Source organism: Streptosporangium album, from assembly GCF_014203795.1.
Classification (GTDB): Bacteria; Actinomycetota; Actinomycetes; order Streptosporangiales; family Streptosporangiaceae; genus Streptosporangium; species Streptosporangium album.
In genome coordinates this window covers 57672-115342 of the sequence record NZ_JACHJU010000004.1, presented here as the reverse complement: position 1 = coordinate 115342, position 57671 = coordinate 57672, and the positions used below count along the sequence as shown (strand labels likewise).

At 68.2% G+C, this 57671-nt stretch carries 42 protein-coding genes and 3 pseudogenes (1 of these 45 only partly in view); 35 read left to right on the top strand and 10 right to left on the bottom strand.

What is annotated here, in order from left to right:
• Positions 1-14: 14 nt before the first annotated feature.
• Positions 15-1262, top strand: a complete 1248-nt coding sequence (locus FHR32_RS34370) for an ISAs1 family transposase (protein ID WP_184758726.1) — start codon at positions 15-17, stop codon at positions 1260-1262.
• Between the two features lie 159 nt (positions 1263-1421).
• Here FHR32_RS34370 and FHR32_RS43440 read toward each other — a convergent pair whose 3' ends face one another.
• Positions 1422-1841 (bottom strand): hypothetical protein, encoded by a 420-nt coding sequence (locus tag FHR32_RS43440; RefSeq protein ID WP_221466645.1) that lies wholly within the window; start codon positions 1839-1841, stop codon positions 1422-1424.
• Here FHR32_RS43440 and FHR32_RS43435 point away from each other — a divergent pair.
• The 4 genes from FHR32_RS43435 to FHR32_RS34345 all read left to right on the top strand — a co-directional run bounded on the left by FHR32_RS43435 (position 1800) and on the right by FHR32_RS34345 (position 5199).
• Entirely contained in the window at positions 1800-3629 is a 1830-nt protein-coding gene (locus FHR32_RS43435; protein WP_221466644.1) for an RHS repeat-associated core domain-containing protein, read from the top strand. The genes FHR32_RS43440 and FHR32_RS43435 overlap by 42 nt on opposite strands.
• Before the next feature lie 3 nt (positions 3630-3632).
• Positions 3633-3923: a barstar family protein gene (locus FHR32_RS34355; RefSeq protein WP_184758725.1), complete on the top strand. Its 291-nt coding sequence runs from the start codon at positions 3633-3635 to the stop codon at positions 3921-3923.
• A 121-nt stretch (positions 3924-4044) separates the two neighbouring features.
• On the top strand, positions 4045-4770 hold the full coding sequence (locus FHR32_RS34350) for a polymorphic toxin-type HINT domain-containing protein (protein WP_221466643.1): 726 nt from the start codon (positions 4045-4047) through the stop codon (positions 4768-4770).
• A 9-nt stretch (positions 4771-4779) separates the two neighbouring features.
• The gene (locus FHR32_RS34345; RefSeq protein ID WP_184758724.1) at positions 4780-5199 is read left to right on the top strand and encodes a hypothetical protein; all 420 of its coding nucleotides are present in this window, start codon (positions 4780-4782) and stop codon (positions 5197-5199) included.
• A gap of 145 nt (positions 5200-5344) precedes the next feature.
• On the opposite strand, the gene FHR32_RS34340 is transcribed toward FHR32_RS34345, so the two are convergent.
• Genes FHR32_RS34340 through FHR32_RS34320 form a run of 5 tightly spaced genes read right to left on the bottom strand, consistent with a single transcriptional unit; the run spans position 5345 to position 11195 of the window.
• Positions 5345-6154 carry a carbon-nitrogen hydrolase family protein gene (locus FHR32_RS34340; protein ID WP_184758723.1) on the bottom strand — a complete coding sequence of 270 codons (810 nt, stop codon included), beginning with the start codon at positions 6152-6154 and terminating at the stop codon, positions 5345-5347.
• A complete protein-coding gene (locus tag FHR32_RS34335) occupies positions 6151-8553 on the bottom strand; it encodes a hypothetical protein (RefSeq protein WP_184758722.1) in 2403 nt (800 codons plus the stop codon). The genes FHR32_RS34340 and FHR32_RS34335 overlap by 4 nt, the downstream gene beginning before the upstream one ends.
• Positions 8554-8556: 3 nt before the next feature.
• A complete protein-coding gene (locus FHR32_RS34330) occupies positions 8557-8886 on the bottom strand; it encodes a helix-turn-helix domain-containing protein (protein WP_184758721.1) in 330 nt (109 codons plus the stop codon).
• On the bottom strand, positions 8883-10043 hold the full coding sequence (locus FHR32_RS34325; RefSeq protein ID WP_312882832.1) for a tyrosine-type recombinase/integrase: 1161 nt from the start codon (positions 10041-10043) through the stop codon (positions 8883-8885). The genes FHR32_RS34330 and FHR32_RS34325 overlap by 4 nt, the downstream gene beginning before the upstream one ends.
• Positions 10044-10076: 33 nt before the next feature.
• Positions 10077-11195, bottom strand: a complete 1119-nt coding sequence (locus FHR32_RS34320; RefSeq protein WP_184758720.1) for a tyrosine-type recombinase/integrase — start codon at positions 11193-11195, stop codon at positions 10077-10079.
• 630 nt (positions 11196-11825) lie between these two features.
• Between FHR32_RS34320 and FHR32_RS34315 the strand changes: the two genes are divergently transcribed.
• From FHR32_RS34315 to FHR32_RS34250, 15 genes and pseudogenes are all read left to right on the top strand, one after another.
• Positions 11826-12578 carry a class I SAM-dependent methyltransferase gene (locus FHR32_RS34315; protein ID WP_376773428.1) on the top strand — a complete coding sequence of 251 codons (753 nt, stop codon included), beginning with the start codon at positions 11826-11828 and terminating at the stop codon, positions 12576-12578.
• 338 nt (positions 12579-12916) lie between these two features.
• Entirely contained in the window at positions 12917-13303 is a 387-nt protein-coding gene (locus FHR32_RS34310) for a hypothetical protein (RefSeq protein ID WP_184758718.1), read from the top strand.
• On the top strand, positions 13300-13815 hold the full coding sequence (locus tag FHR32_RS34305) for a hypothetical protein (RefSeq protein WP_184758717.1): 516 nt from the start codon (positions 13300-13302) through the stop codon (positions 13813-13815). Before FHR32_RS34310 ends, FHR32_RS34305 begins: the two co-directional genes overlap by 4 nt.
• 127 nt (positions 13816-13942) lie before the next feature.
• A pseudogene (locus tag FHR32_RS34300) lies at positions 13943-15181 on the top strand (IS701 family transposase); the annotation flags it as partial.
• Between the two features lie 9 nt (positions 15182-15190).
• Positions 15191-15757 (top strand): hypothetical protein, encoded by a 567-nt coding sequence (locus tag FHR32_RS47735; RefSeq protein WP_425584247.1) that lies wholly within the window; start codon positions 15191-15193, stop codon positions 15755-15757.
• A 91-nt stretch (positions 15758-15848) separates the two neighbouring features.
• On the top strand, positions 15849-18089 hold the full coding sequence (locus tag FHR32_RS34295; RefSeq protein ID WP_184758715.1) for an ATP-binding protein: 2241 nt from the start codon (positions 15849-15851) through the stop codon (positions 18087-18089).
• 139 nt (positions 18090-18228) lie between these two features.
• Complete coding sequence (locus FHR32_RS34290) at positions 18229-19251, top strand: hypothetical protein (protein ID WP_221466642.1); 1023 nt, start codon at positions 18229-18231, stop codon at positions 19249-19251.
• Positions 19248-20363 carry a DUF5624 domain-containing protein gene (locus FHR32_RS34285; protein ID WP_184758713.1) on the top strand — a complete coding sequence of 372 codons (1116 nt, stop codon included), beginning with the start codon at positions 19248-19250 and terminating at the stop codon, positions 20361-20363. Before FHR32_RS34290 ends, FHR32_RS34285 begins: the two co-directional genes overlap by 4 nt.
• Before the next feature lie 9 nt (positions 20364-20372).
• Positions 20373-21572: an amino acid ABC transporter substrate-binding protein gene (locus FHR32_RS34280; RefSeq protein ID WP_184758712.1), complete on the top strand. Its 1200-nt coding sequence runs from the start codon at positions 20373-20375 to the stop codon at positions 21570-21572.
• A complete protein-coding gene (locus FHR32_RS34275; RefSeq protein ID WP_221466641.1) occupies positions 21572-22444 on the top strand; it encodes a branched-chain amino acid ABC transporter permease in 873 nt (290 codons plus the stop codon). The genes FHR32_RS34280 and FHR32_RS34275 overlap by 1 nt, the downstream gene beginning before the upstream one ends.
• Positions 22441-24165 (top strand): branched-chain amino acid ABC transporter ATP-binding protein/permease, encoded by a 1725-nt coding sequence (locus FHR32_RS34270; RefSeq protein ID WP_184758711.1) that lies wholly within the window; start codon positions 22441-22443, stop codon positions 24163-24165. Before FHR32_RS34275 ends, FHR32_RS34270 begins: the two co-directional genes overlap by 4 nt.
• 5 nt (positions 24166-24170) lie before the next feature.
• A complete protein-coding gene (locus FHR32_RS34265; RefSeq protein ID WP_221466640.1) occupies positions 24171-24875 on the top strand; it encodes an ABC transporter ATP-binding protein in 705 nt (234 codons plus the stop codon).
• A complete protein-coding gene (locus FHR32_RS34260) occupies positions 24872-25618 on the top strand; it encodes an HpcH/HpaI aldolase family protein (RefSeq protein WP_184758709.1) in 747 nt (248 codons plus the stop codon). The genes FHR32_RS34265 and FHR32_RS34260 overlap by 4 nt, the downstream gene beginning before the upstream one ends.
• Positions 25615-26445, top strand: a complete 831-nt coding sequence (locus FHR32_RS34255; protein WP_221466639.1) for an amidohydrolase family protein — start codon at positions 25615-25617, stop codon at positions 26443-26445. The genes FHR32_RS34260 and FHR32_RS34255 overlap by 4 nt, the downstream gene beginning before the upstream one ends.
• A gap of 25 nt (positions 26446-26470) precedes the next feature.
• Positions 26471-27052, top strand: coding sequence for a TetR/AcrR family transcriptional regulator (locus FHR32_RS34250; RefSeq protein ID WP_184758708.1), 582 nt, complete (start codon positions 26471-26473; stop codon positions 27050-27052).
• Between the two features lie 2 nt (positions 27053-27054).
• On the opposite strand, the gene FHR32_RS34245 is transcribed toward FHR32_RS34250, so the two are convergent.
• Both FHR32_RS34245 and FHR32_RS34240 read right to left on the bottom strand, forming a co-directional pair.
• Positions 27055-27990: an alpha/beta hydrolase gene (locus tag FHR32_RS34245; RefSeq protein WP_246468323.1), complete on the bottom strand. Its 936-nt coding sequence runs from the start codon at positions 27988-27990 to the stop codon at positions 27055-27057.
• 5 nt (positions 27991-27995) lie between these two features.
• Positions 27996-29180, bottom strand: a complete 1185-nt coding sequence (locus FHR32_RS34240; protein WP_184758706.1) for a multidrug effflux MFS transporter — start codon at positions 29178-29180, stop codon at positions 27996-27998.
• Positions 29181-29229: 49 nt separating this feature from the next.
• On the opposite strand from FHR32_RS34240, the gene FHR32_RS34235 reads away from it, so the two are divergent.
• Both FHR32_RS34235 and FHR32_RS34230 read left to right on the top strand, forming a co-directional pair.
• Positions 29230-29724 (top strand): MarR family winged helix-turn-helix transcriptional regulator, encoded by a 495-nt coding sequence (locus FHR32_RS34235; protein WP_184758705.1) that lies wholly within the window; start codon positions 29230-29232, stop codon positions 29722-29724.
• Positions 29725-29963: 239 nt separating this feature from the next.
• Positions 29964-30335, top strand: a pseudogene (locus FHR32_RS34230) (transposase); the annotation flags it as partial.
• A gap of 44 nt (positions 30336-30379) precedes the next feature.
• On the opposite strand, the gene FHR32_RS34225 reads toward FHR32_RS34230, so the two are convergent.
• Positions 30380-31693 carry an ISAs1 family transposase gene (locus FHR32_RS34225; protein WP_184758704.1) on the bottom strand — a complete coding sequence of 438 codons (1314 nt, stop codon included), beginning with the start codon at positions 31691-31693 and terminating at the stop codon, positions 30380-30382.
• 134 nt (positions 31694-31827) lie between these two features.
• Here FHR32_RS34225 and FHR32_RS34220 point away from each other — a divergent pair, with 134 nt between their 5' ends.
• Positions 31828-32262: an integrase core domain-containing protein gene (locus FHR32_RS34220; protein ID WP_184758703.1), complete on the top strand. Its 435-nt coding sequence runs from the start codon at positions 31828-31830 to the stop codon at positions 32260-32262.
• A gap of 238 nt (positions 32263-32500) precedes the next feature.
• Here the strand turns inward: FHR32_RS34220 and tnpA are convergent, their stop codons facing one another.
• A complete protein-coding gene (gene tnpA, locus FHR32_RS34215) occupies positions 32501-32929 on the bottom strand; it encodes an IS200/IS605 family transposase (protein ID WP_184753172.1) in 429 nt (142 codons plus the stop codon).
• Between the two features lie 24 nt (positions 32930-32953).
• Between tnpA and FHR32_RS34210 the strand changes: the two genes are divergently transcribed.
• From FHR32_RS34210 to FHR32_RS45050, 12 genes and pseudogenes are all read left to right on the top strand, one after another.
• Positions 32954-33817 (top strand): transposase, encoded by an 864-nt coding sequence (locus FHR32_RS34210; RefSeq protein WP_184758702.1) that lies wholly within the window; start codon positions 32954-32956, stop codon positions 33815-33817.
• Between the two features lie 90 nt (positions 33818-33907).
• Positions 33908-35164: an IS256 family transposase gene (locus tag FHR32_RS34205; RefSeq protein ID WP_184752199.1), complete on the top strand. Its 1257-nt coding sequence runs from the start codon at positions 33908-33910 to the stop codon at positions 35162-35164.
• A 54-nt stretch (positions 35165-35218) separates the two neighbouring features.
• Positions 35219-35539 (top strand): annotated as a pseudogene (locus FHR32_RS34200) (RNA-guided endonuclease InsQ/TnpB family protein); the annotation flags it as partial.
• Positions 35540-35614: 75 nt separating this feature from the next.
• Positions 35615-38359: a helix-turn-helix transcriptional regulator gene (locus tag FHR32_RS46280; protein WP_312882831.1), complete on the top strand. Its 2745-nt coding sequence runs from the start codon at positions 35615-35617 to the stop codon at positions 38357-38359.
• Between the two features lie 176 nt (positions 38360-38535).
• Positions 38536-39177 carry a DUF742 domain-containing protein gene (locus FHR32_RS34190; RefSeq protein WP_184758700.1) on the top strand — a complete coding sequence of 214 codons (642 nt, stop codon included), beginning with the start codon at positions 38536-38538 and terminating at the stop codon, positions 39175-39177.
• 292 nt (positions 39178-39469) lie between these two features.
• Positions 39470-42124, top strand: a complete 2655-nt coding sequence (locus FHR32_RS34185; RefSeq protein ID WP_184758699.1) for an AAA family ATPase — start codon at positions 39470-39472, stop codon at positions 42122-42124.
• Positions 42117-44912, top strand: coding sequence for a helix-turn-helix transcriptional regulator (locus tag FHR32_RS34180; RefSeq protein ID WP_184758698.1), 2796 nt, complete (start codon positions 42117-42119; stop codon positions 44910-44912). The genes FHR32_RS34185 and FHR32_RS34180 overlap by 8 nt, the downstream gene beginning before the upstream one ends.
• A 271-nt stretch (positions 44913-45183) precedes the next feature.
• Positions 45184-45876 (top strand): LuxR family transcriptional regulator, encoded by a 693-nt coding sequence (locus FHR32_RS34175; RefSeq protein ID WP_221466638.1) that lies wholly within the window; start codon positions 45184-45186, stop codon positions 45874-45876.
• 35 nt (positions 45877-45911) lie between these two features.
• The gene (locus FHR32_RS46275; RefSeq protein ID WP_221466637.1) at positions 45912-46121 is read left to right on the top strand and encodes a DUF5988 family protein; all 210 of its coding nucleotides are present in this window, start codon (positions 45912-45914) and stop codon (positions 46119-46121) included.
• A 116-nt stretch (positions 46122-46237) separates the two neighbouring features.
• Complete coding sequence (locus FHR32_RS34165) at positions 46238-46717, top strand: cold-shock protein (RefSeq protein WP_184758697.1); 480 nt, start codon at positions 46238-46240, stop codon at positions 46715-46717.
• A gap of 121 nt (positions 46718-46838) precedes the next feature.
• Complete coding sequence (locus FHR32_RS34160; RefSeq protein ID WP_184758696.1) at positions 46839-47870, top strand: GDP-mannose 4,6-dehydratase; 1032 nt, start codon at positions 46839-46841, stop codon at positions 47868-47870.
• A 107-nt stretch (positions 47871-47977) separates the two neighbouring features.
• Positions 47978-57671: the 5' end (the start) of a type I polyketide synthase gene (locus FHR32_RS45050; RefSeq protein ID WP_184758695.1), read on the top strand. Its footprint extends 18110 nt past the window's final position; the window shows 9694 of its 27804 coding nt (coding positions 1-9694); its start codon is at positions 47978-47980; its stop codon lies beyond the right edge, outside the window.

Genomic DNA, 57671 nt, shown 5'->3' with positions numbered 1-57671 from the left:
TCGCCGACCTGGCGTTGTGGGAAGCGGAACCGGCCGCCGACCCGGTCGTGGTGGAATCGGCGTTGTTGGGCCGGTTGGCGACAGCGCCCGATCAGCGCTCGGCCTGCGGGCTGCGGCATCCGCTGGTGGTCATCTTGGCGTTGACCGCGTGCGCGACGCTCGTGGTCGGCAGCAACAGCATCGCGGCGATCTGGCAGTGGGCCGCCCGGACCTCCCAGCAGGTGCCGCAGCGGCTGGGCGCCTACCGTGACCCGTTCACCGGTCTGTTCACCGTGCCCGGCGAACGAACTTTCCGCCGGGTCCTGGCCGACGTGGACGCCGACGCGCTGGACGCGGCGATCAGCGGCTACGTGGCCGATGCCGTACGCCAGGCGGCACCCATCCCACAGATCCCCGATACACCCGGCCCCGTCGAGCGCGAGCAACGCCGCGCAGCCCGACGGCAGCTCACCCATCCCGCCCCGGACGGGCTGCTGCCCGGTGCCGCCCTGGACGGCAAGGTCAGCCGCGGCGCCCGGACCGAGCAGGGCGGGCGCGTCTTTCTGGTCGGGGCGATCAGCCACGAGCACGGGGTGATCCTTGGACAGTGCCAGGTCGCCGGCAAACGGGGCGAGGGCCCGGCCGCCCGCACGCCGCTGCCGCAGCTGGAGGTCGCCGGGATGGTGTTGACTCTGGACGCCCTGCACACCACCAAGGCCACCGCCCGCTTGATCACCGAGCAGTTGGAAGCCCACTACATCCTCATTTTGAAGGGAAACCAACCGCTGGCCCGCACCGCCGCGCAAGCCCTGCTGAGCGGCCCGGATGCCGAATGGAGCGACACCACCGCCATCGAGTGCGATCGTGGGCACGACCGCACCGAACGCCGGACCATCCGCACCGCCGAAGCAGACGACACCCTCTTCCCAGGTGCCCGGCAAGCCTTCCGGCTCCGCCGCGACGTCGGCGATCTGGACGGCGCATGGACCAGCAAAGAGATCGTGTACGGCATCACCGGCATGCCCACCACGCTGGCCGGGCCCGCCCAGCTCAACCATTACGAACGCGCGCACTGGGGAGTGGAAAATCGTCTCCACCGGGTCCGCGACGTGACCTTCCGGGAGGACCTCTCCCAGCTCCGGACAGGCACCGCACCCAGAGCCCTGGCCAGCTTCCGCAATCTGGCGATCAGCACCGCCCGTCTGGCAGACCGAGCCAACATCGCCCATGCCCGCCGCGACCTCCTCGATCACAACGACGCCTTCGCCGTCTACAACATTTGATCAACCCGAAGAAGCGGGACATAGCGAATCAACGCCGGGGCCCTGGCCGCGGATGCGGTCAAGCTGGTACGCGACACCACCGGTGAGACCGACACCGAAAAGAAGGACTTCGCCTACACCTACGACCCCAACGCCAACCTCACGAGAATCGCCGACAACTCACCCACCGCGAAGATCGACACCTGGGACATCGCCTACACCGGCCTCAACCAGATCGATCGGATCCTCGAAAAGGTCGGCGGTACGGGCGGCACCGTCAAGAACACCACCACCTACACCTACAACGAAAACAGCGCCGTCACCGAGCGCACCCACGACAAGACGCTGGCCACCTACCGCTACGACGTCCGCGACCTGGTCGACCAGATCGTCAACAAGAAGTCGGCCACCGACACCGGCCCGAAGACCACCTCCTACACCTACACGCCCAAGGCCGAACGCCTCACCGAGACCAAGGCCAACGGCAACACCGTCACCTACGACTACTTCCTCGACAGCCTGCTGCGCCACAGCATCGAGAAGAAGCCCAACGCCACGGTGGTCTCCGAGCACACCATCGGCTACCAGGGCAACGGCCACCGCTCCCGTGATCTGGCGAAAATCCAGAACGCCGACAACCCCGGCGCCTACCTGGAAAACGACTACACCTACACCTACGACCCCCGCGACCGCATCGCCAAGTCCGTCAAGACCCCGGTCGGCGGTGGCGCCGCGACCACCGAGACCTACAGCCACGACGCCAACAGCAACGTCTACGACCAGACGGTCCAGGGCAAGCAGACCACCTTCACCTTCGACCGCAACCGGCTGATGACCTCCGCCACCGCCGGGCAGACCTCCACCTACAACTACGACCCCTACGGGCGGCTGCGCACCATCACCGGCGGCGGCAAGACCCAGGAGAAGTACACCTACGACGGCTTCGACCACGTCGTCAAACACGAAAAGCTCGGTGACGCCGGAAGTACCGTCACCACCTACGCCTACGACCCGCTGGATCGCACCACCACCAAGACCGAGAAGACCGGCACCGCGAACGCGAAGACCACCGCCTACTCCTACCTCGGCCTGTCGGCCGAAGTCCTGGACGAGGAGGTCGCCGGGAAACTCACCCGCTCCTTCCAATACAGCGCCTGGGGCGAGCGGCTGTCGCAGGTGAAGATCAAGGCCGACGGCGGCGAGGAGTCCTCCTACTACGGCTACAACGCCCACACCGACGTCGAGCAAGTCACCTCCGAGGCCGGTGACACCCGGGCGACCTACGGCTACACCGCCTACGGGTCCAACGACGACACCCTCTTCACCGGCGTCGACAAGCCCGACCCGGTCGACCCCACCGCGAAGGAGGAGTACAACCCCTACCGCTTCAACGCCAAACGGTGGGACAACTCCACCGGCATGTATGACATGGGGTTCCGGGACTACAACCCCGGCCTCAACCGCTTCCTCACCCTCGACTCCTACAACGGCGCCCTCAACGACCTCTCCCTCGGCACCGACCCCTGGACCAGCAACCGCTACGCCTTCACCGGCGGCAACCCCATCACCGGCATCGAACTCGACGGCCACATGCTCGACGGCGGAGCGCAATGCGGGATTATAGCCAGCAATCCCTGCAACCCGTCCGGGCCGTCGCCGTCCCCCTCTTCTGGACCGTCACCATCACCTTCATCAGAAACCCCGGCCGAGTCACGTCCGGTTGCCGCTCCGACCCCTAGTCCTAGCCGGGGTGTCAATCCCGAATCATGGCGAAGCTTCTGCGAGCTCAATCGACTTGATTGTAAAGCAACCTTCTCGGACGCCGCTCACTCATTCCTTGGTGCACTTGGATTTACCCCTCTGGTTGGAGGCGGTGCCGATGCAGCCGACGGGGTACTTAATGCGTTCGAAGGCAATTACAAAGAAGCAGGGCTGTCGGCGATCGCTATCATCCCCTTTTTTGGGGATCTGATAGTCGCAAAGAAGGTCTTGCGGGCGAGCGTCAATGCAGCCCGGGCGGGCCTGCGGAGAGATTTTGCGGTTGCGGAAGCAGCAAATCCCTTGATAGATAGCCTCCGCACACATGGCACCCTCCCTTCAGAGTATGTAACAAAAGCACAAGCGGGAGCGGCCGGATGGGAGCCAGGAAAGGCTTTAGGGAATCATATTCCAGGCGGTCAAATAGGAGGAGACATATTTCAAGATGCAGCCTCCGTAGGGCTACCTGTGGCAAAGGGGCGAGTGTGGCGCGAGGCGGATATTGGTCTCGACCCGATGAAGAGGCGAGCCCGCCAGCCCGGCACTCGGCTACTATACTCAAGCGATGGCCTCGCGTACGTAACGTCCGATCATTACGAGAACTTCTACCAACTGCCGAACTGGAGGTGATAGATGGAACTGATTGTCGATGGCCGCGAGATTCAGTCGGAGTCCGATCTTCATCGGACCCTCGCGGAGAGTTTGGACTTCGGTCCATTCTACGGCGGCAATCTAGCGGCACTTCGAGATCGCTTGACTACTGATGTGCCACGCCCCATTTCGCTTGTGTGGCGGTTCTCCGCAGAGAGTCGCCAAGCAATGGGAAGCGAACTGTTCGAAAAAATCAAAGACCTATTGGTCTTCGTCGAAGAACAAGATCGAAAAATAGGATTCAAGAATCGGTTTACCGTAAGGTTCGAATGATGCGCATCAGGCAATGAAGCGCGGAAACGTAACTTACGCCAAGGGTACTGGGTTAAAAACTCTCAACTGCATCGCCAGTTAATCAAGGAGGCTTATTCATAAGCCCTGGTGAATAAGCCTCTTGTGCGGCTCTTATCCCACAGTAATCGAACCAAAGAATGAGTCTGGAGCGGAGCGACCCTCCTGGAGTCGCTCCGCTCCACGAAGCTTCCAGATCACCGTCGACACCGACGGCAAGAAGGGCCATCAGACCGGCCTGGTCATCGCCACCGAGATCCACCCCTTCTGGGTACCCGCACTGCGCAAGTGGGTCAACGCCAAGGACCTCAAGCCCGGCATGTGGCTACGGACCGCCGCCGGCACCCATGTCCAGGTCACCGCGATCAAGAAGTGGACCGCCTACCAGCGAGTCCACAACCTCACCATCGCCGACATCCACACGTACTATGTGCTGGCGGGCGAGACTCCGGTACTCGTTCACAATTCCGGTGGCTGCCCGACCGTTGGGTCCGCTGATTCCCTCATAAAGAATCTCGACGACGACGTGATCTTCCATTACTCAGATCAGAAGGGGTATGAGGGGATTCTCGGATCCGGAACGATCCGAGCGGACTCAAAGGGACGCGCGTACGTGACCCAGGAGATGGTTTCGTCTGGCGATATACACAATGTTCTCTTTGCTGGTAACCCTGCCTATGCGGGCAAGGGTGGTTTCATGATCGCGATTCGAAGGCGGGAAGGCGTGTCTCTCCGGGTTGGAGAGCAGCCGAACGAACTGATACATCAGGGATCGTTGAGGTTTAATCGATCCGATGTGTTGTACGCCGGCCCGAACCCGTTTGGCTAGGAGAGGTTTATGCAGGTAGAGCTTGCCCTTGAGGAGCTTGAGACTCTCGCTTCAGCGTTGGTGCGCTTGAAGTTTGAGGACGACGAGCCTCCCGAGCCGTATTTCGGTAGCCCCAGGCTGGCAGTGGCACATCGCCGAATCGTTGATTCGATCATCCTGGAAAGTGAGCGAATTGGGGACTCGGGGCGAGCTGCGCAATGGGAATCCTGGCGAAAGTGGTCCGCGAGGGGATATGAGAAGGGCGTCGTTGTTCGCTACGCCTCGTCCTTGGACGTGTGGGACCAATGGGGTGACGGGCAGAAGCTTGAGGTACTGAGGACCTGCTCCGCGCCGTTCGCCCCAAGCGAGGAGGAGCTGGAAGAGCTCCGCAACGAAATCGATGCGGTTCGTAACTCCCCCAGCTCCGACGGCCTCTCGCCAGGCGCTTGACGGCAACGCTGACGGCAACGTCAGCGGACGGCTACCGCTGAGGGCGGCGGTTCCTCGAGTCGTCGCCCTCGCCCAGCACCTCGGCCAGGGTGTCGATGGCTTGGCGTTGGAGGCGGAGTCGGACGTGTAACGGCACCATCGGATATCAGAACTGTCCGAATGCCTGCTCTGTCGGCCTGTTCTGGTAGCGAAGGTGGACGACGTCGCGCCTCCGCTGACCGAGATACCAGCTGGCGGCCTCATCCGTGTCGATGGTCGCCCGCAGTATGCCGGCGCTGTTGGCGGGCAGCTCGGCGAGACTCTCTCCGCGTGGCGAGATGATCACGCTGGGGCAGTGCTGGTGGGGATCGGCGACGTTGGCGGCGAGGACGAACCGCTGGTTTTCTGCTGCCCGGCTGATCAGGTGGCTTCGCCAGACTCCGGCGGGCTCGGTGGGGTTGGCGGCGTGGGTGAGGTAGATGAAGGCTTGTGCTCCTGCGCCGGCTAGATACTGCCACTGTTCGGGGAAGCGGATCTCGCGGCAGATCTGGACGCCGACGGTGAGGGGGCCATCGGCCAGGTGGAGTTGGAGCGTGGGGAGCTCGGATCCGGCCTCCAGCAGGCCGCGCTCGTTCATCGCCAAGTTGATCTTCCGGTAGGTCCATCTGGTGCCGTGCGGTGAGAAGTAGAGGGCGGTGTTCCACCAGGCGCCGTGCTCGAAGAGCAGTGAGCCGCAGAACAGGTGCACCGCTTTCTCGCGCACCAACGTGGTGACATAGTCGATGGCGCGTGCGAGCGCCGTGGGGTCAAGGCGGCTGAGAACCGACAGGTCAGAGCCGTAACCTGACAGGGCGCCCTCGGGCAGCACGACGATCTCGTCCGGCTGAGCGTCGGCCAGGACCGCCGCGATGGTCGACAGATTCTCTGCGATGTCCCAGGTGATGGGGATCTGCGCGACCACTATCGACGCTTTCATGAGTCTTTCCTTCGGCGACTGACGGCGGCGGCGTAGGTCATCCAGTCACCGGAGGAGGCTCGTTGCCAGGCGACGGCGACGTCGATGTGGATGCCGAGCATGCGGGCGAGGATGGCGGCGGGGAGTTCGGTGGCGAGCTGGAACAGGGCCGTGGAGCGTGCTTGGCCGGGTTGGATGCTGAGGTCTTTGAGGCGTTTCCCGAGGTGGGTGGCGCTGATCGGGCGGCCGGGTTGTCCTCCGGGGAACAGCCAGGGTGAGGGGTTCCCGGTGCCGGTGGTGGCGTGTCCGCGTTTGCCGTCCAAGAGTTGGCGGGTGAGGTCGGCGACGGGTTCGGGCAGGGTGATGGGTGCCGATCCGAGGTGGATGCGGACCGCCTGGCCGTCGATGGTGATCTGGTCGGTGGTCAGTCGGCTGATCCGGGCGACTGGCTGGGCATAGAGCAGGACGAGAAGACCCGCGAGGCGGTCCCGGTTGCCGATGGTGTCGTCGTGGAGCAATCGGCGGGCTGCCTCCCAGCGACTTTCCTCATCCAGTACTCGGGTAGGGCCGTGCCAGCGGGTGGCGGGGAAGGACAGCGTGGTGAGTCGCTGGCCGACGCTCCAGCGGACGAAGTGTCCTGCCTGGTAGCGGTGGGAGGCTTCCCCGCTGGCCAGCCATCGTTCGAGGTCGGCCTGGCGGCAGGTCGCCATGGTCAGGTGCTGGGTGGTGAGCCAGTCGAGCAGGACGACGGCGGCTCGCGTGTGCTGGTGCACGACGGCGTACTGCTGGATCGTGGTGGCGTGGCCGCCGGTGCGGCGGCGGAGCCGGCGCAGCAGATGCCAGACGGCGTAGCGGTGCAGGATCTGACGCTGGTCGGGATCGGATTGGGTGGCCAGGACCTCGTCGAGGAATTGTTCCAGCCGGGCCATGTGCTCATCGCGGGGCGGGAGCGTCCCGGTGGCGACCAGCACGCTGCGCAGGTGCGCGAGGATCGCGGTCTGCTCCAGGTCGTCGAGTTCGGCGTGGGTGAGTGGGCGGCGGTCCGCTGCGATGTCGGCCAGCACCTGCGCGACGGGTTCCTTGGCGAGCCAGCGCAATGCCGTTCCGGGCGGGTCGGTGGCCGCCAACGCCTCCTTCAACGGCTGCAGGACGGGGTGGATGACGCCGTCGCCGCCGGTGAACAGCTCCCGGAACCGCAGCTCCAAGCGGCAATCGGGGCATCGGCCCGGCTGCGGGCTGCTCTCGCAGACCGAACAGTCAGGAAAGACCGGGACGGTGCAGCTGTGGCAGAGCGGGTCGTCGAGGGTTCCCGACCGGATCGGTTTCACCAGATCGCAGCGTGAGCAGCGTGCCGATTGGTTCTGGCAGGGCGGGCACCACGGCTGCCCGGTCAGTCGGGAGGTGCCGCTGGGCCGGTGCTGCCCGCAGATCGAGCACGTCGCCGTCGGTAGCGTCGGGCAGCTGGGGCAAAGTGGCCCGTGCGGGCTGCGGGTGTTCACAGTGCGGCGGCGGCCGCAGTTCACGCAGATCTCGAGGTTGGCCGGGTGGCTAACCAGGCAGTTCGGGCAGATCGGCCGTCCGTGGTCGTCGCGGGCCGCGGCCTCGCAGACCCTGCCGCAGCCGGAGCAGGGCTGGGCTCGGGACTTGGCGACGCAGTTGCGGCAGAGCCACCGTCCATCGATCGGCCGGTGCAGCTTGATGACCCGGCCGCAGTGCGGGCATGGAGGTCGGATGATCCCGCAGGCGCCGGCGTCGCAGAGCTTGTCGATCAATCGCAGCACCGCGGGAACAGGAGCCTCGGCGCCCGCTCCGGTGAGCAGGCCGGGCCGGTCCTGCACCGCCCAAGCGAGTTGGTGACGTTTCCCAGCCTGGGTGGCCGCCGTGTTCACCGCTGCGGTGATGGCCTGCGGTGGCAGGGTGGGGTCGAGTGCCGTGACGACCTCGATCACGATCTCGACCGGGTCGCTGCCGCCGTCCGCCCCGGTGCCGGGGCCGCATTTCTTGCATTGGGGCTGCCCGTCGCGGTCGCGGGAATGGACGCGTTCGACGTCGCCGCAGTTGGCGCAGGGCAGCCGGATCGGGCCGCAGAGCCAGCAGTACCAGTCCTCGCCGCGACGTTGCAGCGTTCGAAGCTTCTTGCCGCACTCGGCGCAGATCGGCGGTGAGATCGTCGTCGCACCCGCTTTGACCAGTGCGATCAGCAAGTCTCCCAGCGCGCGAGGTGCGGGTGACCGGCCGTCGGTGAGGATCTCGGGCCGCTCGGCCAAGGCCTGAGCAAGCTTGCGGCGCTTGGCCCGGCCACCAGAGATACCCATCACCATGGCCTCGACCTGGCAGCGGTCCAAGCCCGCCTCGATGTCGGTGATCAGGCCGATGATGACACCGATCGGGTCGCTGACGACCTCGGAAATCTCTTCCACCGCTTACCCGTCGGCTCGGGTGATTCGCGCCCGTCTGGGCCGGAGCTCGCCGACCCCTGTCTCACTGCCGGCGACCTTGGTCTTCTTGGCCTGCCCGGCGGCGGGGACGGGTTCAACGAGGTCGGTCATCGTGCAGTCCAGGATGTCCAGCAACGCCATCAGGATCTTCAAACTGAGACGTTCGGGCCGGTCGACGACCAGGCGGTAGACCTGCGAGGACGACAGCTTGATGCCCCGCTCGGAGAGCGGTTGGAGCAGGTCGGTGGTGGAGAACATGCCGCGGGTAGCCATCACCTGCCGCAGATGCCACTGGTAGTCCAGCTTCGCCGTCATCGCTGATCCTTCCGTCCTGGCCGACTACCGTGGCCGCTATCGAGGGCCGGGCCCAGAGCCCGCCGCAAAGCGGTGTTCATGAAGTCGTCGCTGACATGGGTATAGACCGCCGTCGAGGAATCACTCTCGTGCCCGACCTGGGTCTGGATGAATCTCCGGTCAACCCCGTCTTCGGTCAGATGCGTGACATAGGAATGCCTCAGACTATGGACGACCAGGGCAGACGGTAGCTTCAGCGCCTCCCGGTAGGCGACGAACCGGGCATTGATCTCGGCCGGTTTCACCCGACCGCCGCGCTCGGTCACCCACAACGCCGGATGATCCTCACAACCGAACCGGGGCCGTACGTTCTCCACGTAGTCAACGACGGCCTCGACCGCCCAGTCCATCACCGCCGCGACGTTCCGCCGCCGGGGCGGCTGCCCCTTCTTGGCCTTGCCGTAACGGACGTTCAGCATCCCGAACCGGCCGAACTCCGGAGCAGCCGGGTTCCGTCCAAAGTCCACCACATCCAGCTTGGCGGTCTCCGTCCGCCGCAACCCCCATCCATAGATCACCTTGAACAAGGTCGCGTCCCGGTAAGCGGCCAGGGCGCCTTTGCGCTTAGACTTCACCGCGCGTTCCACCTGGTCGTCGGCATAGTCCAAGAACCGCTGCAGCTCTTGGCGGCTGAACGGCCGGGCCTCGGGGTTGCCTTCGTAGTCGTTGAGGTGCGCGATCGTGTTCCACTCATGCGCGATCGCCACCGGATGCCGCCCGGGGCCGAACGCCTGCTCACACGCCACCGCCCACCCATAACGGCCATCGATCAGGAACTCGGTGAACTGCCGCAGCGTGCACTGATAGCTGCGGATCGTGGACGGCGCCAGATGCTGCTCGGCCGTCATGTGCAGCGACCACTCATCCATGTGCCCCGGTGACCACGCCCACGGATACTCGTTGGTGAACGCCAGGAACCGGCGGACCAGCCGCTCCCGCGGCACGATCGTGTCGTCCTTCAACCCGCGCGCCGTCTGCTGCGCCCGCCAGCCCCGCAGCATCGCCTCGACCATCGCGTCCTCCGGACGCAACTGCACCACGCCCGAGACCAGCTCCATGTGGGCCGCACCCGCAAGCTCAGCCCGCCGCAACCAGTCCTCCATCCCGTCAAATCCCACCCGTTTCAAGGGCAGATCTTGCATCAAGCGGGATCAGTCTGGCAAACTCCCTGCTCGGGCAGCCAAGACCCAAGGCTCCGGAAGCCCCAGCAGCTGCCGCCCTGACCTCACGACCTGCGGCTTCTCGCTCGTCTGATGCAATTCCTGAGCTTTGCGAAAGTAGCGGGCGGTGGTTTCGATGGAGGCGTGTCCAAGCAGGGCTTGGATCTGGGCGTGGTCGGCGCCGGCTTCGCGTAGTCGGGTGGCGTAGGTGTGGCGTAGCCGGTGCGGGCGCAGGCCGGGCAGGCCGGCGGCCTTGCCGGTCGCGCGCACCACGTCGGTGACCCCGTCGACGGACAGCCGGCCGCGCTGCCCGGTCCACAGTCCCTCCCCGGTGGCCTCGGCGAGGGTGGGCCGGGTGGCCAGGAGGTCGGCGCGCGCGAGCAGCCAGGCGGCCAGTCGTTCGCGGGCCGGGATGGGCAGCGGGACGGTGCGGACCTCGTCGCCCTTGCCGTGCAGGCGGGCGGTGCCGCTGCGCGCGGTGATCGGCACGTCGGCGACGGTCAGGCGCTGGGTTTCCTCGGTGCGGGCGCCGGCGCCGAGCAGGAGGGCGATGAGGGCGGCGTCGCGGGGGCCGCGCCGGTCGGCGGCCCGGCGCACCGCGTTCTCCTGCGCGCGGGTGAGCGCGTCGGGGGCTCCGGGCTTGGGCACGCGGGCGCGTTTGACGGCCAGGCGCAGGCCGGGGCCGTGCTCATACAGCAGCGTCACCGCGGCCAGCGCCTGGTTGACCGTGGCGGGGGAGGCACCACCGGCGAGCAGGTGCCGGCGCCAGGCGGTCACGGCGGCCTCGGCGCCGACCAGGTCGACGAAGGCGTCCGCGTGCTCGGCCGCGTGCGCGAGCAGCCAGTCACGGTAGGCGATGGCCTGGCGCCGGTAGGCGGTGACGGTGTTGGCGGCCAGGGCGCACCGATCCAAATGCGCGGCGAAGGCGGCTAGCGCCGCCTGCCCGGCGGCGGTCACCGACCCCGGGTCGAGGCCGGGCCGGATCGCCACCACGGTTCCGACGCCGGGGCCGCCGCGCTCGGCAACGCGGTTGTCGACGTGGTCGCCAACCGGGTTCCCGATCTCGGCACCGGCACCATTGTTGATCTTGTTGTCGGCAGTCGCGGTCACCCTTGAACCCCTCTTCTTATTATCCGGGGAGTTTTTCCGGGGTTAGCTCCGGGCCCGGATCGGTGTTATCCGGGGAGATCATATCCATGCTCCCCGGATAATGGTACTTATCCGGGGAGAGTTGAATCATCCGCTGACCGGAGCTTTTTGCCGCGGGGTGCCTTGATCCTTAAAGAACTTCGGCAACTGCTTTCCGGCCCTCCCGGAGGACCTACCGTCTTGTCCATGGACGTGCTGCTGTGTGCGGATTATTGCGACGGCTGTGGGCGCTGTGTGGACTGCGGATGGCGCGTCGGGAGCATCGGGCCGTCCGACATGTGCGAGGCGTGTATCGCTGCTAAGCAGCGCGCTACGTACGAGACCGAAGAGCGCCTTGCCTACGGTGCTGAGTAAGTGGCCCTGCACCCGGCCTCCGTGCGGCTCGTCCTGGTGGATTCTTTCGGCAAACGCCTGCGAGGGCTGGGCGTCGCGGGTCGGGACCGGCCGGAAGAGCCGCATGCCCGGCCTGTGGCCGTCCGGCGACGCGTCAGCGGGCCGCCTTGAGTAGGCGGTGGCGATTTCCGCCAATCGAAGCGTTCAGTCACGGCAAACGGGCCGTACGTCTGTGCCGCCCGAGACTGATGGGACAAAATGGCGCGCATGCCTACCGTGCCCGAAAATCATGTCGAGACCGCACATCCGTCCCGATTCAACGACTACGACAGGATCGCCGAGGGGTACACGGCCGAGAACGAGACCAGTCTCCTGAACGCGTACTACGAGCGGCCCGCGATGCTGGAGCTCGCCGGGGACGTGACCGGAAGGCGCATCCTCGACGCCGGCTGCGGCTCAGGCCCCCTGTTCCACGCGCTGCGCGATCGAGGCGCCATCGTGACCGGCATCGACGCGAGCGCCGGGATGCTGGAGCTGGCCCGACAACGGCTGGGCGCCGACGCGGACCTGCGGGTCGCCGACCTGGCCAACCCACTGCTCTTTCCCGACGACGCGTTCGACGATGTCATCGCGTCCCTGGTGCTGCACTACCTGGAAGACTGGGGACCGACACTGGCCGAGCTGCGACGCGTACTGAGGCCTGGCGGCCGACTCCTCGTCTCGGTCGAGCATCCTTTCGCCATCACCCTCATGCGTCACATGGCAGGGGAAAAGCCCAGCTATTTCGAGACCCGTAACCGGATCGAAGAATGGACCATGGGCGGGCAGACCGCCCAGATGAGCTTCTGGGACCGGCCGCTGCACGCGATGACCGAGGCCTTCACCGCGGCTGGCTTTCGCATCAGCGTCATCAGCGAACCGCCGCCCGTGCCGGAAGCCCGCGATGTGTTCCCGGAGGTCACCGGGAAGAGGATGCTGGGCTTCCTGTTCTTCGTTCTAGAAACCGACTAACGGCGCCTCGTAACGATCAATTGTGGTGGCTTAGCGTTTCAGCGGGCGATTCCCGCCAATTGAAGCGCTCAGGGGTCCCAGTAGCAACGGCGCAGGAAACAACGGATATGCAGGTCAGCGGCCCACCTTCCAAGCTGTGCCCGAAGGTTCTTAAGGAAGCTCTGACCTGCATATCCGTTGGATTTTTCGCCAGTGCTACCGGGACCCCGAAGACGGCGGGCGTCGACCGGGTCAACCACGCCACCTACCAGACGGTCTTGGGCACGGCGCCCTCGCTGGCCATCGTCTTGGATCCGCAGGCATGAGAGGCTGAGGAGGTCGTCGACTACGTCAGCGACATGAACAACAGTCCCAACCGCGACCTGCTCGTCTCGGCGCTGCTCGCCGACGACGCCGTGACCCGCGCCGAGCTGGAGGCCGAGTTCGACAAGCAGCGGGCGGAGCGAGAAGAACAGGGCGGCCAGCAGCCGCCGAAGCAGCCCACGGGCAAGCCCGATCCCAGCGCCGCGCTGGTCGCCGATCTGCTCGCCCTGGCCGCGCAGTCCGCACGGATCATCAGATGCCTTCCCAAGACAGTGCAGCTGGACCTCGCGCAGCAGGCCAACGCCTCTGTCGCCCTGGACGACCTGGACGTCTTCACCAAGAGGGTCCGTCAGATCGCCGCGATCCGCACGGTCAGCGTCCCGGCGCAGCGGCGGCCGCAGCGCGAGAAGGCGACAGCATGAACCAGGACCCGCCCGAGGAGGCTCTCGACGACGGCGAGGAAGCCCTGCAGGCGGACATCGACGAGTTCGTCACCCTCGATCGCAAAGGCCCTTGGAAGCTCGCCCTTCTGGTCGCCAGGCGAGTCACGCCCGGCGAGGGCACCGGCGTGAGAATCGATTACCAACCTCGGAGCGGCCTGAACGCCTTCCGGCGCATCAGCGCCGGAGAGTTCGCCCGCCGGGCCAGCACTACACCCAGGCGCGTCATGGCCCTCTTGGATGCGTGGAATCGGCTCGCCGCCGACGGCGTCGTCCCGCACGCCGCTGCTCTACGCCCGGACACGAACATCGAGTCTCCTGATACCGGGGAGTATCCCTTTTACGGCAAGAACGGCTATTACCGCAGTTGGGAGGCCACGGGTCTCTCGACCGAGCGGCGTGATGCGGTCGAGAAAGAAGCGGAAAAGAGCGGGACCCGGCCTTCGGCTGTCACCTATTACGGCAGCCGCCATTCGCTATGTGAGCTGGGATGAAGCGCCGCTGATCGATGCGGTCTTGTGACGGTGATCCCGCACAACGAGAGCAGCCGCTCGTGATCATGTCTGTGTGACGAGAACAAGATCGAGAGCGGCTGCTGCTCTCATCGTAGAGGCCGCGCGGGTGCGGCGGAACGCTGAGGACCTGACAGCCGCGCCGGCACCGATGTTCGCCCGGATCGAGCCACGGCTGCAGGCCGCCAAGTACGTCCGCGCCCTGATGTCCGACCTGCCCAAACGCAACGGCTGGACGATCGCCGAGTGGGCAGGCGACCACAGCCCGGACGCCACTCAGCGCCTGCTGAACCGCGCCAGCTGGGACACCGCGGGCGCGATGAGTATCGTGCGCCGCTTCGCCGTCGCCCGCCTGGACACCGCCGCCCCGCCCGCCGCCTTGAAGGTGGGCGCGCTGGACGAGACCGGCCAGGAGAAGAAGGGCACCGCCACGGCGGGCGTCAAGCGCCGGCACATGGGCTGCGCGGGCGGCGTCGACAACGGCATCAACACTGTGCACCTGGCCTACATCCGCGCCGGTGCCGGGCACGCGCTGATCGCCTCTCGGCAGTGGATCCCCGCCGAGCAGATCAGCGACCCCATCACCGCGATCACCACCGGACCACCCCTGAACCTGGCCTTCGCCACCAAGGGCGAACTGGCCATCGACCTGCTGCGCGATGCCTACACCGACGGCGTACGCCTGGACTTCGTGGCCGGCGACGAGGTCTACGGCGCCTGCACCAAACTCCGTGCCTTCCTGGAAGAACAGCAACAGGCCTACGTGCTGCGCATCCGCGCCACCTTCACCCTCACCCTCGGCGGCGGCACCTGCCTGACCTGCACCCAGGCCGTGACCAAGCACCTGAGGCAGAAACGTAAGTGGACCATCCGCTCAGCCGGTGACGGCTCCAAGGGCGAGCGCACCTACGCCTGGGCCTGGATCGCCACCGCCAGCCCGGCCCACTACCTGCTCATCCGCAAGCACCGCACGACCGGCGAACTGGCCTTCCACTACTGCTTCGTGCCCGACGAGCAGCCCGTCACCCTACCCCGCCTGATCTCCGCCGCCGGGCTCAGGTGGCCAGTGGAGGAGAGTTTCGAGTTCGGCAAGGACCTGTTCGGCCTGGACCAGGCCCAGGTCCGCCTCTATGAGGCGATCCGGCGCCACACCGTGCTCGTCATGGCCGCCCTGGCCATCTGCGCCGCCGGCGCCGCAGCCGCCCGACGCCGCACCGACACCCAAGCCCCGCCACCCACCAGCCCCGACCAGGCCTCACCCGAGGACCCCGGCATGATTCCGCTGACCATCGCCGAGATCAAAAACTTGGTCAACGCCACTACCACCCGCACCCCCTCGCTGGGACACGCGACCGAGATGCTGGAGCACGCCCTCCGCAGCGACGTCACGCCGCAGATCGCCTGGGGTCACTTTTTCGTCGCGCGTGCGCTGCTGCAGCTCGGACGGCTCGACGACGCGGTGGTGTCGGTGTCCAGAGCAGCGGAGATGTTCAAGGCCAGCAGCGATATCCTGGCCTACTGCCAGGCGCTCGGCATGGCCGGAGAGTGCCTTCGGCACGCAGGGCGTCACGCCGAAGCCCTGGATCGTTACCTGGAGATGTGCGATCTGGCCTGGTCGGAGGTGAAACCGAGCATCGCGGCGCTCACCCGGCCCAACGCGTTGGCCGGCGCCGGGTTGTGCCTGTCGCTGCTTGGCCGCCGGGCGGAAGCGATCACCGCATTCACCGAGGCCGCCGATCTCTTCGAGCAACTGTCTCCGTCTGGCTCGCAGGACCGTTGCCTGATGAGATTCGCGGAAGTGCTGGCTGCGGAAGGCCGGTCCGGCGAAAGCCGTACGGCCTATCTCCGCGCGGCCGAGGTGTTCGAGGTGATCGGTGAGGCGGAGGCAGCAGGCCACTGCCGAGACCGGGCAGCCGTGCCATGACGGCTTTCTTCGTTCGGCTCGGAACGACCCAGGCTCGGGTGGACGGGCAAGGCATGCAGTGTGAGCATCGTTCTCATGATCAAGTCAGGTGATGAGTATGCCTAGCTTCGCCGAGCTACTGCGCCAGCATCGGCACGCCGCGCGCCTGACCCTCGAACAGCTTGCCGAAGCCTCGGGGGTCAGCGCCCGGACCCTGTCCGACATGGAGCGCGGGCGCAGCAAAGGCCCGCAGCACCGCACCGTCACCGCCCTGGCCGATGCCCTCGGGCTCGGGGGAACCGACCGCAAGCAGCTCATTGAGCAAGCCAGGGAAGGCCGCCTGCGGGATCATTGGTCGCGCCCGATCGGCTTGTGCGAGCTGCCCCGGTCAGTGGATGACTTCACCGGTCGGGCCGCCGAGCTGGCCTGGACCGACGACTTCGTGCGCACCGGAGACACGCCGGGCGCCGCCGGAGTGGCTCTGATCACCGGCGCGGCGGGACTCGGCAAGACCACGCTGGCCGTGCGCGCCGCCCACGCGCTCCGTCCGGTCTTCGCCGACGGGGTGTTCTTCGTCGACCTGCTCGGCATGTCACCCCAGCCCCTGACCGCCGACGAAGCACTGGCGCAGCTCCTGCGAGCGCTCGGCGCACCCGAGGGACAGGTACCTCACGACACCCCTGCACGCGCCTCGCTCTACCGGTCATCGCTGCGCGAACGGCGCGTCCTGGTCGTGCTCGACAACGCACGCTCCGAAGAGCAGCTCCGCCCGCTCCTGCCCGGCGGGGGAACCAGCCGGGTGCTGGCCACGAGCCGGCGGTTGCTGGCCGGCCTGGAGGGCGTGCGGCGGCTGAGCCTCGGCCCCCTGCTGCCTGCGGAAGCCACCGAGCTGCTGACCGGCATCCTGGGCGGCTCCGCGGGCGCGGACGCCGACATTGGCGAGCTGGCCCGGCTCTGCGGTGGTCTGCCGTTGGCCTTGCGAATCGTCGGCAACCGGCTGGCCAGCCGCCCAGGATGGCGACCCGGCGAACTGGTCGAGCGACTGACGGATGAGGAGCGTCGCCTCGACCAGTTCAAAGCCGGTGACCTCAAGATCGCCAGCGCCTTCGCCATGTCCTACGACCAGCTAGGAGACCTCGCCCAGCAGGGCTTCCGCCGTCTCGCGCTGGTGCCTGGCCACGACTTCGATTCCGCCTTGGCCGCAGTGGTCGCCGGGACCTCGATCGAGGACGCCTGGGACGCCCTCGACGAGCTCGTCGACCTCGGATTGCTGCAGGACGGCAGATCGGGCCACTACCGCTTCCATGACTTGGTACGGCTGTTCGCCCGCGAACGGTTACACACCGAGGACAGCCCCGCCGAGCGGGAAACGATCACCCAACGGATGGCTTCGTGGCTGCTGCGGATGGCCACCCTCGCCGGCCGGTGGTTCGAACCCACCTATGGCGCTCCCGAGCAGCCCGAAGCTGGCTTGGCCTCGCCGGAGGACGCGGACACCTGGCTGCGGCTGAACGTGGACAACTGGATGGGCGCGTTACGGCACGCGGCCAGCCGCGGACAGCATGCCGTCGTCCTGGAGTGCGCCGAGTCGATGCACTGGTTCTCCGACCGCTGGATGCACGGCCTGCACTGGCAGGAGGTCTTCACCCTGGGCGTCGAGGCCGCCGAGGCACTCGGTGATCTGGAGCAGCAGGCCACCCAGCTCAACTATCTGGCATGGGTCCGCTCGCTGCCGCCCGGCGATCCAGAGGCCACGATGTGGTTCGCGAACCGGGCGCTGAACCTGGCCACCCGTTGCGATGCCACGGCGCAGATCGCCTGGGCCCACTGCTATCTCGCGGCCGCCCTTCGCAAGCTGCAACGGCTCGACGAAGCCGCCGAGTCCTACGCTCAGGCGTCGGAGATGTTCCAGGCCGCCGGTGACATGAACGCCTACTGCCAGACCACCGGTGGATTCGGCGACTGCCTGCTGGACGCCGGTCGCCACGAGGAGGCACTGAAGCAGTACCTGGCCATCCGGGCGCTGCTGGAGGGCGAGGCGTCGGGGGTGACGCCGAGCATCGCGGCGGTCACTCTCGCCTACACGGCGGCCCGGGTCGGGGGTTGCCTGCGGGCGCTGGGCCGCCGGGCCGAGGCGATCGACGCGTTCGCTGAGGCGGCCTCGATGATGGAGGACCTGCGGTTCGGCAACTTCTCGCAAGCTCGCATCCTGCAGGTCCTCGGCGACATGCTCGTGGAGGAAGGCCGAACTGCGGAGAGTCGGCAGGCGTATTCCCGTGCTGCCGAGGTGTACGAGGCGATCGGTGAGGCGGATGCCGCCGGGCACTGCCGCACCCTCAGCTCGGCAGGCTGAGGGCGAATTCATATTCATCTCCGCGCAGGCTTGTCAACGCGTCGCGCGATCTCCATTATGAAAATGAATTCAAATTCATTGTGGAGGTCGTATGCACCTCGTGGAGTGGTGCCGCATCCCAACCTCTGGCGCTCGGGCGATGGAAGCCTTCGAGCTGAACGGCCTGTCGCTGCTGGCTATCCCGCAACTCGCCGCCGACGTGCCGGGCCAGCCGCCTCGCATGAACGGTGGCGACAGCGACATCGAGATGCCGGTGCTCCGCCGTACCGCTGAAGGGTTCGAGCCTTTCCAGAGCCTGCCGGTGCCGGGTGGCGAGGACGCGGAGTTCTTCCGGATCGGCGAGCGCTCGTTCCTGGCGACCGCGAGCATCCGGCGCGGCCACGGTCCCTACGACTACGGCGTGGACGCTCAGGTTTTCGAGTGGGACGGCGCCCGGTTCCAGCTCTTCCAGAGCGTGCCTGCCTTCGCGGCCAAGCAATGGCGGCACTTCACCATCGCCGGCGAGCACTTTCTGGCCCTGGCCCAGGGTGTCCCACAGCCCGGTAACCAGCCGTCGCGGATCTACCGATGGGACGGCCAGGCCTTCGAACCCTTCCAGGAGATCACCTCGGAGCAGGGCTACAACTGGCACGCCTTCCGCGTGGCGGGGCACAACTTCCTCGCCTACGCCGACCACCTCGCGCCGTCAGTCCTGTACCGCTGGGATGGGTCGCGCTTCGCCGTACACCAGAAGCTGGCCGAACAATACGGCCGGGCCTTCGCCTTCTTCAGCGCGGACGGCGAGGATTACCTGTTGGTCGGCTGCATCCAGGGCACCTCGCGGCTGCTGCGGTGGGACGGCGAGACCTTCGCCGAGCACGCCGTGCTGGCGGGGACAGGCGCACGCGAGTTCGCGATCCTGTACGGCGAGCGCGGCCTCCATGTGCTGCGCGTCAACTTCATCCACGGCACCCCCGCCGCGCCGACGACCGCGCTCAACTCCCAGCTCTACCGCTGGCAGGACGGCGGCTTGCACGTCGTGGAGGAGTTCCCCACGACCGGCGGCACGGACGTGACCGTGTTCGACGGCGACCTGGTGGCGGTCTCGAACGGCCTCAGCGCCGATGTGCGGTTCGCCGCCGAGAGCGTCATCTACCGGTTCGTGGAGCAGGAGCACCCTTGAGCGCCGAGTTCCTCCGCCTGTTCGCCACCTACACTGCCGATCCGGACAGCATCGGCAGGAAGCTGGGCCGCGCGGTCGCGGATCGGGCCCGGGACGAGCCGCTGATCGTCGCGACCGCCACGGACATCGCCCTCTATCCGGGCGGCGGCAGGGTGCCCACGGTCGAGGGGTTCCGGCTCTCGACCAGGGGTTTCAAGGAGCTGACCGCGATCTCGCACCTGGGTCCCGCCGTGGCCTCGCTGGTCAGGCTCCGCGACCTGGGCGAGGTGTCCTGGCGGGAGGACGCCAAGCGGCTGCTGACCGAGGTCAAGGCCACCCGCGCGGCCAACAACACAGAGCTGTGGCGGGACCGGATCGCGGTCGAGGCCTATCGGGGCAAGGAGCACGAGATCGCCGACATGGTCGATCGCGCGTGCGCCGTGACCACGCACTACCTGACGACCGCGCTGGCCGACGGGGAGTACCTCACGCCGGAGACCCTGCGTCGCGACTACCTGGACGACGGCGTCAGCTCGATGATGGTGGCCACGTTCTTCCTGGTCAGCCTCGACATCTGCTTCCGCGTCACGCGCTGGCTCACCGAGCAAGAGGTCCACTGGGAGCGGGCGATGGTGGTGGTCGCGGGCAGGCAGGGCCGCCCGACCGCAGGCGTCACCTGGAACACCAGCAGTGTGGCCACCATGATCCTGGCCGCCTCTCGTGGCCGCCTCCCGCTGGATCGCGTGTATGTCGCTCCGCACGCGCCCACCTTCTCGTATGCCCCAGAAGATCTCACCGAGGTGATCGCGCTGGAAGAGGAGCTGCGCGCGCTCTGGTGCGGCACCCGCGCCACCGTCGAGCTCGGTGAGGTGATGTTCGCCGGCTACCCGCGCTACGCGCCCGGCGGTCTCACGCTCCCCGACGTCACCGATCGTGGTGTCGCCGTGGTCAGCGAGATGCCCGCCATCCATTCCCCCGAGGACATGCGGGCACTGGTGACCAGGCTCCGCGTCGTGCTGGAGGACCCGAGGCAGCTGCTGTCCAGCTGCGTCACCGACTTCGCCGCCGCCTCCCTGGCTGCGGCGGGCAACGATCCCACCCAGGTAGTGGTGCCTGGGCTGAACACCCCCTGAGAGCGAACCATGACCATCGACCGGCGCTCGTTCCTCATCGGCGCAGCACTGCTGCCCATCGTCACCGCATGCGGCTCGTCCGGCTCAACCTCGTCGAGCTCCCTCAAGATCGGCGCGTCGCTCCCGCTGACCGGCCCGGCAGCGGACGTCGCCGACCCCGGCTACAAGGGCTACCAGGTCTGGCAGAGCCAGATCAACGCGAAGGGTGGCCTCCTGGGCCGCCAGGTGGAGTTCGTCATCCTGGACGACGGCTTCGACCAGAACACCGTCGTCTCCAACTACAACCGGCTGATCACCCAGGACCGGGTGGACCTGCTGATCGGTACCTTCTCCTCCTTCCTCAACCTGCCCGCCTCGACCGTCGCCGACCGCAACCGCATGCTCTACATCGAGCCGTCGGGCGGCGCGGCCGAGATCTTCTCGCGCGGCCACACCAGGCTGTTCTTCAGCCAGCCGGGCACGACCGACACCGCCCACCGGCCCTTCGCCGGCTACATCGAGGGGCTGAAAGAGCGGCCCGCCACGGCGGCCTACCTGTACCAGGACGACCCCAGCACCGACGTGCCCGTCCAGAACATGCAGAAGACCTTCGAGGGCCTCGGCATCAAGACCGTCTACGCGCAGAAATATCCCGCCGACACCAAGAACTTCGACGCCATCGCCAACGCCATCCGCCAGGCCAACCCCGCGCTCCTGGTGCACGGCGCACTGGAACTCGACGGCGTCGCCGTGGTGCAGGCCCTGCAGCGCATCGGCTTCACCCCGTCGATCCTCTATCAGACCCGGGCTCCCTCCAGCGTCAACACCTATCCGCAGGCCATCGGCGCCGGAAACACCGAAGCCATCTTCACCGCCGGCAGCTGGCACCCGGCCTCGAAGTACCCGGGCAACGGCGAGTTCGTCGCGGATTACCGCAAGCAGTTCAAGCAGGAGCCGAGCGAGGACGCCGCCAACTCCTACACCGCCGCACAGGTGCTCCAGGCCGGTGTGCAGGCCGTCGGCAAGCTGGATCAGGACGCCATCGCCGCCTGGCTGCACGCCAACACGGTCGACACCATCGTCGGCCCGCTCAAGTGGGACAAGCGTGGCGTGCCCGACGGCAGCCTGCCGCTGATGCAGTGGCAGGCAGGCAACCTGGAGGTCGTCGCCCCGCCCTCGGCCGCGACCGCCTCCTCCGTGATCGCCGCCAAACCGAGCTGGGCGGCCTGATGCAGCCGCTGCTCTTCGGCCTGCTGGTCGGCGGCGTCTACGCCCTGGCCAGCAGCGGCCTGACGCTGATCTTCGGGGTCATGCGCATCGTGAACCTCACGCATGGCGCGGTCCTCATCGCCGGAGCGTTCCTCACCTACACCATCTGCACGGCGACGGGCATCGACCCCTTCGCGACGATCCCCGTCGTCGGCGCGGTGCTGGCCGGGCTGGGCTGGCTCATCCACAAGCTCGTCGTCCAGCGGGCCGAACACGGCGGCGAGGGCACGGTCATCCTGTCCACGCTCGCGTTCGCCATGGTCCTGGAAGGCGTCACCATCCTCATCTGGGGCCACGAACCGCACACCGTCGCCACCTCCTACGCCCGCGCATCCTTCCGCCTCGGCGACCTGGTCTTCCCCACGGCTCAGGTGTACGGCTCGGCCGTCGCGCTCGCTCTGCTGGCCGCGCTGTACATGGTGCTCAACCACACCTGGCTGGGCAGAGCCGTACGCGCCGCCACCGCCAACCCGCAGGGCGCCGAACTCGTCGGCATCCGCGTGGAGCGGGTCAACCTCGCCGCCTTCGCCCTCGGCATCGCGCTGACCGGCGCGGCGGGCTCCATCCTCGCGGTCCTGTCACCCTTCACCCCGGACTCCGGCGAGCAGTGGATCGGCCTCGGCCTGGCCATCGTGGTGCTCGGCGGCATGGGCAGCCTCGGCGGCGCACTGCTCGGCGCACTGATCCTCGGCGTGGCCGAGACCTTCACCGCCACCTACGGCTCGCCCGCGTGGGCCACCGCCATGCCCTTTGCCGTCATCGTGCTGGTCCTGCTGCTGCGCCCGCAGGGGATCTTCGGCGTTAGAGTCCGACAGGACGTGGTGACAGCATGAGAATCCCGCTCATCGCAGCCGGCGTCGTGCTCGCCGCGATCCCCGTGTTCTGGGGCGACGCCTACTACCTGAACATGCTCATCCTGATCTTCCTGCTGGCGACCATGGCCAGTTCCTGGAACATCATGGGCGGCTACACCGGCTACATCTCCCTCGGCCAGAGCGCCTTCCTCGGCATCGGCGCCTACACCACCGCCATCGCCGCCAACGCATGGTCGATCTCGCCTCTCCTGGCCGCGCCGCTGGGCGGTCTGGTGGCCGGAGCGCTCGCCGCCCTGCTCGGCCTGGTCACCTTCCGAACGAGAGGGAACGCGTTCATCATGATCACCTTCGCGATGCTCCACCTGCTCGGCATCGTGGCGCTGAACTGGACGTCGGTCACCAACGGCAACGACGGCATGATCCTGCCCGCGCCGACCTGGGAGCGGAACTACGCCCTCTGGCCCTTCTACTACGTTCTGCTCGGCCTGCTGGCCCTGACGCTGCTGATGTCGAAGACGATCGCCGCCTCCCGCTTCGGCCTCGGGCTGACCGCCATCCGCGAGGACGAGGAGAAGGCCGCGGGCATCGGGGTCAACACCTCGGCGGCCAAGCTCGCCGCCTTCGTGGCCAGCGCCGTGCCCATCGGTATCGCGGGCGGCGTCTACGGCTACTACCTGGGCTTCCTCGACTCCAGGGCGATGTTCAGCATCGTCACCAGCATCATGATCGTGCTCGCCGCGCTGCTCGGCGGCACGGGCACACTGTGGGGTCCCGTGCTCGGCGCCTTCCTGCTGGAGCCGTTCTCCCAGCTGACCAACCAGCTGTTCACCGGCCCGGCCGCGGGCGCCTGGCGGCTGATCGTCTTCGGCGGGCTGCTCCTGGCCGTCCTGCTCTTCCTGCCTCAGGGCATCATTCCCGGAGTACGGCAGGCGCTGGCCCGGCGAAAATCCGCCGCCGTAGGCAAACGCCTGGCACCGGGTGACATCCCGGCCTGGCTCACGGTGCGCGAGGGTGCACGGCTGGAAGTGCGCGATGTGCGCAAGAGCTTCGGCGGGCTGACCGTCCTGGACGGCCTGGACCTCACCGTCGAGCCTGGCTCGATCACCGGGTTGATCGGGCCCAACGGCTCGGGCAAGACCACGCTGTTCAACCTGATCGACGGCGCGACGAAGCCCGACGGCGGCCAGATCCTGCTCGACGGCCGGCGGATCGAGACCGCCGACCGGTGGGCACGCAGCCGCGCGGGCCTGGGCCGTACCCACCAGATCACCAGGCTCTTCCCCAAGCTGTCGGTGCTGCGCAACGTCGTCGCTGGGTCCGACGGCACCTGGGCGGCCCCGGCGATCACCGGCGCCCAGGCGGCCAGGGGAGTGGAGCTGCTGGAGCTCGTCGGGCTGAGCGACTACCGCGACCTTCCGGCGGGTGAGCTCTCCTACGGCCAGCAGAAGCTCGTCGAACTCATCCAGATCCTCATGCTCCAGCCCCGCCTGGTCCTGCTCGACGAGCCCGCGGGCGGCATCAACCCGACGCAGATCGAACAGATGGGTGCACTGATCCGCGAGCTCAACCGGACCGGGACCACCTTCCTGATCGTCGAGCACAACATGCCCTTCGTCCTCGGGATCTGCGACACCGTCCACGTCCTGGCGGGCGGGCGCCGGATCGCCTCGGGCACGCCGCAGGAGGTGCGCAGCGATCCGCTGGTGCTGGACGCCTACCTGACGGGAGCAAGCCAATGATCTCGATGAGCGGCGTCTACGCTGGCTACGGCGGTGGCGACGTGTTACAGGGGCTCGACCTTGAGGTCGCCGCCGGCGCGGTGACCTGCATCGTCGGCCCCAACGGCGCGGGAAAGTCCACGGTGCTGCGGACCATCAGCGGCCTGCTCACCCCGCGGCTCGGCACGATCAGCTTCGGCGGCCGTGACATCGCCGGGCGTCATCCCGCCGAGCTGATCAAGGCGGGGGTCGTGCAGGTGCCACAGAAGAACGGCCTGTTCCCCGCGATGACCGTCGCGGAGAACGTGCTCCTCGGCGGCTACGTGCGCCGCCGGGAGAAGGCGTATCTGAAGGCGCGCCTCGCCCAGCTCGCCGAGCGCTTCCCGATCATCGGCGAGCGGGGTGGCGAGCTGGCCGGGAACCTGTCGGGCGGGCAGCGGCGGACCGTGGAGTTCGCCAGGGCGCTCATGCTGGAACCGGCGATGGTCCTGCTCGACGAGCCCTCTCTGGGACTCGACCCGCGCGCTCTCGGCCTGGTCGGCGAGGCTGTGAACGCCATGCGTGACGGCGGCGTCACCGTGCTCATCGTCGAGCAGAACGTGCGCTTCGGGCTCGGAATCGCCGGCCACGGCATCGTCATGGAGAGCGGCCGCGTGCTCATGGCCGACTCCGCGCAGGCCATCCTTGACGACCCGGAGATGGGCGCGCTCTTCCTGGGCGGTGCCCCGTGAGCGCTTTCCTGGACCGGCTGAGGGAGGGGCTGCCGACGCTCATGCTCGGCATCCGCGGCAGCCGTACCACCGAGGTCGTCCGGATGGCACACGCGACCGGCCACCACGCCACCCTGATCGACCTGGAACACTCCACCATGTCCACCGACGTGGCGGCGCAGCTCTGCTCAGCCGCCGACAGCCTGGGCATGACGCCACTGGTGCGGGTGCCGGAACGCGAGTACGGCATGATCGGCCGGCTGCTGGACGGCGGCGCTCACGGCATCGTCGCCCCGCGGATCGAGACGGCTGAGCAGGCGCGAGAGGTCGCCCGCGCCTGCCGCTTCCCGCCGCGAGGGCAGCGCTCGCAGCTCGCCCAGGTCCCCCAGTACGGCATGCGGCCGTTGCCCGCCAGGGAACTGAACCCGGCGCTCGACGACGCGGCGGTGGTGCAGATCCTCATCGAGACTCCAGCGGGGATCGCGCGAGTGGACGACATCGCCCGGGTGGGCGGCGTGGACATGATCGCGATCGGCGCCAACGATCTCACCGCCGAGCTCGGCGTGCCCGGCGACTACGACGACCCGCGCGTCCTGGACGCGATCGCCACTGCCGCCCGCGCCTGCCGTACACACGGAAAGCTGCTGGCCGTCGGCGGCATGCCGATGACAGGCCTCGCCGGCGTCTGCCCGCTCCAGATCACCGGGATGGACTCCGCCCTGCTCTTCAAAGCCATCCACTCCGCCGCGAAGGAGGCGCTGTGACACCCCTGCAGACCATGCCCATGCGAACCACGACGAGCAATACCCAGCCGCGCTTCAGCATGCCGCCTATGAGCTGCGACTCGCATTTCCACGTCTTCGAACCTGGCTACGCGCATGTCCCCGAGCCGCTCTACACCTTCCCCGACGGGACGCTGGAGCAGTACCTGCGCCTGGCCGACCGGCTCGGCATCGAGCGGATGGTGCTGGTGCAGCCGACCTTCTACGACACCGACAACAGCCTGCTCCTCGACGTGTTGCGCAAGGTGGGGTCGCGTTGCCGAGGTGTGGTCCGCGTCGATGACTCGGTGAGCGATGCGGAGCTCGACGCCCTACATGACGCGGGTGTGCGGGCGATCCGGCTCGACCTGTTCGCCCGCGCCGACTGGTCCACGGAGGAACTCGTCGCCTACCTCCGCGCGATGACTGACCGTGCCCGGCTGCGCGGTTGGCACCTGCAGTTCTATACGCCGGGCGCGGTCGTGCAACGCCTCCTGCCCTTCCTGACCGGCTTCGAGCACACCTTCGTCATCGACCACATGGGCTACGGGATGGATCTCGACGGGCTGCTGCCGCTGCTGGCGGGCGGTTTCTGCTACCTCAAGCTGTCAGGCCCCTACCGGTTGAAGACGGACGTGGAGGCGCTGGCCAGGGCACTGGTCGAAGCCCGGCCCGACCGGCTGCTGTGGGGCTCGGACTGGCCGCACCTGCCCAACGGGCAGCGTGACACGGGTGAGCTGCTGAACCTGCTGGCCGGCTGGGCGCCCTCGCCGGAAGATCGTCACCAGATCCTCGTCGAGGCACCCGGGCGCCTGTTCTATGCGCAGTAATCTTCAGTCGGGGAGGCAGAAACTGGTGAAATCCAAGCGCACGGAGGCAGAGCTCAAGGACGCCGCGCGGCGGCTCCTGACGCGCACGAGCTATGCCGAGATCAAGATCACCGACATCACCGCAGAGGCAGGCAAGGCGGTCGGCTCGTTCTACCGCTACTTCGAGGACAAGGACGCGCTGCTCACCGCGCTGGCCGGGGATTTTCAGGCAGCTTTGCGCTCTCGCGTGGTCGAGCAACTCGGTCACGAGCACGGGATCTCCACCATCGAGGACGTTCGCCATCATGTCCGCGCGTTCTGGTCCACCTACCGTGAGCATCTGCCGGAGATCGTCGGGATTTTCCAGGCGTCGATGTCCAACGGCACCTTCCGCCACATCCACGACGAGTTGCGGGAACGCCAGGTGGAGCACTGGACCCGGCACATCCTGGCAGCCGGCGGCCGGACCGAGGATGCCGCCCGGCTGTCGGCGCTCGCCGTCACCTGCATGCTGGAGTACTTCTGCTACCACAGGCTCGCCGAGCACCCAGGCGGCGACGACGACGAGGCCATCGCAACCCTGACCCAGCTGATCGCCCAGGGGTTGCTGGGAGGGGTTCCCGCCTGACTTCAGCTGCCGGATGCCAGCCTCGAGCGGAGAAACCTCACGATGATCTCCATGACCTGCGTGCTGGTCCACATCCGGGCAGAGTTCGACAGCGCTCCGTGTCCGGCGCCCTGAAGGACGTAGCGGGTGCTGTCCGCGCCGACACGGCGTAGTGCCTGATGCAGCCGAGCGGTCTGCGAGGGAGCCACGATGCGGTCGTCGTCACCGTGCAGCAGCAGGAACGGCGGCGTCTCCGACGTGACGTGGCAGGCGGGATCGGCACCGGTCACCTCGTCGGGATGATCGGCCATGTCGTGGCCGGGCCCCAGCAGGTAGGCAGGCAGTGCTGCGCCGGGCCCGGTGAAAGCCTCCACCGTGGCGGCATCGAAACCCTCGGCCACGGTCGACAGGTCGGAGGCGCCGAACACATCGAGCACCGCATCAACCCCCAGGCCAGGATCGCCGGCGGCCATGGCGACCAGGTATCCGCCCGCTGATTCACCCCACAGCGCGGTGCGGGTGGGGTCGATCCCGTACTCGTCGGCGTGGAGGCGCAGGAAGCTCAGCGCGGTGGCGATGTCGGCCAGTCCGTCGCGATAGATGGCACCATCCCGGATGGTGCGGTAGTCGATGCTGGCCACCACGAACCCCGCCTCGGCAACATAACGGCGCTGCCCAGCGGCCATGGCCCGCCGGGCGGTGACGAAGCCGCCCCCGGGCACGTACACCACCAGCGGGTGCGGCCCAGGCGTCCGCGGGGTCAGGATGTCCACGCGCAGCTTGCGTCCTGGCACCGAGTAGACGATTCCACGGTGGGCTCGGACACCACGGCCGGGCCTGATCGGATCGGTGGCCTCGACGCGCAACTGGATGCTGTCGGGGTCGCTGTCCGGAGCGGCCACGCTGGACAGGTGGATCGGGCGGCCACTCAACGTCGCCAACGCCATGATCAGACGCATGGTGTTCACGCGAAACTCCCTTCCTCCAGCGGACGCCACGGCCGTGCCACCAGGAGCGAAAGCACGGCCAGGACCAGTACGGCCCGCATGACTCCCGCCATCGCACGCAGCGTAGTCCCGCTCAGCGGAGCCGCCAGGGCACCGAACAGATACGCGGCACTGCCGGACAGCGCGGATGCGGCTCCGGCCTGGGAACGGCCGATTGTCTGGGTGATGGTGGTGACGGCAGGGAAGATGCCGCCGACGCCGAACAGGACTACAGCCAGACAGATCCAGGTGTCGGCGAAGGACGTCTGGAAACTCAACGCGAGCGCACCGATCGTGGCGATGACGACGTAGCCCGACAGCAGCCTGGGCAACGCCACCCGCCGGGAAAGCGCGCCGAAACCTGCGCTGGCCACGAGCATGGCGGCGGCGTTGGCGGCGAACACCAGCCCGTACTGGACCGCGCTCAGTCGGAAAACGTCCTGGAAGACGTAGCTGGAGGCGCCGACGTAGACGAACATCGCCGCGGCGGCGAAGCCCAGGGTCAAGACGTAGCCGGTGAAGGCACGCTGGCGCAGCAGCACCGTCATGGAGCCGAAGGCCTGGCGCAGGCCGCCTGCCGATCTACGATCGGGAGGCAGCGACTCCGGCACGCCCAGCCAGGTCGCCGCCAGCATCCCCAGCCCGAGCGCGGCCAGCGTCCAGAAAACCGCCCGCCAGCCCGAGGCGCTCACGATCACCCCGCCCAGCAGCGGGCCGACAACCGGTGCCACTCCAAGGATCATGGCCAGGATGGAAAAGTAGACCGGCAGCCGCGGCCCGGCGAAGCGATCGGTCAGGATGGCGCGTGCCAGCACCAGCCCGGCGGCACCCGCGCACCCCTGCAGGAACCGCCCGGCCACCAGCAGCGGCGCGGTGGGCATCAGCGCGCAGCAGGCCGACAGCAGTGCGAATGCGGCGGTCCCCGGCACCAGTAGCTGTCGTCGGCCCAGCTTGTCGCTGAGTGGGCCGATCACCAGCTGGCCGCCCACCAGCCCGATCAAGAAGGCGCTCATCGACAGCTGCGCCGCCTGCTCGCCCGCGCCCAAGTCCCGGCCGAGAGCGGGGAAGCCGGGCACATATATGTCGATGGCCAGCGGCACCACTGCGGTGAGCAGGCCGAGGACGCCCAGAAGCAAGGCGGGACGCCGAGTGGTCTCTATCATGGAAACAAAAGTAACCCAGTAGTCAACTGGTTAACAATATGGGGATCGCATGAGCCGGAGCACCGATCGTGTCCGTGAGCTGTGGGCCGCCGCCCGCCCGGATCTCGACACGTCACCGATGGAAGTGGTCGGCCCGCTCAAACGCGTCGTCGCGCTCCTGGACGAGGCATTGGATCCGCTTTACGTCGATACCGCGCTCACCAGCGCGGAGCTCGATGTGTGCCTGCGGCTGCGGCATGATCCCAATCCGACCATCGCGCGTCATCTGGCCGCGCAGATGCGGCACTCCCGCGCCGCGATCAGCAAGACGCTGACCCGGCTGGAGAGCCGTGGCCTGATCGCGAGGGAACCCAGCCCGGCCGATCGGCGTGCCGCGTTGGTACGGCTGACCGCCGCGGGCGAGGCGGCCGTCGATGCGATCTTTCCACGACAGTTGGCGCGGGAGGCTGAACTACTGGAGGGGCTGGGGGCGGATCGTGAGCGCGTGATCGAGGCGCTCAACTTGCTGGCAGACATTCTGAGTGATGCACGAAAGCCGGACTAGGTCTAAGAGGGCATTTATCTATGTTCTGTGGGGATACGTCGCCTTTGAGGCTATTGACTTTTGGGGCGCGTCGTCCTGAAGGAGTGCATTCATGCGGTCCGCAGTGGCGATCGGAGCGCCCGTTTGATTGTCATATGTCACTCGGATTCCGTCTGGTTTAGAGATGGCCCGGAAACTCCCAACCAATCGCGGACGTCGAGGGGCGCCACCGATCATGCAGTTCATGTAAAAACTTTGCCATGACTGAACGGAAAACATACCCCAGTGATCTGTCCGATGCCCGCTGGGCATTAATCGAGCCCACCTTAACCGCCTGGAGGCAAGCCCGACTCGATCGCAGGCCCACCGGCCAGCCAGCCTCGGTCGAACTGCGGGAGGTATTCAACGCGATCCTTTATGTCAACAGGACGGGAATCGCCTGGAAATATCTGCCCCACGACTTTCCGCCGCACGGTACCGTCTACGCCTACTATGCAGCCTGGCGGGATGAGGGAATCTTCGCGCAGCTCAATTACGACCTGACCGGCCTGGCCCGCGTTAAGGAAGGCCGCAAGGCGGAACCGACCGCATGCGTGATCGACACCCAGAGCGTGAAGACTTCCACCAACGTCAGGGCCCCGGCGTTGATTCGCTATGTCCCGCTTCTTCGGGTTGATCAAATGTTGTAGACGGCGAAGGCGTCGTTGTGATCGAGGAGGTCGCGGCGGGCATGGGCGATGTTGGCTCGGTCTGCCAGACGGGCGGTGCTGATCGCCAGATTGCGGAAGCTGGCCAGGGCTCTGGGTGCGGTGCCTGTCCGGAGCTGGGAGAGGTCCTCCCGGAAGGTCACGTCGCGGACCCGGTGGAGACGATTTTCCACTCCCCAGTGCGCGCGTTCGTAATGGTTGAGCTGGGCGGGCCCGGCCAGCGTGGTGGGCATGCCGGTGATGCCGTACACGATCTCTTTGCTGGTCCATGCGCCGTCCAGATCGCCGACGTCGCGGCGGAGCCGGAAGGCTTGCCGGGCACCTGGGAAGAGGGTGTCGTCTGCTTCGGCGGTGCGGATGGTCCGGCGTTCGGTGCGGTCGTGCCCACGATCGCACTCGATGGCGGTGGTGTCGCTCCATTCGGCATCCGGGCCGCTCAGCAGGGCTTGCGCGGCGGTGCGGGCCAGCGGTTGGTTTCCCTTCAAAATGAGGATGTAGTGGGCTTCCAACTGCTCGGTGATCAAGCGGGCGGTGGCCTTGGTGGTGTGCAGGGCGTCCAGAGTCAACACCATCCCGGCGACCTCCAGCTGCGGCAGCGGCGTGCGGGCGGCCGGGCCCTCGCCCCGTTTGCCGGCGACCTGGCACTGTCCAAGGATCACCCCGTGCTCGTGGCTGATCGCCCCGACCAGAAAGACGCGCCCGCCCTGCTCGGTCCGGGCGCCGCGGCTGACCTTGCCGTCCAGGGCGGCACCGGGCAGCAGCCCGTCCGGGGCGGGATGGGTGAGCTGCCGTCGGGCTGCGCGGCGTTGCTCGCGCTCGACGGGGCCGGGTGTATCGGGGATCTGTGGGATGGGTGCCGCCTGGCGTACGGCATCGGCCACGTAGCCGCTGATCGCCGCGTCCAGCGCGTCGGCGTCCACGTCGGCCAGGACCCGGCGGAAAGTTCGTTCGCCGGGCACGGTGAACAGACCGGTGAACGGGTCACGGTAGGCGCCCAGCCGCTGCGGCACCTGCTGGGAGGTCCGGGCGGCCCACTGCCAGATCGCCGCGATGCTGTTGCTGCCGACCACGAGCGTCGCGCACGCGGTCAACGCCAAGATGACCACCAGCGGATGCCGCAGCCCGCAGGCCGAGCGCTGATCGGGCACTGTCGCCAACCGGCCCAACAACGCCGATTCCACCACGACCGGGTCGGCGGCCGGTTCCGCTTCCCACAACGCCAGGTCGGCGAGCCGGTCAAGACACGGGACGGAACAGGGGCTGGTCGGGGAAGATGGGGACACGAGCGCGACTCCTGCTGCGATCTTGGGTTTGGAGACCTGAAAGATCACCAGAAGTCGCGCTCTTTCGCATGTCACCTGCCGAAACCCTCAACCGCGTCATACCGCATCAGAACTCAAGAACGCCGGGGCCCTGGATGACCTCGAACACCGTTTCCGGGCTGCTCGCGCTGCTGGGAATCGACCAGTCCCATTCACGGCCGCGTGTGTCCAACGACAATCCGTACTCAGAAGCGCAGTTCAAAACACTCAAGTACTGTCCCGCGTTTCCTGGCACGTTCGGGTCCGTCGACGATGCCAACGTCTTTTGCGACCAGTTCTTCCGGTACTACAACAATGAGCATCGCCATTCCGGCATCGGAATGCACACCCCGGCATCGGTGCACGACGGCTCCGCGGCCGAGATCCACGCCAGGCGGGCCGCCACGCTGAACGCGGCGTTCCTGGCCCACCCCGAGCGGTTCCACGGCCGGCGGCCCTGTCCGCCGCCGCTGCCCTCACGAGTGTGGATCAACAAACCACCCACGACCCAAGAGGTCGATCCTTCACCACAAACCACACAAGTAGCCTGATGTCTCAACCGGTTTGACAGATTCCGGCCTGCGTATCGAACGTCAGGGCGTCGTCGAGCGTCCCATGATTGGCTGTGTTCACCACAGGTCGCCGTCGGTTTAGGCCCTCTTTGAGGGGCGTCGGAGATTCAGCGTGATCTGGCGTGGAACCCCGGGCGTTCGCGCCCGGGAGGAAACGACAGCGCGGGAGGGCCGCCAAGGCCCGAGCGGTGTGGTGACCGGTAGGCCGTCGAGCGGCTCAGCCCGGACGTTTCTGGTTTTCGATGTACTCCTTGATGATCGATAGGGGTGCGCCGCCGCAGGAGGCGGCGAAGTACGACGGCGACCAGAAATGCCCGCCCCACAGATACTTACGGATATGTGCCGGATACTCCTTGCGGAGTAGCCGGGCAGACACGCCCTTGAGGCTGTTTACCAGCGTCGAGAGGGCGACTTTGGGTGGGTGGTGCACGAGCAGGTGCACGTGATCTTCCTCGCCGTTGAACTCGACCAGCTCCGCCCCGAAACTGTCGCACACCTCGATCATGATGTCTTCGCAGCGACGCAGAATCTCGTCGGTGAACACACCTCGCCGATACTTTGGGGTGAAGACCAAGTGGGCGTGCAGGTTGTGGACCACGGCACGGCCTCGGCGGATGTCGGGATTCGGTCCCCATCTCGGTGACATGGACCTAATGCTAGAGTGTTCGATATGAAGCTGGTGGTGCGGGTCAAGCTCCTGCCGACGCCTGAGCAGGCGGCGGCGCTGGAGGCGACTCTACGCGCGGTCAACGACGCGGCCACCTGGGTCTCGACGCTCGCCCACGACCAGCGGGTATTCCGCGATTACGACCTGCGCAAGCACGCCTACGGGCAGATCAAGGACAGGTACGGGCTGGCGGCTCAGGCCGCGCAGCATGTCATCAAGAAGGTCACCGACGCCTACGCCACGCTGCACGCCAATCTCCGCAACGGCAATGTGGGCAAGCCCGGCTCCGCGCGGCGCGAGCGGGTCCAGGCCAAGCCGATTGTCTTTCGCCCCAGCGCGGCCCAGCCGTTCGACGACCGCTGTCTGTCCTGGCAGATGGACGCGCGGACGGTGTCGATCTGGACCACCTGGGGGCGAATGAAGAGCGTGGCGTTCACCGCCTCGGCCGATCAGCTCAAGACGTTGGCCGCCTACCGCAAGGGCGAATCGGACCTCGTATACCGCGATGGCATGTGGTTCCTCATCGCTACCTGCGACCTGCCGGATGTGCCGGTCACCGACCCGGACGGGTTCCTCGGCGTGGATCTGGGCATCGCCGACATCGCCACCACCGACGACGGCACTCATCACTCGGGTAAAGGGCTGAACGCGGTCCGCCACCGCGACCGGGAACTGCGTCGCCGATTGCAGCGTAAGAACACCAAATCCGCGAAACGGCTGCTGAAGAAACGCCGCCGCAAAGAAGCGCGTTTCGCCGCCGACACCAACCACACCATTGCCAAACGCATCGTGACCGAGGCGACACGCACCGGGCAAGGTATCGCCCTGGAAGTTCACGTCCAGGGAGATGGTGTGCGGGTGATCTAGGCCTGGCGTTGGCACGGGTGAGATCCATGTGACAAGAGACGGCCACTCCGTAATCCTTCGATTCGCTCATACCAACACGAAGGGGACGAAGTGGCCGTCAATGACATTGTGCCCGCTGCCGGGGAGTACTTGGAAGACACCCTGGCCGCGGCGAGTCCGGACCTGCTGCGCACGATGATCCGGGAGTTCGCGCAGCGGATGATGGATGCCGAGGTCGAGCAGCTGTGCGGCGCCGGCTACGGCGAGATCAGCAGCGAGCGGGTCAACACCCGCAACGGCTACCGTACGCGGCCGTGGGACACCCGGGCCGGGAGCATCGAACTGGCCGTGCCCCGGCTACGACAGGGCTCCTACTTCCCGGACTTCCTGCTGGACAAGCGACGCCGGGCCGAGCGGGCGCTCACCTCGGTGGTGGCGACTTCCTACCTGCTCGGGGTGTCGACGCGGCGGGTGGAGAAGCTGGCCGAGGCGATGGGCATCACCTCGTTGTCGAAGTCGCAGGTCTCGGCGATGGCCGCCGAACTCGACGGCATGGTGGAGCAGTTCCGGTCCCGGCCGCTGGACGCCGGCCCGTACACCTTCGTCTGGATCGATGCCCTCACGCAGAAGGTCCGCGAAGGCGGCCGGACGGTGACCGTGCACGCCCTGGTCGCCACCGGTGTCAACGCCGACGGCCTGCGCGAGATCCTCGGCCTGGACGTCGTCTCCAGCGAGGACGGCGCGGGTTGGCCGGCGTTCCTGCGCGGCCTGGTCGCCCGCGGCCTGTCCGGCGTGCTGATGGTGACCTCCGACTGCCACGCCGGGCTGCGCGACGCGATCGCCTCCACTTTGCCGGGCGCATCCTGGCAGAGGTGTCGAACCCACTACGCGCGAAACTTGATCACGCGCGTTCCGAAGTCGGCCCAGCCATGGGTGGCCACCATGCTGCGCACCATCTTCGAGCAGCCTGACGCCGAGTCGGTCTATGCCCAGCATCGTCATGTCGTGCAGGTACTGGAGGCCAAGTACCCGAAGGCGGCCGAGCATCTGGACGAGGCCCGCGAGGACATCTTGGCCTTCGCCGCCTTCCCCAAAGCCGTCTGGCGTCAGACGTGGAGCAACAACCCTCAGGAGCGCCTGAACAAGGAGATCAGGAGGCGGACCGACGTCGTCGGTATCTTCCCCAACCGCGACTCGATCGTCCGGCTCGTCGGCGCGGTACTGGCCGAGCAGAACGACGAGTGGACCGAACAGCGCCGCTATATGGGGCTGGAGGTCCTCGCCGAGTGTCGCAAGAACACCGATTCACCCGATTCTAAAAATAAGACAAACGATGCTAAAGTGACTATTGAGGCGATTGCTTCCTAATAGTCACCGATTACGGGTGGCCTTCTCAAACACCACCTCCCTGGACGCGGCCCCCTGGAAGATCTCCAGGGCATCCGCGACCGGGTACGGCTCCGTAAGCCCCAGCGGGTCACGCTGCATTCGTGGAGCTTCCACCGGCTCGGCCGGTTCATCGCCTACAAGGCGGCCCGTGCCGGTGTCGCTCTGGTCTACGTGGACCCGGCCTACACCTCGCAAGGCTGCTCGGCCTGCGGGCACGTGGACAAGAAGAACCGGCCCGACCAGGAAACCTTTCTCTGTACGTCGTGCGGCTTCGCTGAGCACGCCGACGTCAACGCAGCTCGTAACATCGCCGCACGCGGTGTCACAAGCTGGGCAGTGAGTCACGCTGCCTGACGCGGACCAAACCGTCGAAGCCACCGACGGCGAGGAGCTGCAAGCTCAGTCCTTCAGGGCTGAGAAGCTGACGCTATGAAGCATGCTCTGTGTGCCGGACCGATGCGAGGGTACTCCTGGATCAGGATGGTGAGCATGTCGGGACGAATCACCCCTGGCGCGGCCGGGTTGGTGGGCAGGGCGGCCGAGGTGCGTGCGCTCGTGTCCGGGTTGGATCAGGCCGCGCAAGGGCAGGCACGCATGATCCTGATCCGGGGATCGGCTGGGTCCGGCAAGACCGCTGTGCTGGACGCCTTGGAGGGGCATGCCCGGGGCGCCGGAGCGGTGGTTCTGCGTAGCTCGTGCTCGGCCGCTGACACCCGCCGACCATGGCATGCAGCGGAGAGTCTGTTCGGTGGAGTGCCGAGTCATGCCGAACGCCCTGCTGTTCCGCTGTCGCAGCGGTTGCTCCGGCGGGTCAGTGAGGCGGCTGCGTCGGGGCCAGTGGTGATCATGCTCGACGACACACAGTGGTGTGACGAAGAGTCGCTGGCGTGGCTGGATTTCCTCATGAATCGCGGGCATCGGCTGCCGTTGCTTATCGTGCTCGCGCAGCACCGCGGTGTCGGCGGGCGTGGGCACCTCACCATCGATCTCGGGTCGTTGCTCGATGAGGATGCCGGCGAGTTGGCCCGGCGGTGGTTGGGCGTCGTGCCTGATGAGCCGTTCGCAGGGGTCTGCAATCGCGTGTGCCGTGGAAATCCGTCGCTTCTTGTGCGGCTGTTCGAGCGGTTGAGCATGGAGGGTGACCGGAGTGAGCGTAGGGCCCGGGAGCTTGGCGCTGAACTCTTTGCCAGGCACGCGCTGGCGGTTCTCGACCGGCAGCCCGAGTACGTCCGCAAGGTCGTGGAGGCTGTTGCCGTCCTGGGTCAGGCCGATGAGGAACTGGTGGGCATGCTGGGCGCGGTCTCGGAGCCGCTGGTCGCCGCCGCGATCGGCATCCTGCGTGGCGAGGAGGTCATCGACGCCGGCCTGGCGGATCTGAACGACGATCAGATGCGTTCCAGGGTGCTGAGCGCGATGTCGGTCGGCGCCCTGGAGCGGTTGCGGAGGCTGGCCGCCCGGCTGCTCAACGATGGTGGCCGACCGGTCGAGGAGATCAGTGCGCAACTGGTGCTGCTGCCCAGGCTTCCGGAACCCTGGATGCTGAACGTGCTCCGTGAGGCGGCGCGCGGTGCCGAGCGGGACGGGTCGGTGGTGATGGCGGCGCGTTACCTGCGACAGATGGTCGTGGCTGATCCCGCAGACATCGACGCGCGGGCCGACCTGGCGCGGCTGGTCGGGCTTGACGATCCGACGGGGGCGTACGCGATGCTCCACGCCTGGATCGAGGGGACCGATGACCGGCGGGGGAGGGCGCGGCTCGCGGCCCAGCTCGCCAAGGTCGCGCCGTCCGTCGGCAAGGAGGTGGAGGCGGTCTCGATCCTGAGCGACATCCTGCCGGAACTCGACGACGACCATGAGCTGCGGACGTTGGTTCAGTCGGCGCTGTTGCTGATCGGGGGGTGCCGCCGGTCCAGCAGGGTGATCTCCGAGCGCGTGATGGCGATGGGGCCGCCGGAGGCGCATGTCGCGGGCGAGCGGGAGTTGCTCGCTACGCGGTCGATGATCTCCGCGATGTCCGGATCTGCGTCGCAAGCGTGTGTCGCGCTGGCCCGCCAGGCATTGAGCGGGGCGGATGTCAGCTGGGCATTGGGTCCCGCCGCGTGTGTACTCTCGTTCGCCGACGAGGTCGAGGAAGCGGTTCAGGCAGTGGATCGGATGATCGTGTACGCCACGGAGCATGGGGACGACTGGGCCAGGACGATGGCCCTGTCGACGCGCTCTCTGATCCTGGGCGAGGCGGGTGACCTCGGCCGGGCCCTGATGGACGCGACCCGTGCCGTCGGGCTGGCCGATGAGCGCTCATGGTCGAGGGGCGGTACGGCGCCGCGTACGGCTCTGGCTGCCGTGCTCGCCCAGCGGGGCGACATCGGTCAGGCCGCTTCCGTCCTGGCCGAGCTGACCGCGCTCGATGTGGAGGAGTCGCTCCTCGACTACCCGCGGGCGCTGATGACGAGGTCGCATCTGGCGGCGTCGCGGGGTGACCTCGTAGGCGCGCTGGTCTCACTGACCGCCTGCGGGGCGCTGCTGGCCGAGACCGGGGTCAGGAATCCGAGATTCGTCCCGTGGTGGTTGGACGCGGCATGTCTGCTCGCTGACCTGGACCGCAGGAACGAGGCGGCGGAGTTCGTCGAGCAGGGCGAGCAACTCGCCGCGGCCTGGGGCACAATATCCGCCCGGGGATTCGCCCTGCTAGCGAGGGGGGCGATCACCGAAGGGAGTGCTGGGGCGGAGGTGCTCGCGGAGTCGGTGGAGACGCTGGCGGGTACCCCGGCTCGCTGGTATCTGGTTCGGGCCGAAACCCTGCTCGGCGAGGCGCTGCTGCGCATGGACGATCGCGAGGGTGCTCGGGGGCATTTCCGCCAGGCCGTGTACGTGTCGGTGCGGTGCGGGTTCCGCGCGCTGGCCGCGAAGGCGCGGGATCGGCTCGTCGCCGCGGGCGGCTGGATGTTCCAGGGCGAGGACGTCCTGACCACGGCAGAGCGGCGCGTCGCGGAACTCGCGGCGTCCGGCGCCACCAACCGGGAGATCGCCCGGACTCTGAGCATCGCCGTACGCACGGTCGAGATCCACCTGACCAGCATCTTCCGCAAGCTGGACGTGAGCGGGCGAGCGGATCTGGGGTGGGCGCTGGACACGCTTCACGAAATGGGCCGGGACCGGGCCAAGGCCAGGTGACATCGCCGTTGATCGCAGAACACTGCGCAAACACCTAGGTGATGACGGGGACAATCAACGGACTTTCGTAGTGGCCACGACCGCGCGACGAAGTCGGGGGGACGGATGGAGGTGCCCAGGTCACCTTTCCGCCGTCGCGCGAGCTCGATCTTCCGAGAGCAGGTGAGGTTTCCGCGATGTCCGCGCACAGGAGGCAACGACGGCGACACGCTGACGGACCGCGGTTCCACCCGCTCGCCTTCGGCGGCTGGGGTGATTACAAGACCTGGGCCGAACACCAGTTCCTGCCCAAGCCGATAGAAGACCTGCCGGATGGTGACGCGCGGGATGGTGACGCGCGGGATGGTGACGCGCGGGATGGTGACATCGCGGTCGAAGACGCTCCGCCGGGAGACGCGCAGGAGCAGCGGCTCGACGATGGTGATCACCAGGACGTCGGGACTCCCATACCGGAAACGGATCCGGAGAGGCCGTTCGTCATGCAGCAGTCGGTCGGGCCGCGGCCGTACATCCTGCCCCTCGATGACGATTCGCTACGCATCGACTCGCTGATCTCGGTGACGCCCGAGGGCGTCCAGATGGCCCAGAGTCCCACGCTGTCCGATGATTACCGCCTGGCCTTCGACATGTGCCGGCAGCCCACGCCCGTGATCGAGATCGCGGCCCGGCTCCGGATGCCGATCGGGGTGGTGCTCGTGCTGGTCAGCAAGGCGATCGGCTGGAACCTGGTCAAGGTGCTGCCACCTGCCGAGGCGGACGGGCAGCCGTCGCTTGAGTTGATCATCCGGGTGTACGAGGGGTTGCGCCGGCTGAACTGAGGCCGAGGCGCTTCCTGACACTTCTGCGTGCTGTTCTGCATGGTTCGGTTTGCTTGGCGCGGCTTGGATTGACGGTGAAGAGACAAGCGTTGAGCCTGCCCGCTCCGGCAGGGGTGATCGCAGACAAACAAAGGTGATCAAATGCAAACCAACGCCTAATTGCTTGCAAAACCCAACAGGAGATGACTAAAGTTTGCTCACTAGGCGATTGAGATGCTTGAACTCAGGCGCATGCATCGTCGATTCGAGGTGCCGGATGCCCAGCGGAAGTGGACAGATAGTCGGAGCGGTCGTGACGACTGGGCTGGCTGGGCAGAAAAGCACGGAGGCTGGCGCCCGCTGGAGCGGTGCCGCACCGGAGGTCCTGGCCGAGCGCGAGGAGCAGTTGGACCGGTTGGGCGGGCGGCTGAACGAGCTGCAGCATGGACGGTCCGGCATGGTGACCGTGCTCGGAGAGCCGGGCACCGGAAGGAGCGCCCTGCTCAGGGCGGTTGTCGCACGTGCCAAGGAGGCCGCGTTGCCGGCTGTCCTGGCCCGCTGCTCACCCGCTGAGGCCGATCTCCGCTATGGCGTGGTCTCGCAGATCGCCTCCGGGCTGGCCGGTGCCGGCTATCCGGCCTTCTCCCGCCGGTTGTGGGCGGAGGGTCGGCAGGCCCTGATCCCGGTGTTGTGCGGGGAACTCGCGGCCCTGGCCAGGAAGCAGCCGCTGCTGATCGCTCTGGACGATGCCCAGTGGGCGGACGCGGAGTCGAAGGCGTGGCTGGCGGCCATGGCATCGCGGCTGCGCTATGTTCCGGTGCTCCTGGTTCAGGTCGCTGGTCAAGAGAGCACCAGTGTAGTGAGGGTGCCGCCGCTGTCCGAGCGGGGAGTCCGGCAGGTGATCGTCTCCCGCTACGCCGGCCCCGTCGACGAGGCGTTCGTGACCGCCGCCACCGAGGCCACGGGAGGCAGCCCGGCAGCCCTGTCGGCCATCCTCGACCAGTTCGAGCTGCCGCCCATCGCGCGGTATGTCCCGGTTCTGCGGGAGCTGGCCGGACGGGTGCGCGGTGACCGGATGGCAGCGTCCCTCGCCTGCCTGCCCGCCGACGCTCTCGCCTTGCTCCGGGTGATGGCGGTCGGGGAATGCGGTCTCGGGTTCGGGCTGCTCACGGCTCTGGCCCCGCCGAGCGCGATCTCGCCTGAGCAGGCGCTGTCGGTCCTCGTGCGATTGGGCCTGGTGACCGGCGGAGAGTATCCGCACCCGGTCAGCCCGCTCGTCGCCGACCTGGCGCTGGCCGGGATGAGCGTGGGGGAGCGGCAGACGCTGGCCAGGCGCGCGGTCGAGCTCGGGCACCGGGCGGTGATTCCGGAGGACCGGCTGGCTCGGTTGCTACTCAACGCGCCGCCGGTCGGAGCCGGGTGGGTGGTGAACCTGCCGGGCGTCGACGCCGGTTGGGTGGTGAACCTGCTGCGCCGAGTGGCCGGGAGACGCCGGCTCGACGGTGACTACGAGGGTGCGGCGGCCCTGCTCGGCCGGGCGTTGCGGGAGCCGGTCGGAGGCGAGCAGCGGCAGCGGCTGATCATCGAGCTGGCGATGAGCGAGGTAGGCCACAGCCCGGCGGCGAGCGACCGGCGGTTCCAGCAGGTGCTGCTGAACAGCGGACCCGAGGTCCCGGTCTCGGTGCTCGTCCAGGCGGCCGATCTGCTCAACGCCAGGGGTGACGCGCCGGCCACGCTACGGGCTGTCGCGGCGGCCTGTGCGCGGCACGAGGGCGGTGGAACGGACGTCGGGCCGCTGGCGGCCATCGGCTGGCTGGCAGACAACGACTGCATGGCCGATGCGGGGCTGCCCGTGCGGTCGTTCCCGAACCCGTCCGACCGGTCGGCGGATCCGGTTGTGGCGGGGATCGCGGCCTGGAGGCTGGCCGCCCGCGGCCGGTCGAGGTCCAGGTCGCGGGAGCTGGCCAGGGCGGCCCTGCAGTTCAAGGGCGAGGATCAGCCGTTCGGCCCGAGGATTCACGCAGCCAGGGCGTTGCACATGGCCGATGACGTGGCCGAGGCGGTGATCGGGCTGGACGAGGTCCTGGCTGATGCCCGGCGGTGTGGCGCGCCGGTGCCTGCCGCGCTGGCGCTGCTCCAGCGCAGCCGTTGCGAGATGCAGCGGGGAAACCTGGGGCAGGCGGTGTGCGACTTCGAGGCGGCCAAGGCGGAGCTGTCCCTCAACTCGTGGCACCCGCGGGTGCTGCCGTCCTTCGTCGCGTTGGAGGCGTGCCTGCACCTGGCGGGCCGGTCGGTGGAGGAGGCCGCGCAGGTGCTGGCGCGGCGGCTGCCCGCGGGGGCGGAGCAGGGCGCGGCCTGGGCGATGCTGCTGTTCGCACGGGCCAGCGTGCATCTGGAGCTGGCTGATCAGGAGGCGGCGCTGCGCGAGATCGACGAGTGCGGACGGGTCCTTCTGGCCAAGGGGTGGACGAATCCCGCGCTGCTGCCCTGGCGGTCGGTGGCCGCCGCGGCCAACAGCGCATGCGGGAACGGCGAGGCCGCCAGGCGGCTGGCGATGGACGCCGTCGAGCGGGCGCGCACGTGGGGCGCCCCCAGCACACTGGGGTCGGCGCACCTGAGTGCGGCGCGCGTGCTGAGCGGAGCCGAGGCGACCGGCGAACTCGAAAGCGCCGTGCGGGTTCTGAAGGACTCGGTGTCGCGCGACTCCTATGCGAGGGCACGGCGCCTGCTGGAGGAGGCCGGATCCACACCCCCGATCAATGCCACGCTGACCGCTCAGGAGGAACGCATCGCCGCACTGGCCGCCGCGGGCCGCTCCAACGCCGCCATCGCGAGCGTTCTGTCGGTGAGCCTCAGGACCGTGGAGCTGCGGCTGACCGGGATCTACCGCAAGCTCGCCATCACCGGCCGTCACGAGCTCGCCTCGCGCCTGCCCCCGATCCCGGCGGCGCGGAACGTGGGTGGTTGACTCCATGCTGCTGGAACGCGGAAAGGAACTGGCACAGGCGGAGCAGGCACTCCGCGCGACCGAGGCGGGTGACGGATCCATGATGGTGGTCATGGGCCCGCCCGGTGTCGGCAAGTCGGCCCTTCTGCGCTCCATCGCCGACGCCGCCGCTCCGCACGCGCGGGTCCTGCGCGCCGGCGGCACGCTGGTCGAGCAGAACTTCACCTTCGGCATCGCCCAGCAGCTGTTCGAACCGCTCGTGGCCGGAGTGCCGGAGGCCCGCTGGACGGCCTGCTTCGGAGGCGCGGCGAGCCTGGTGCGGGAGATGTTCTCCGACGGGTCGTGGTACATCGGCTCGTACCGGTCGCTGGCGCAGGAGTCGATCCTGTTGGGCCTGAACTCGCTCATCGTCAACCTGAGCAAGGACGAGACCCTGTTGATCGTGGTCGACGACCTCCAGTGGGTGGACGTGCCGTCCCTGCGCTGGCTGTCCTACCTGGCCAAGCGGCTGGGCAGCGCGCGGGTCCTGGTCGCCGGAGCCTTCTCGGAGGAGTGCGCGGCCTCCGACCACATGCTACTCAGGGAGATCACCGCGTCGGCGGCCCGCTCGCTGTACCCGATGCCGCTGTCGGTCGACGGAGTGCGCCGGTCGGTCAGCGAGGAATTCGGGGAGCCGTGCGACCTCGGCTTCGCCACGGCCTGTCATGAGGTGTCAGGCGGGAACCCTGCCTTGCTGGTCGCGATGCTCCGTGGACTGCGTACGGCAGGCGTGCACCCGGTCGCGTCGCAGGCGGGCGAGCTTCACACCATGAGCCAGCCCTTCCTGCTCGACCGGCGCATGTTCTGCCTCAGCATCCAACCACCGATGGTCAGGGATCTGGCACAGGCGATGGTCGTGTTCGGAGACCTGGCGGAGCCGGAGCTCGTCAGCGAGCTCGCAGGTCTGGACAGCATCGACTACAAGTCCGCGACGCAGACCCTCGACCGCCTCGGCCTGCTCGCCCGCGGACGCTTACCGCGCCTGGTTCACCAGAGCCTACGGCACGGCATCGAATCGGCGATGAGCGTCAGCACGCGGACCCTGATGCACCGCCGGGCGGCGACGCTGCTCCACGTTGCAGGGCACTCAGCGCAGCAGGTCGCCGACCAGCTCCTGCTGGTCACCTCCGGCTACGAGCCGTGGGAGATCGATACCCTGCGCGCGGCCGCCGGTGCCGCACTCGAACACGGTTCCGCGCGGGAGGCGGTGCGCTACCTCCGGCACACGCTGCTGCACAGCCCGCCCGACAGCGAGGTCCGAGGCCAGCGCCTGGTCGATCTGGCCGCGGCCGAGCGGGGGTTCGACCTGGCGTCCTCGGTCACGCACATCGCGCAGGCCGTACCGATGCTCACCTCGGCGACGGAGCGGGCGGCGGCGGCACTGTGGATCCCGCCCTCGCTCGGCGCGGTCAACCCGTCGCTGGGCGCGCTCGTCCAGGACGCGGCGTGCTGGTTCCACGGTCTGGGACCGGCCTACGACCGGAGCGAACTGGGCCTTCGGCTGGAGGCTCGCGCGCGCTATCTCCGGATGCAGGATGCTGCGGAGCTCGGCGCGGCGTTCGACCGGTTGGCGGGGTTCGGAGCGGATGTGCCGATCTCCACCGGTGCGGGGCGGGAGTTGCTGGCCGTACTGGCGTATGCGGCTGCCGTCAGCGGCGGCTCCACGGCCGGGGAAACCTCCGCCCTGGCCGCCCGGATCCTGGAGCGGGAGCCGAGGCACACCGGGTACGCCTACACCGCCCTCCCACTGCTGGTCCCGGCCCTGGTCCTCGCCGACGCGGCGGCGCCCGCCGCCCAGTGGCTGGACGTGGTGCGCGACCAGGCCCAGCATCAGGGGCTCGACGGCGTCACCGCGCTGGTCAACGCGCAGCGGAGCATGATCCTCAGGGCGTCGGGGCAGCCGGCCCAGGCGAAGAGCGCCGCGATGAGCGTGGTCGACAACTCCGACCCGGCCTGGCCGGAGGCGACGACGCTGTCGATCTGGACGCTCGCCCTGATCGCGCTTGACACGCGGGACGTCGAGCTGGGCGAGCGGGTGATCGGGCTGAGCCCGGAGAGCGGAGACCTCCGGGTGGTCGTCGCGCATCGCATGGTGCGGGGGATGCTGGACGCGGTGCGCGGCGATCTGCCCGCGGCGCTCGACAGATTCCTCGACAGCGGCAAGCAGCTGTCGCGGTGCGGGTGGACGAACCCGGCGCTGTACCCCTGGCGGGTGTGGGCCGCCGCGATCAGTCACCGGCTCGGGCGCACCCAGGCCGCCGCCGCACTGGCCGACGAGGAGCATGCCATCGCACGGTCGTGGGGCGCACCCGCGGCGTACGGCCGCGCGCTGCGGTTGCGCGGCGTGATCACCCCGGGTGAGGAGGGTGTCGATCTCCTCCGTCGGGCCGCCGACACGCTTCGCCTTTCCGGAGACCGGATCGAGCTGTCCGGGACGCTCATGGCGCTCGGCGGGAGGCTGGGTTCCACCGACGCGGACGAGTTCGTTTCCGAGGGCAGGAGAATCGCCGAGGAATGCGGCGTTTCGTGGGCCGAGGATTCAGAATCGTACGGCCCGGCGCTGCGACTTGTCGCGCTGGAACGCGGTGAGCTGACCAAGACCGAGGAAGCGGTCGTGGCTTTCGTGTTGCAGGGCTGGACGAACCAGCAGATCGCCGATTCTTTCGGCGTGACCCGGCGTGCCGTGGAAAAGAGCCTGACGAGCACGTATCGCAAGCTCAGGGTTGGCGGCAGGGCGGCGCTCGTCGAAGAATTGAGCGCGGACAAATAGACTCGGTGCGTCCTGGAGCGCAATTAGTCATTCACGCATGGCGGCCGGCCTGCCATGCGTTCAAATTTGCCTGGAGTTCGGTACCGAACACGGCGGGGAGGCCGCGCCGCAAGCTCCGAACCGTCCGTTCTGCATACCACAGTCTTTCGCCGGTTGTCTGCAGTTTCATTGACTGGTTTCGGGGCGGTTAATACGATGTAAACAGGTGCTTTCGATCGTTGCTTCGAAGCTAACAGAGCATTGATTGTCGCCGGAGGAGAGTGGTCGTCAGATGAGCATTGATGTCGGAGCCGCCCTCATTGATGGGGAACTGGAACTTCTCCAGGACGGGCAAGAGGTCCACGACGGTATCGATCAGTACCGGTCATTTATGGACCGGTCGGGGATATGCGTGGCGAGTCTCGACCACGGGACCAGGGTGATCGAGGCGAACCTCGAATTCACCCGGCAGTTCGGGCGGTCGCTGGCGGACATCCGCGGTCGGGCGTTCTGTGAGCTGCTGCATCCGAGCGTCCGCGACAAGCTGGGCCAGCAGTTCGTCCATCTAATGGATCACCAGCGCGCCAGGTTCGAAGGCCGCGTGATCGCCGTACGGCCGGACGACACCGTGCTCGGTGGCGAGCTCACCGGCCTCGCGCTGCACGGGGAGGCCGGCTATGTCGAGAGCGTCATGGTGCTGGTACGGCCCGACAGGGAGCACAGAGACGACCTGCTGATCGGCAGGAAGAAGCTGCTGAGCACCATGGAGGCGCGCGTCATCGAAGGGGTCGCGGCGGGCGTGTCGACCGTGCAACTGGCCTCGATGCTCTACCTGAGCCGCGGCGGGGTGGAATATCACGTGTCGACGCTGCTGCGAAAGCTGAAGGCCAGCAATCGCCCGGCCCTGATCTCCAAAGCATATTCCATGGGTATTTTCCGGCTCGGCTCCTGGCCGCCCCGGGTGCTGCCCGAGTTCGTGAAATAGGTCCAGGGAACTGCCATTTTGATGGAGGTGTCATCGTGACCAGTACTCGAATCGTGCTCGACGGTGGACCGCAGTGCTCGTTCAAATACGGCCACGTCCGGCTGTCGGGCGACGGACAGGAGAAAGTGAAGATCATCCTCGGCGCCGGGTACGAGCACTTCGTGCACACTGGCGAATTCGTGGTGATCGACGGGGAGAATCTCCCGGTGTTCCAATGGTCCGAACGAACGAAAATAGCCGAGTAGGCGAAGTCCGTCGGTTCAGGATGCAAAGTTTCATATCGCCCGCGATCCGACTCACGGCCGAGCCTAGAGCGGATCACGGGCGATTCTCGTGGTGGTTCTTTTCGTGAGGTGTGGTCATGGCGACAGGTAAGGTCATCAGCTTCGACGGATTCCGTGGTTACGGTTTCATCGCCCCGGACAGGGGCGGCGAAGACGTTTTCATGCATGTCAACGATCTGGACGGCGACAAGAGTCTCGCCTCGGTCGACGCGCGGGTTGAATTCATGGTCGAGAACGGAGGAAAGGGACTCAAAGCCTCACACGTACGCGTGCTGGAGCAGCCGATCACCCCGTCCCCTCTGCCGAGAGCCGCACCGAAGCCCATCCCGACACCTGCGACGATCGCGTCGATGGTGTCCCCGGGACCTGCCGTCGTCGCGCCCGATCGCCAGGCGGACGACTCCGGCTTCTGCGACGTGCTGTCGGTCAAGGAATTCACGCAGGAAATCACGGAAGCCGTACTCACCGCCGTTCCCGCGATGAACGCGGAGCAGATTCTTCGCGTCCGCACCTGCTTCATCGGCCTCGCGCAGACACACGGCTGGGTCGAAGCGTAGCGCCCACGGCTTTCCGCCGGCGCCGGGCCGACTCGATTCCCGCTGTGGGCGCACCGTCGGCGCGTTCACGGTGGCGATGGTCCCGATCGAGTTCTCGTCCGCGGTGCTGAAAGGAAAACGCATGTCCAGGCGCGCGTTGATCACCGGTATCACCGGCCAAGACGGCTCCTATCTTGCCGAGCATCTGCTGTCCCTGGGATACCAGGTCTGGGGGCTGATCAGAGGGCAGGCCAATCCGCGCAAGTCCCGGATCAGCCGCCTCGTCAGCGACCTGTGTTTCGTCAACGGCGACCTGCTGGACCAGGGCAGCCTGGTCGCGGCGGTGGACAAGGTGCAGCCCGATGAGGTCTACAACCTCGCGGCCATCTCATTCGTCCCGATGTCGTGGGAGCAGGCCGAACTGACGACCGACGTCAACGGCATGGGCGTGCTCCGCACGCTGGAGGCGATTCGCCTGGTGTGCGGGCTCGACAAGTCTCGCAACGGTAGCAGCGGCCAGATCCGCTTCTACCAGGCATCGTCCTCCGAGATGTTCGGCCAGGTCGTGGAGAGTCCGCAACACGAGATGACGAACTTCCATCCGCGCAGCCCTTACGGGGTGGCGAAGACCTACGGCCATTTCATCACCCGGAACTATCGCGAGTCGTTCGACATGTACGGCGTCTCCGGGATTCTGTTCAACCACGAATCGCCCCGCCGGGGAGCGGAATTCGTGACGCGGAAGATCTCGCTCGCCGTCGCCCAGATCAAACTCGGGTTGCAGGACAAGCTGTATCTCGGCAACCTCGACGCGGTCCGCGACTGGGGGTTCGCCGGTGACTACGTCCGCGCGATGCATCTCATGCTGCAGCAGGACGAGCCCACGGACTATGTCGTAGGCACCGGCCGTACGCACTCGGTGCACGACGCCGTCCGCATGGCCTTCGAGTGCGTCGGGCTGAACTGGCGGGACCACGTCGTCATCGACCCGGGGCTCGTGCGCCCCGCCGAGGTGGAGACCCTCTGCGCCGACCCCAGCCGGGCCAAGGCGGAGCTCGGCTGGGAGCCGAGCGTCACGTTCGAGCAGCTCATGCACATGATGGTCGAATCCGATCTCCAGAATGTCTCGCGCGAGCGGGAGCTGGGAGACCTCATCCTCGCGTCGAGCTGGTGACCGGCGCTCCACGGGGCCGGTACTAGGGATTTTCAGGCAGCCGGGCACTGAGACTGGGCTGCGCGGTTGATGGGTTGTAGCCGGTCGTCGAAAAGGGTTGAGCTGACATGGACAATGAGGCGAAACTCCGCGAATACCTGAAGCGGGCGACGGTGGACCTCCGGCGCACCCGGCAACGCGTCCACGATCTCGAAGAGCAGAACCAGCAGCCGCTTGCGATCGTCGGCATGAGCTGCCGCTACCCCGGAGGCGTGTCGTCGCCGGAGGACCTGTGGCGCCTGCTCACCGTGGGCGGTGATCCGATCTCGGAACCGCCCGCCGACCGCGGCTGGGACCTGGGCAGGTTGAGGGATCTGTACGGCAGCGCCGTACCCCGGTCGTTGACCGGTGGTTTCCTGCACGAGGCCGCGGAGTTCGACGCCGGCTTCTTCGGTATCTCGCCGCGCGAGGCGCTGGGAATGGACCCGCAGCAGCGGCTGCTGCTCGAAGCGTCATGGGAGGCGGTCGAGCGGGCGGGAATCGACCCGATCGCGCTGCGCGGCAGCCTGACCGGGGTGTTCGTCGGGGCGATGTCGTCCGACTATCGCGAGAGCCTGCCGCGCGACATCGACGCCTTCGGGATCACGGGCACGGCGAACAGCGTGTTGTCAGGCCGGGTCTCCTACACGCTCGGCCTGGTCGGCCCGGCCGTCACGGTGGACACGGCCTGCTCGTCTTCCCTGGTCGCGATGCACTGGGCCGTCCAGTCGCTGCGGACGGGCGAGTGCACGCTGGCGCTCGTCGGCGGGGTGACCGTCATGACGAACCCCAGTACCTTCACCGAGTTCAACCGCCAGGGCGGTCTTTCGCCCGACGGGCGGTGCAAGTCGTTCGCCGACGGCGCCAACGGGACAGGCTGGTCCGAAGGGGTGGGCGTCCTGGTAATCGAGCGCTTGGAGGACGCACAGCGCAACGGGCACGAGGTGCTGGCGGTCGTGCGTGGGACGGCGGTCAACCAGGACGGGGCATCCAACGGCCTGACGGCGCCGAACGGTCCGTCGCAGCAACGGGTGATCCGCGACGCCTTGGCCAACGCGCGGCTGTCGACGGCGGACATCGACGTGGTGGAGGCGCACGGGACGGGTACGACGCTGGGCGACCCGATCGAGGCCGAGGCGCTGATCTCCACATTCGGTCAGGACCGGGAGCGTCCTCTGCTGCTGGGGTCGATCAAGTCGAACATCGGTCACACCCAGGCCGCCGCGGGGGTGGCCGGTGTGATCAAGATGGTCATGGCCATGCGGAACCGGGTGCTGCCCAGGACCTTGCACGTGGACGAACCGTCGTCGCAGGTGGACTGGGACTCGGGTGTGCTGGAGTTGCTGACCGAGCAGCGGGCCTGGCCGGAGACCGGCCGTCCGTGCCGGGCGGGCGTGTCCTCGTTCGGCGTCAGCGGCACCAACGCCCACGTGGTGCTGGAGGAGGCGCCCAGGGCCGAGGTGGATGCGCAGGCGGATCCAGGCGGTGCGATGCCGGTCCTGGTGTCGGGCCGGACAGAGGAAGCGCTGCTGGCTCAGGCGGCGCGCCTTCTGGCGTATGTGGACGGTCATCCTCTGGCCGACGTGGCGTTCTCGCTGGCGACGACCCGGTCGGCCTTCGAGCACCGGGCGGCCGTGGTGGCCGCCGATCCTGACGGGTTGCGCGCCGGTCTGGCGGCGCTCGCGGACGGTGGCGTCGGCGCCGGAGTGATCAAGGGGCACGGCAGGCAGGCCAGGCTCGCCGTGTTGTTCACCGGTCAGGGGAGCCAGCGGACCGGGATGGGGCGTGAACTGGACGAACGGTTCCCGGTGTTCGCGCAGGCGCTGGACGAGGTGATCGCGAAGCTGGATCCGCTGCTCGACGGTTCGCTGTGGGAGGTGCTGTTCGCGGGACAGGCCGGGTTGCTGGACCAGACGGGGTGGGCGCAGCCGGCGCTTTTTGCTCTGGAGACGGCGTTGTTCCGGCTGGTCGAGTCGTGGGGCGTCAAGCCTGACGTGCTGGCGGGGCATTCGGTCGGGGAGATCTCGGCGGCGCATGTGGCCGGGGTGTTGTCGCTTGAGGATGCGTGCAGGCTGGTCGCGGCGAGGGCGCGGTTGATGCAGGCGCTTCCCGCCGGTGGTGCGATGGTTGCGGTGCGGGCGTCCGAGGAGGAGGTCGCTGGGTTCCTGCCGGGGGTGTCGATCGCGGCGGTGAACGGCCCGTCGTCCCTTGTGATCTCCGGGGCGGAGCAGGCGGTGCTGGAGGCGGCTGCTGTTTTGGAGGGGCGGGGTTTCCGGACGAAGCGGTTGCGGGTGTCGCATGCGTTCCATTCGTCGTTGATGGATCCGATGCTGGAGGAGTTCCGTGCGGTCGCTCGCACGCTGACCTACAATCCGCCGCGGATCCCGATCGTGTCCACGCTGACCGGAGAGCTGGCCACGGCTGAGCAGTTGTGTTCGCCGGATTACTGGGTGGACCAGGTTCGCCAGGCCGTGCGGTTCGCCGACGGCGTTCGGACGCTAGACGCGCAGGGTGTGCGGGCGTATCTGGAGCTGGGCCCCGACGGGGTGCTCACGGCGATGGCCAGAGACGCGCTCGCCGGCTTCGATGCGGTGTTGGTGCCGGCGCTGCGCAAGGATCACGATGAGCAGGGCGCGGTGATGTCGGCGCTGGCCGCCCTGCACGTATGCGGGGTGCCGGTGGACTGGAAGGCGGTGATCCCGGGCGCCCGCCGGGTGGACCTGCCCACCTATGCCTTCCAGCATCAGCGGTACTGGCCGAGCCCGTCGTCGGCGGGGGACGCCCGGGGCCTCGGTCTGGCGGCCGCGCGGCATCCGCTGCTCGGCGCCTGTGTGAGGCTGGCCGACTCCGACGAGGCGCTGCTCACCGGTCGGTTGTCCCTGGCCTCGCATCCGTGGCTGGCCGATCACGCGGTGGGCGGCACGGCGGTGTTCCCCGGCACCGGCTTCCTCGAGCTGGCCGTACGGGCCGGTGACCAGGTCGGTTGTGACCTGATCGAGGAGCTCACGCTGACAGCGCCGCTGGTGCTGGGCGAGCGGGACGCGGTGGCGGTGCAGGTGCGGGTGGGGCCCGCGGACGGCCAGGGCAGGCGCGAGCTGAGCATTCACGCCCGGCCGGACGACGCCGACGATCAGCACGACTGGGTACGGCACGCAGTCGGCCTGCTGGTGCATGGCGCTCACCCCGGTATCGGGGATCCGGCGGTGTGGCCGCCCAGAGGGGCGTCGGAGATCGACGTCGAGGGGGTGTACGGGCGGCTGGCCGAGGGCGGGCTTCGTTACGGACCGGCCTTCCAGGGGCTGCGGGCGGCCTGGAAGGGGGTGGACGGCGAGGTGTTCGCCGAGGTCGCCCTGACTGAGCAGGCGGTGGGCGCGTTCGGGATACATCCGGCGTTGCTGGACTCGGCCTTGCACGCGGTGTTGTTCGCCGGAATGCAGGGCGGCGGGCGGTTGCCGTTCTCGTGGGGTGGGGTGCGCCTGCACGCCTCCGGTGCGTCGGTGTTGCGAGTACGCCTGGTCAAGACCGGCGACGACTCGGTTTCCGTGACGGCTGTGGACGTCGCGGGGGAGCCGGTGTTGTCGGCGCGGTCACTGGTGCTGCGGCCGTTCTCGGCCGGTGACCTTCCCAGCGGCCGAGACGCGCTGTTCGCCGTGGAGTGGACCGGGTTGCCGCACCGTGTCCCGGCCGAGGCGGTGACGGACGCGGTGCTGGCGGAGATGGTCTCGGATCCGGCGGCCGGGGTGGTGGAGTCGGCGCACGAGCTGAGCGCGCGGGTTCTGAACCTGGTGCAGGAATGGCTGGCCGATGAGCCCAGCGGTGACGGCCGCCTGGTGGTGATCACTCGGGGCGCGGTGGTGGCGCGCGAGGGGGACTCGCTCACCGATCTCGCGGCAGCGGCGGTGTGGGGTCTGGTCCGCAGCGCGCAGTCGGAGAACCCGGGCCGGTTCGTGCTGGTGGACCTGGACGAGGCGTCGCCCGAGGCGCTGGCCGCTGTGCTTGCTTCCGGGGAACCGCAGGCGGCGATCCGTCAGGGCGAGATTCTGGTGCCCCGCCTGGCGCGGGTCGGTGACGATCCGGACGGCGAGTCCAGGGATGGCCGGGCGTGGGATCCCGAGGGGACCGTGCTGATCACGGGTGGCACCGGTGCTCTGGGGACGTTGCTGGCCAGGCACGTGGTGGCCGAGCGCGGGATACGGCATCTGCTATTGGCCGGTCGCCGGGGCATGGACGCGCCTGGCGCGGTGGAGCTGTGGGCCGACCTGGTCGCCAGGGGAGCCGACGTCACGATCGCCGCCTGCGACGTGGCCGAACCCAGCCAACTGGCGGCGCTGCTCGCTCTCGTGGATCCGGAGCACCCGCTGACCGCGATCATCCACGCCGCCGGGGTGCTGGACGACGGAACGATGCCGTCGTTGTCCGCCGAGCGGCTGGACGCGGTGCTGCGGCCGAAGGTGGACGCGGCCTGGCATCTGCACCGGCTCACCCGCGAGCTGGATCTGGCCGCCTTCGTCCTGCTCTCGTCGGTGGCGGGCACGGTGGGAGCCGCAGGCCAGGGCAACTACGCGGCGGCCAATGCGTTCCTCGACATGCTGGCCGAGCACCGAAGGGCAGAAGGGCTGCCCGGGGTGTCGCTCGCGTGGGGACCATGGGCGCAGGACACCGGGATGGCCGGAGCGCTGGACGACGTCCAAGCACGGCGGATGGCCCGCGCCGGGATGTCGGCGTTCACCGCAGACGAGGGACTTGCGCTGTTCGGCGTCGCCGTACGGGCAGGACGGCCGGTCGTGGCTCCGGTCAGGATCGACCTCGCCGCGGTGCGTGCGCACGGCGAGGTGCCGCACCTGCTCCGAGGGCTGGTCAGGGCGGCGCGCCGGTCGGCGGCCTCGGGGTCCGCGGCGGCCGGCGGAGCGCTGGTCCGGTGGCTGGCCGGAATGGAGCGCGCCGACGGGCTGCGGGCCGTGCTCGACATCGTGCGGACCCAGGTGGCGCTGGTGCTGGGGCACGCCTCGCCGGACCTCGTCGACGCCCGGCGGGAGTTCCGCGAGCTGGGTTTCGACAGCCTCACCGCGCTTGAACTGCGCGACGGGCTGAGCCGGGCGACGGGATTGCGCCTGCCCGCGACGCAGGTGTTCGACTACCCCACGCCGGTCGTGCTGGCGGAGTTCCTGCTCGACGAGGTGCTGGGTGCGCAGCACGACGTGGCCGTTCCCGCTGCCGTCATGCCGGTCGCCGACGACCCGGTCGTGATCGTCGGGATGAGCTGCCGCTATCCGGGGGGCGTCACCTCACCGGAGGACCTGTGGCGGCTGGTGGCCGAGGGTCGTGACGTGATCACCGGCTTCCCTGTCAACCGTGGCTGGGACCTGGGCTCGATCTACCATCCGGACGCCGACCACGCGGGCAGCTCGTACACCAGGCAGGGCGGGTTCCTGCATGACGCGGCGGAGTTCGACGCGGACTTCTTCGGGATGAGCCCGAGGGAGGCCATGGCGACGGACCCGCAGCAGCGGCTGCTCCTGGAGGCCTCCTGGGAGGCGGTCGAGCGGGCCGGGATCGACCCGGTCTCGCTCAGGGGCAGCTCGACGGGCGTGTTCGCCGGGGTGATGTACTCCGACTACAGCGGGATGCTCGGCGCGAGCGAGTTCGAGGGCTACCGGGGCACGGGGACCGCCGCGAGCGTCGTCTCCGGGCGGGTCTCCTACACGCTTGGCCTGCAGGGACCGGCCGTGACGGTCGACACGGCCTGCTCGTCCTCGCTGGTGGCGGTGCATCTGGCGACGCAGGCGCTGCTCGCGGGCGAATGCGAGCTCGCGCTGGCCGGTGGCGTGACCGTGATGGCGACGCCGGGGGCGTTCGTCGAGTTCTCCCGGCAGCGCGGGCTGTCGGCGGACGGGCGGTGCAAGTCGTTCGCCGATGCCGCCGACGGGGTGAGCTGGGCCGAGGGCGTCGGCGTGCTGGTGCTGGAGCGCCTGTCGGACGCCAGGCGCAACGGGCACGAAGTGCTCGCCGTCGTGCGCGGATCGGCGATCAACCAGGATGGCGCGTCGAACGGCCTGACCGCGCCGAACGGCCCCTCCCAACGGCGGGTGATCCGCCAGGCCCTGGCCGGAGCACGCCTGTCCCCGGCCGAGGTGGACGTGGTCGAGGGACACGGAACCGGGACCACCCTGGGCGATCCGATCGAGGCGCAGGCGCTGCTTGCGACCTACGGCAGGGAGAGGCCGGAGGACCGGCCCCTGCTGCTCGGGTCGATCAAGTCGAACATCGGGCACACGCAGGCAGCGGCGGGCGTCGCGGGCGTGATCAAGATGATCATGGCCATGCGGTACGGCATCGTGCCCAAGACCTTGCACGTGGACGCGCCGTCTTCGCACGTCGACTGGGCGGCCGGAGCGGTGGAACTGCTGACCGAGGCGCGCGAGTGGCCTGAGACGGGCCGCCCGCGCCGGGCCGCCGTGTCGTCGTTCGGCTTCAGCGGCACCAACGCCCACCTCGTCATCGAACAGGACGGCGGCGCCGGGACGCTCCCGGTCGTGAGGCAGGTGACGGGCCTGCCTCTGCCGGTTTCCGGCAGGACGGAGCAGGCGGTGCGGGAACAGGCCGCGCGGCTGCTTTCCCACCTGGAAGAGCGTCCCGACGTGGACCTGGCCGACGTGGCGTTCTCGCTGGCGACCACCCGTTCGGCCTTCGAGCATCGCGCGGCCGTGCTGGCGGAGGACCGTGACGGGGCGCTGGCCGGGCTACGGGCGCTGGCCACGGGGCGGGCGGGAGCTGTACGCGGCCAGGTCATGGACGATCGGAGGACGGCGTTCCTGTTCACGGGCCAGGGCGCTCAGCGGGTGGGGACGGGGCTGGAGCTCTACGAGCGGTTCCCGGTGTTCGCCCAGGCCCTCGACGAGGTGCTGTCCCACCTGGATCCCTCGCTGCGCGAGGCTCTCTTCTCTGACGCCGGGCTACTTGACCGTACGGAGTACACACAACCGGCGCTGTTCGCCCTCGAAGTCGCGCTCTACCGGCTGGTCGAGTCGTACGGTGTGCGCCCTGACGCGCTGGTGGGGCACTCGATCGGGGAGCTCGTCGCGGCGCACATCGCCGGGGTGCTGACGCTGGAGGACGCCTGCGTGCTGGTGACCGCGCGGGGCCGGTTGATGCAGGCGCTCCCGGCAGGCGGCGCGATGGTGGCGATTCAGGCCACCGAGGAGGAGGTTCTCGCATCGCTGGCCGGGCGGGAGTCCGAGGTGTCCGTCGCGGCGGTCAACGGCCCGATGTCAGTGGTGATCGCCGGAGCCGAGTCCGCGGTGCTGGCCGTCACGGCCGGGTGGGCCGCACGGGATCGCCGGACCAAGCGGCTGCGGGTGTCGCACGCGTTCCACTCTCCGCTCATGGAGCCGATGCTCGCGCAGTTCCAGACGGTCGCCGAGTCGATGACCTACCACCCGCCCCGGATCCCGGTCGTCTCCAACGTGACCGGTGCGCTCGCCACGGACGAGCTGTGCACGTCCGGTTACTGGGTACGGCACGTGCGGGAGGCGGTCCGGTTCCGCGACGGGATACTGGCGTTACACCAGGCCGGTGTGACCGCGTTCCTGGAGATCGGGCCGGGCGGCGTGCTCACCGCGATGGCCCAGGACGCCCTCCCCCAACAGGCGGACGCGCTGCTGGTGCCCGTGTTGCGCGGCGACGGTGATGAGCGCGTCGCCCTCATGACCGCGCTGGCCGAGCTGCACGTGAACGGCGTCGGTGTCGACTGGCGGGTCCTGGCTCGCGGGGGCCGCCGGGTGGAGCTGCCCACGTACGCGTTCCAGCACGAGTCGTTCTGGCCTGAGCCTGCCGCGAGACAGGTAGGGGATCCGGCGGACGCGCGGCTCTGGGAGGCGGTCGAGCGTGGCGACGCCGGGGACGTGGCCGCGATCCTCGGGCTGTCCCTTGAGGACCCGTCCTCGCTGGACACCCTGCTTCCCGCCCTGTCGTCGTGGCGGCGGAGCCGGGGTGAGGCCTCGACGCTCGACTCGTGGCGTTATCGCGTGGAGTGGCTGCCGCGCCGTACGCCTCCGCTCGCCGTACTGGAGGGGACCTGGCTGGTCGTGACCGCGGACGGGATCGCGGACGGCGACGTGGTCGGCGCGCTGGAGGGTCACGGGGCGCGGGTGGAGCGGTTCCCGGTGGACGGGACGGACGGCGGCCGGGCGGCGCTCGCCGACCGGCTCAGAGGGCTGGGTGAGATCTCCGGCGTGGTGTCGATGCCGGCGGAGGACGGTCTGGCGCTCACGGTCGCGCTCCTGCAGGCGCTGGGGGATGCGGAGATCGACGCGCCGCTGTGGTGCCTCACTCGTGGCGCCGTGTCCGCGACTGCCGGAGACCGGGTGACGAGCCCGCTCCAGGCGCAGGTGTGGGGTATGGGCCGGGTTGCGGCCCTGGAGCACCCGAAGCGGTGGGGCGGCCTGATCGACCTGCCCGACGTCGTCGCCGGGCGGGCAGCGCCCGGCCTGGCCGGCGTGCTGGCGGGAATGGACGGCGAGGACCAGGTCGCGGTCCGCGCAACGGGCGTGTTCGGCCGCCGGCTGCGGCGCCGTCCGGTCACCCCCGGCCAGGAGCGCTCGTCCGGCAGGGTGCCGGGTTCTGGCGGCACGGTGCTGATCACCGGTGGGACCGGCGCGCTGGGAGCGGCCACTGCGCGGTGGCTGGCGAGCGGCGGCGGCGCCGCGCGCCTGGTGTTGACCAGCCGCCGGGGCATGGACGCCCCAGGGGCGATTGAGCTGTGCGACGAGCTGGTCGCCTTGGGCGCTGAGGTGAGCGTCGTCACCTGCGACGTGGCCGACCGCGAGGCGTTGGCCGCCGTGCTGGAGGCCATCCCGGCCGACCACCCGCTCACCGGGGTCGTCCACGCGGCCGGAGTGAGCCAGGCCGTCGCCCCACTCGATCAGGCGGACGCCGCCGAGCTCGCCGCCGTGATGACCGCGAAGGTGGCGGGCGCCGCCAACCTGGCCGACCTGACCGGAGATCGCGAGCTCGACTTCTTCGTCCTGTTCTCCTCGGTCGCGGGCGTCTGGGGCGGTGCGGGACAGGGCGCCTACGCGGCGGCCAACGCCTACCTCGACGCGCTGGCCGAGCACCTGCGGGCGCGCGGTGTCGCCGCGACGTCGGTGGCCTGGGGCGCGTGGGCGGAAGCCGGGATGGCCGTGGAGGAGACCATGGCCGACTACTTACTCAGACGCGGGCTGGCCTTCCTGCCGCCCGTTCTCGCGATCAGGGAGCTGAGCCGGGCGGTCGGCGGTGAGGATGCCGTGGTGACGGTCGCCGACGTCGACTGGGACCGGTTCTATCCGGTGTTCACCTCGGCCAGGCGCAGCCACCTGTTCAGCGAACTCGCCGAGGTCAGGGCAGAGCGCGAGAGCGCGGCAGGCGATCCGGCGTTCATCGCGAAGCTGCGCGACATGAGCGAGAAGGATCAGCGGCGCACGCTGCTGGAACTGGTGCGCACCGAGGTGACGGCGGTGCTGCGGCACGCCTCGGCCCAGGCGGTCGCGGAGCGGCGCGCGTTCCGCGAGCTGGGTTTCGACTCCCTGACCGCGGTGGAACTGCGCAAGCGCCTGGTCACGGTCACCGGCCTGGCATTGCCGAGCACGCTGGTGTTCGATCACCCGACCCCGGCCGCGCTGGTGGACTTCCTGCGGGCGCAGGTCGTGCAGGAGGCGGACGCGGACGCCGCGCGGACCGTCGCCGCCGGCCCCGCCGACGAGCCGATCGCGATCATCGGGATGGCCTGCCGGTTCCCCGGCGGCG

What these genes read in the sequence shown, in the direction of transcription:
- FHR32_RS34315 (WP_376773428.1), top strand. Translation starts at nt 11,826, where the DNA reads ATGGCGCGCATGCCTACCGTGCCCGAAAATCATGTCGAGACCGCACAT.
- FHR32_RS34245 (WP_246468323.1), bottom strand. Translation starts at nt 27,990, where the DNA reads ATGCGTCTGATCATGGCGTTGGCGACGTTGAGTGGCCGCCCGATCCAC.
- FHR32_RS46280 (WP_312882831.1), top strand. Translation starts at nt 35,615, where the DNA reads ATGAAGCATGCTCTGTGTGCCGGACCGATGCGAGGGTACTCCTGGATC.
- FHR32_RS34280 (WP_184758712.1), top strand. Translation starts at nt 20,373, where the DNA reads ATGACCATCGACCGGCGCTCGTTCCTCATCGGCGCAGCACTGCTGCCC.
- FHR32_RS34355 (WP_184758725.1), top strand. Translation starts at nt 3,633, where the DNA reads ATGGAACTGATTGTCGATGGCCGCGAGATTCAGTCGGAGTCCGATCTT.
- FHR32_RS34310 (WP_184758718.1), top strand. Translation starts at nt 12,917, where the DNA reads ATGAACAACAGTCCCAACCGCGACCTGCTCGTCTCGGCGCTGCTCGCC.
- FHR32_RS34235 (WP_184758705.1), top strand. Translation starts at nt 29,230, where the DNA reads ATGAGCCGGAGCACCGATCGTGTCCGTGAGCTGTGGGCCGCCGCCCGC.
- FHR32_RS34165 (WP_184758697.1), top strand. Translation starts at nt 46,238, where the DNA reads ATGGCGACAGGTAAGGTCATCAGCTTCGACGGATTCCGTGGTTACGGT.
- FHR32_RS34220 (WP_184758703.1), top strand. Translation starts at nt 31,828, where the DNA reads ATGACCTCGAACACCGTTTCCGGGCTGCTCGCGCTGCTGGGAATCGAC.
- FHR32_RS34305 (WP_184758717.1), top strand. Translation starts at nt 13,300, where the DNA reads ATGAACCAGGACCCGCCCGAGGAGGCTCTCGACGACGGCGAGGAAGCC.
- FHR32_RS34295 (WP_184758715.1), top strand. Translation starts at nt 15,849, where the DNA reads ATGAGTATGCCTAGCTTCGCCGAGCTACTGCGCCAGCATCGGCACGCC.
- FHR32_RS34190 (WP_184758700.1), top strand. Translation starts at nt 38,536, where the DNA reads ATGTCCGCGCACAGGAGGCAACGACGGCGACACGCTGACGGACCGCGG.
- FHR32_RS34265 (WP_221466640.1), top strand. Translation starts at nt 24,171, where the DNA reads ATGAGCGGCGTCTACGCTGGCTACGGCGGTGGCGACGTGTTACAGGGG.
- FHR32_RS34240 (WP_184758706.1), bottom strand. Translation starts at nt 29,180, where the DNA reads ATGATAGAGACCACTCGGCGTCCCGCCTTGCTTCTGGGCGTCCTCGGC.
- FHR32_RS34290 (WP_221466642.1), top strand. Translation starts at nt 18,229, where the DNA reads ATGGAAGCCTTCGAGCTGAACGGCCTGTCGCTGCTGGCTATCCCGCAA.
- FHR32_RS34160 (WP_184758696.1), top strand. Translation starts at nt 46,839, where the DNA reads ATGTCCAGGCGCGCGTTGATCACCGGTATCACCGGCCAAGACGGCTCC.
- FHR32_RS34340 (WP_184758723.1), bottom strand. Translation starts at nt 6,154, where the DNA reads ATGAAAGCGTCGATAGTGGTCGCGCAGATCCCCATCACCTGGGACATC.
- FHR32_RS34210 (WP_184758702.1), top strand. Translation starts at nt 32,954, where the DNA reads ATGAAGCTGGTGGTGCGGGTCAAGCTCCTGCCGACGCCTGAGCAGGCG.
- FHR32_RS47735 (WP_425584247.1), top strand. Translation starts at nt 15,191, where the DNA reads ATGCTGGAGCACGCCCTCCGCAGCGACGTCACGCCGCAGATCGCCTGG.
- FHR32_RS34275 (WP_221466641.1), top strand. Translation starts at nt 21,572, where the DNA reads ATGCAGCCGCTGCTCTTCGGCCTGCTGGTCGGCGGCGTCTACGCCCTG.
- FHR32_RS34175 (WP_221466638.1), top strand. Translation starts at nt 45,184, where the DNA reads ATGAGCATTGATGTCGGAGCCGCCCTCATTGATGGGGAACTGGAACTT.
- FHR32_RS34330 (WP_184758721.1), bottom strand. Translation starts at nt 8,886, where the DNA reads ATGACGGCGAAGCTGGACTACCAGTGGCATCTGCGGCAGGTGATGGCT.
- tnpA (WP_184753172.1), bottom strand. Translation starts at nt 32,929, where the DNA reads ATGTCACCGAGATGGGGACCGAATCCCGACATCCGCCGAGGCCGTGCC.
- FHR32_RS34270 (WP_184758711.1), top strand. Translation starts at nt 22,441, where the DNA reads ATGAGAATCCCGCTCATCGCAGCCGGCGTCGTGCTCGCCGCGATCCCC.
- FHR32_RS34345 (WP_184758724.1), top strand. Translation starts at nt 4,780, where the DNA reads ATGCAGGTAGAGCTTGCCCTTGAGGAGCTTGAGACTCTCGCTTCAGCG.